The organism is Mesorhizobium sp. M0659, from assembly GCF_040320605.1.
In the GTDB taxonomy this organism is placed as follows: domain Bacteria; phylum Pseudomonadota; class Alphaproteobacteria; order Rhizobiales; family Rhizobiaceae; genus Mesorhizobium.
In genome coordinates this window covers 1-44,013 of the sequence record NZ_JAMYPY010000033.1, presented here as the reverse complement: position 1 = coordinate 44,013, position 44,013 = coordinate 1, and the positions used below count along the sequence as shown (strand labels likewise).

Annotated in this window: 45 protein-coding genes; 32 read left to right on the top strand and 13 right to left on the bottom strand. The window is 62.4% G+C overall.

Features of this window, described 5'->3' with window-relative positions:
* The first annotated feature begins 327 nt into the window (after positions 1–327).
* Positions 328–1,122 carry a thymidylate synthase gene (locus tag NKI31_RS29710; protein WP_023682098.1) on the top strand — a complete coding sequence of 265 codons (795 nt, stop codon included), beginning with the start codon at positions 328–330 and terminating at the stop codon, positions 1,120–1,122.
* A 15-nt stretch (positions 1,123–1,137) separates the two neighbouring features.
* Here NKI31_RS29710 and NKI31_RS29705 read toward each other — a convergent pair whose 3' ends face one another.
* Positions 1,138–1,347 (bottom strand): hypothetical protein, encoded by a 210-nt coding sequence (locus NKI31_RS29705; RefSeq protein WP_245263047.1) that lies wholly within the window; start codon positions 1,345–1,347, stop codon positions 1,138–1,140.
* 159 nt (positions 1,348–1,506) lie between these two features.
* On the opposite strand from NKI31_RS29705, the gene modA reads away from it, so the two are divergent.
* From modA to NKI31_RS29685, 4 genes are all read left to right on the top strand, one after another.
* Complete coding sequence (modA, locus tag NKI31_RS29700) at positions 1,507–2,301, top strand: molybdate ABC transporter substrate-binding protein (protein ID WP_156939240.1); 795 nt, start codon at positions 1,507–1,509, stop codon at positions 2,299–2,301.
* Between the two features lie 15 nt (positions 2,302–2,316).
* Complete coding sequence (gene modB, locus NKI31_RS29695) at positions 2,317–3,021, top strand: molybdate ABC transporter permease subunit (protein WP_023682096.1); 705 nt, start codon at positions 2,317–2,319, stop codon at positions 3,019–3,021.
* A complete protein-coding gene (gene modC / locus NKI31_RS29690) occupies positions 3,018–4,130 on the top strand; it encodes a molybdenum ABC transporter ATP-binding protein (RefSeq protein WP_023682095.1) in 1,113 nt (370 codons plus the stop codon). The genes modB and modC overlap by 4 nt, the downstream gene beginning before the upstream one ends.
* A gap of 69 nt (positions 4,131–4,199) precedes the next feature.
* On the top strand, positions 4,200–4,541 hold the full coding sequence (locus NKI31_RS29685) for a winged helix-turn-helix domain-containing protein (protein ID WP_023682094.1): 342 nt from the start codon (positions 4,200–4,202) through the stop codon (positions 4,539–4,541).
* A 202-nt stretch (positions 4,542–4,743) separates the two neighbouring features.
* Here NKI31_RS29685 and cobF read toward each other — a convergent pair whose 3' ends face one another.
* Positions 4,744–5,517, bottom strand: coding sequence for a precorrin-6A synthase (deacetylating) (gene cobF / locus NKI31_RS29680; RefSeq protein WP_023682093.1), 774 nt, complete (start codon positions 5,515–5,517; stop codon positions 4,744–4,746).
* Between the two features lie 147 nt (positions 5,518–5,664).
* Here cobF and NKI31_RS29675 point away from each other — a divergent pair, with 147 nt between their 5' ends.
* The 6 genes from NKI31_RS29675 to NKI31_RS29650 all read left to right on the top strand — a co-directional run bounded on the left by NKI31_RS29675 (position 5,665) and on the right by NKI31_RS29650 (position 11,377).
* Complete coding sequence (locus NKI31_RS29675) at positions 5,665–6,681, top strand: DUF4424 domain-containing protein (protein WP_023682092.1); 1,017 nt, start codon at positions 5,665–5,667, stop codon at positions 6,679–6,681.
* Positions 6,681–7,199, top strand: coding sequence for a dihydrofolate reductase (locus NKI31_RS29670; RefSeq protein WP_023744629.1), 519 nt, complete (start codon positions 6,681–6,683; stop codon positions 7,197–7,199). Before NKI31_RS29675 ends, NKI31_RS29670 begins: the two co-directional genes overlap by 1 nt.
* Before the next feature lie 145 nt (positions 7,200–7,344).
* On the top strand, positions 7,345–8,454 hold the full coding sequence (gene hflK / locus NKI31_RS29665; protein WP_023682090.1) for an FtsH protease activity modulator HflK: 1,110 nt from the start codon (positions 7,345–7,347) through the stop codon (positions 8,452–8,454).
* Entirely contained in the window at positions 8,454–9,431 is a 978-nt protein-coding gene (gene hflC / locus NKI31_RS29660; protein WP_023668332.1) for a protease modulator HflC, read from the top strand. The genes hflK and hflC overlap by 1 nt, the downstream gene beginning before the upstream one ends.
* A gap of 4 nt (positions 9,432–9,435) precedes the next feature.
* Entirely contained in the window at positions 9,436–9,621 is a 186-nt protein-coding gene (locus NKI31_RS29655; protein WP_023668333.1) for a DUF2065 domain-containing protein, read from the top strand.
* A 238-nt stretch (positions 9,622–9,859) separates the two neighbouring features.
* A complete protein-coding gene (locus NKI31_RS29650; protein ID WP_023682088.1) occupies positions 9,860–11,377 on the top strand; it encodes a DegQ family serine endoprotease in 1,518 nt (505 codons plus the stop codon).
* A gap of 43 nt (positions 11,378–11,420) precedes the next feature.
* On the opposite strand, the gene NKI31_RS29645 is transcribed toward NKI31_RS29650, so the two are convergent.
* On the bottom strand, positions 11,421–11,993 hold the full coding sequence (locus NKI31_RS29645) for a GNAT family N-acetyltransferase (protein WP_352653253.1): 573 nt from the start codon (positions 11,991–11,993) through the stop codon (positions 11,421–11,423).
* Positions 11,990–12,877 (bottom strand): phosphoserine phosphatase SerB, encoded by an 888-nt coding sequence (gene serB / locus NKI31_RS29640; RefSeq protein WP_352653252.1) that lies wholly within the window; start codon positions 12,875–12,877, stop codon positions 11,990–11,992. The genes NKI31_RS29645 and serB overlap by 4 nt, the downstream gene beginning before the upstream one ends.
* Here serB and miaA point away from each other — a divergent pair.
* On the top strand, positions 12,867–13,850 hold the full coding sequence (gene miaA / locus NKI31_RS29635) for a tRNA (adenosine(37)-N6)-dimethylallyltransferase MiaA (RefSeq protein ID WP_352653251.1): 984 nt from the start codon (positions 12,867–12,869) through the stop codon (positions 13,848–13,850). The two genes, serB and miaA, sit on opposite strands and share 11 nt — an antisense overlap.
* 130 nt (positions 13,851–13,980) lie before the next feature.
* Entirely contained in the window at positions 13,981–14,772 is a 792-nt protein-coding gene (locus tag NKI31_RS29630) for a GGDEF domain-containing protein (protein ID WP_023668337.1), read from the top strand.
* A gap of 288 nt (positions 14,773–15,060) precedes the next feature.
* Here the strand turns inward: NKI31_RS29630 and NKI31_RS29625 are convergent, their stop codons facing one another.
* Positions 15,061–16,893 carry an ATP-binding protein gene (locus NKI31_RS29625; protein WP_023668338.1) on the bottom strand — a complete coding sequence of 611 codons (1,833 nt, stop codon included), beginning with the start codon at positions 16,891–16,893 and terminating at the stop codon, positions 15,061–15,063.
* A gap of 152 nt (positions 16,894–17,045) precedes the next feature.
* Here NKI31_RS29625 and NKI31_RS29620 point away from each other — a divergent pair, with 152 nt between their 5' ends.
* Genes NKI31_RS29620 through NKI31_RS29610 form a run of 3 tightly spaced genes read left to right on the top strand, consistent with a single transcriptional unit; the run spans position 17,046 to position 18,464 of the window.
* On the top strand, positions 17,046–17,612 hold the full coding sequence (locus tag NKI31_RS29620) for a helix-turn-helix domain-containing protein (protein ID WP_352653250.1): 567 nt from the start codon (positions 17,046–17,048) through the stop codon (positions 17,610–17,612).
* A gap of 4 nt (positions 17,613–17,616) precedes the next feature.
* Positions 17,617–17,925: a hypothetical protein gene (locus NKI31_RS29615; RefSeq protein ID WP_023682084.1), complete on the top strand. Its 309-nt coding sequence runs from the start codon at positions 17,617–17,619 to the stop codon at positions 17,923–17,925.
* A 17-nt stretch (positions 17,926–17,942) separates the two neighbouring features.
* Positions 17,943–18,464, top strand: coding sequence for a GNAT family N-acetyltransferase (locus NKI31_RS29610; RefSeq protein ID WP_352653249.1), 522 nt, complete (start codon positions 17,943–17,945; stop codon positions 18,462–18,464).
* Here the strand turns inward: NKI31_RS29610 and NKI31_RS29605 are convergent.
* Positions 18,461–20,263, bottom strand: coding sequence for an NAD(P)/FAD-dependent oxidoreductase (locus NKI31_RS29605; protein WP_352653248.1), 1,803 nt, complete (start codon positions 20,261–20,263; stop codon positions 18,461–18,463). The genes NKI31_RS29610 and NKI31_RS29605 overlap by 4 nt on opposite strands.
* 138 nt (positions 20,264–20,401) lie before the next feature.
* Complete coding sequence (locus NKI31_RS29600; RefSeq protein WP_352653247.1) at positions 20,402–21,292, bottom strand: LysR family transcriptional regulator; 891 nt, start codon at positions 21,290–21,292, stop codon at positions 20,402–20,404.
* Positions 21,293–21,413: 121 nt separating this feature from the next.
* Here NKI31_RS29600 and tmpA point away from each other — a divergent pair, with 121 nt between their 5' ends.
* The 3 genes from tmpA (at position 21,414) to NKI31_RS29585 (ending at position 23,969) form a co-directional block, all read left to right on the top strand.
* Positions 21,414–22,565, top strand: coding sequence for a 2-trimethylaminoethylphosphonate dioxygenase (gene tmpA / locus NKI31_RS29595; RefSeq protein WP_023682082.1), 1,152 nt, complete (start codon positions 21,414–21,416; stop codon positions 22,563–22,565).
* Positions 22,562–23,146 (top strand): (R)-1-hydroxy-2-trimethylaminoethylphosphonate oxygenase, encoded by a 585-nt coding sequence (gene tmpB / locus NKI31_RS29590; protein WP_023707734.1) that lies wholly within the window; start codon positions 22,562–22,564, stop codon positions 23,144–23,146. The genes tmpA and tmpB overlap by 4 nt, the downstream gene beginning before the upstream one ends.
* Before the next feature lie 394 nt (positions 23,147–23,540).
* Positions 23,541–23,969, top strand: coding sequence for a hypothetical protein (locus NKI31_RS29585; protein ID WP_023731683.1), 429 nt, complete (start codon positions 23,541–23,543; stop codon positions 23,967–23,969).
* 49 nt (positions 23,970–24,018) lie between these two features.
* Here NKI31_RS29585 and NKI31_RS29580 read toward each other — a convergent pair whose 3' ends face one another.
* The 3 genes from NKI31_RS29580 to NKI31_RS29570 all read right to left on the bottom strand — a co-directional run bounded on the left by NKI31_RS29580 (position 24,019) and on the right by NKI31_RS29570 (position 26,520).
* The gene (locus NKI31_RS29580) at positions 24,019–24,666 is read right to left on the bottom strand and encodes a LuxR C-terminal-related transcriptional regulator (RefSeq protein WP_023668347.1); all 648 of its coding nucleotides are present in this window, start codon (positions 24,664–24,666) and stop codon (positions 24,019–24,021) included.
* Positions 24,663–26,054, bottom strand: coding sequence for a sensor histidine kinase (locus tag NKI31_RS29575; RefSeq protein WP_023690914.1), 1,392 nt, complete (start codon positions 26,052–26,054; stop codon positions 24,663–24,665). The genes NKI31_RS29580 and NKI31_RS29575 overlap by 4 nt, the downstream gene beginning before the upstream one ends.
* Positions 26,055–26,217: 163 nt before the next feature.
* A complete protein-coding gene (locus tag NKI31_RS29570; protein WP_023731684.1) occupies positions 26,218–26,520 on the bottom strand; it encodes a DUF1236 domain-containing protein in 303 nt (100 codons plus the stop codon).
* Positions 26,521–27,099: 579 nt separating this feature from the next.
* On the opposite strand from NKI31_RS29570, the gene NKI31_RS29565 reads away from it, so the two are divergent.
* The 3 genes from NKI31_RS29565 to ilvN all read left to right on the top strand — a co-directional run bounded on the left by NKI31_RS29565 (position 27,100) and on the right by ilvN (position 30,844).
* Positions 27,100–28,062 carry a DUF1236 domain-containing protein gene (locus NKI31_RS29565; RefSeq protein WP_352653246.1) on the top strand — a complete coding sequence of 321 codons (963 nt, stop codon included), beginning with the start codon at positions 27,100–27,102 and terminating at the stop codon, positions 28,060–28,062.
* A 331-nt stretch (positions 28,063–28,393) separates the two neighbouring features.
* Positions 28,394–30,190: an acetolactate synthase 3 large subunit gene (locus NKI31_RS29560; RefSeq protein ID WP_023668351.1), complete on the top strand. Its 1,797-nt coding sequence runs from the start codon at positions 28,394–28,396 to the stop codon at positions 30,188–30,190.
* Positions 30,191–30,271: 81 nt separating this feature from the next.
* Complete coding sequence (gene ilvN / locus NKI31_RS29555) at positions 30,272–30,844, top strand: acetolactate synthase small subunit (RefSeq protein ID WP_023668352.1); 573 nt, start codon at positions 30,272–30,274, stop codon at positions 30,842–30,844.
* An 11-nt stretch (positions 30,845–30,855) separates the two neighbouring features.
* Here the strand turns inward: ilvN and NKI31_RS29550 are convergent, their stop codons facing one another.
* Positions 30,856–31,236, bottom strand: a complete 381-nt coding sequence (locus tag NKI31_RS29550) for a metalloregulator ArsR/SmtB family transcription factor (protein WP_023702997.1) — start codon at positions 31,234–31,236, stop codon at positions 30,856–30,858.
* 156 nt (positions 31,237–31,392) lie between these two features.
* Here NKI31_RS29550 and NKI31_RS29545 point away from each other — a divergent pair, with 156 nt between their 5' ends.
* The 7 genes from NKI31_RS29545 (at position 31,393) to NKI31_RS29515 (ending at position 39,453) form a co-directional block, all read left to right on the top strand.
* Positions 31,393–32,349 carry an acyl-CoA desaturase gene (locus tag NKI31_RS29545; RefSeq protein ID WP_352653245.1) on the top strand — a complete coding sequence of 319 codons (957 nt, stop codon included), beginning with the start codon at positions 31,393–31,395 and terminating at the stop codon, positions 32,347–32,349.
* A gap of 123 nt (positions 32,350–32,472) precedes the next feature.
* Positions 32,473–33,069: a LysE family translocator gene (locus NKI31_RS29540; protein WP_023735940.1), complete on the top strand. Its 597-nt coding sequence runs from the start codon at positions 32,473–32,475 to the stop codon at positions 33,067–33,069.
* 225 nt (positions 33,070–33,294) lie between these two features.
* Positions 33,295–34,590, top strand: a complete 1,296-nt coding sequence (locus NKI31_RS29535) for an efflux RND transporter periplasmic adaptor subunit (RefSeq protein WP_352653244.1) — start codon at positions 33,295–33,297, stop codon at positions 34,588–34,590.
* The gene (locus tag NKI31_RS29530; protein WP_352653243.1) at positions 34,587–37,748 is read left to right on the top strand and encodes an efflux RND transporter permease subunit; all 3,162 of its coding nucleotides are present in this window, start codon (positions 34,587–34,589) and stop codon (positions 37,746–37,748) included. Before NKI31_RS29535 ends, NKI31_RS29530 begins: the two co-directional genes overlap by 4 nt.
* A gap of 64 nt (positions 37,749–37,812) precedes the next feature.
* Entirely contained in the window at positions 37,813–38,436 is a 624-nt protein-coding gene (gene nthA, locus NKI31_RS29525) for a nitrile hydratase subunit alpha (protein ID WP_352653242.1), read from the top strand.
* On the top strand, positions 38,433–39,092 hold the full coding sequence (nthB, locus tag NKI31_RS29520; protein ID WP_352653241.1) for a nitrile hydratase subunit beta: 660 nt from the start codon (positions 38,433–38,435) through the stop codon (positions 39,090–39,092). Before nthA ends, nthB begins: the two co-directional genes overlap by 4 nt.
* Positions 39,079–39,453, top strand: a complete 375-nt coding sequence (locus NKI31_RS29515; protein ID WP_352653240.1) for a nitrile hydratase accessory protein — start codon at positions 39,079–39,081, stop codon at positions 39,451–39,453. Before nthB ends, NKI31_RS29515 begins: the two co-directional genes overlap by 14 nt.
* Before the next feature lie 41 nt (positions 39,454–39,494).
* Here NKI31_RS29515 and NKI31_RS29510 read toward each other — a convergent pair whose 3' ends face one another.
* Entirely contained in the window at positions 39,495–39,797 is a 303-nt protein-coding gene (locus NKI31_RS29510; protein ID WP_023714736.1) for a hypothetical protein, read from the bottom strand.
* A gap of 241 nt (positions 39,798–40,038) precedes the next feature.
* Here NKI31_RS29510 and NKI31_RS29505 point away from each other — a divergent pair, with 241 nt between their 5' ends.
* A complete protein-coding gene (locus tag NKI31_RS29505; RefSeq protein ID WP_023682070.1) occupies positions 40,039–41,166 on the top strand; it encodes an ATP-dependent DNA helicase in 1,128 nt (375 codons plus the stop codon).
* A gap of 34 nt (positions 41,167–41,200) precedes the next feature.
* Here NKI31_RS29505 and NKI31_RS29500 read toward each other — a convergent pair whose 3' ends face one another.
* Positions 41,201–41,620: a SpoIIAA family protein gene (locus NKI31_RS29500; protein ID WP_023682069.1), complete on the bottom strand. Its 420-nt coding sequence runs from the start codon at positions 41,618–41,620 to the stop codon at positions 41,201–41,203.
* 112 nt (positions 41,621–41,732) lie between these two features.
* On the opposite strand from NKI31_RS29500, the gene NKI31_RS29495 reads away from it, so the two are divergent.
* The gene (locus NKI31_RS29495) at positions 41,733–42,473 is read left to right on the top strand and encodes a pyridoxine 5'-phosphate synthase (protein WP_352653239.1); all 741 of its coding nucleotides are present in this window, start codon (positions 41,733–41,735) and stop codon (positions 42,471–42,473) included.
* 77 nt (positions 42,474–42,550) lie between these two features.
* Positions 42,551–44,013, top strand: a 1,463-nt coding sequence (locus tag NKI31_RS29490) for a potassium transporter Kup (protein WP_352653238.1), incomplete at its 3' end; no start/stop codon positions are given.

Here is a 44,013-nt window from a genome sequence, read left to right as displayed (position 1 = left end):
GAAAACTGTCACCCATGCTATCGGTCCATTCTGTTACCTATCTATCCGGTTCGGACACCGGCACCTTCTCCCCGTATAGTGACGGGGAGAAGGGGCTGACCGCAGCCTTGGCTCTCTCTTTCTCTCGAACGCTTGTGATTGGCGAAACCGCTGATCACAGCGCCCCTCTCCCCGTCCCTATACGGGGAGAGGATGCCGGCAGGCAGGTGAGGGGCAGCGCTAACCCTTGAAGAGTGATGGGGCAAGCCGCGTTCTGGTCCCTTTTGCTGTGTTCGGCCGGCGGCCAGTCGGCTATGATGCTGACGATCCCGAATCGAGGCGAAGCCGATGCGCCAGTATCTCGACCTTTTGCAGCATGTGCTGGACAATGGCGCCGATCGTGGCGACCGCACGGGCACCGGCACGCGTGGGGTGTTCGGCTACCAGATGCGCTTCGACCTGTCGCGCGGCTTTCCCGTCACCACCACCAAGAAGCTGCATCTGAAGTCGATCATCCATGAACTCCTGTGGTTCCTGGCCGGCGACACCAACATCAAATACCTTAGAGATCATGGCGTTTCGATCTGGGACGAATGGGCCGACGAGAATGGCGATCTCGGCCCGGTCTATGGCAAGCAGTGGCGCTCCTGGCCGGATGGCCATGGCGGGTCGATCGACCAGATTGCCAATGTTCTGAAGGAGATACGCCGGAATCCGAATTCACGCCGGCTGATCGTTTCGGCGTGGAACCCGGCCGAAGTGGAGGCGATGGCGCTGCCACCGTGCCACTGCCTGTTCCAGTTCTACGTCTCGGAAGGCAAGCTGTCCTGCCAGCTCTACCAGCGCTCGGCCGACATTTTTCTCGGGGTACCCTTCAACATCGCTTCCTACGCGCTGCTGACCTTGATGGTGGCGCAGGTGACCGGGCTAAAGCCCGGCGAGTTCGTCCATACGCTGGGCGATGCGCATCTCTATTCCAACCATTTCGAGCAGGCGCGCGAGCAATTGCGTCGCACGCCCAAGGCGCTGCCGACGCTGTGGATCAATCCGGAAGTGAAGGACCTGTTCGCCTTCCGCTTCGAGGATTTCCGGCTGGAAAACTATTTTGCCGACGCGTCGATCAAGGCGCCAATCGCGGTCTGATCCGCCCACCTTCAATCAATTCCGACCCTCAATCGATGTCGACCATGACGTCGGTTGCCTGATCATGGCATAGGCTGCTTGCCTTTTTCGAGCTTGAGATCGGCAACGGCCTCGTTGGTGATCGAAGCGTGACGACGGAGCCGGCGACATCACCGCGGACAGGCGAGGTGCTTTGACGATCTCGACGATCATTCCCTTGAGGATGTTGCGGGCGCTGATCTTCATCGAAGTTCTTTTCCGGGTTCGGTGCACGTCCAAACCAGAACAATCGATGCCGACCATACGCTTTCGCAGGGAGGCGGCCTTCCCTTGTTATATTCATCCAGATATATCGGTCGGCAGGAGTCGAGCCAGCAGATTTCAAGCCCAGGGAGAGTTTTCATGTTGGGGCACAAAGGTTTTGGATTGAGGGCGATCGCGATTGGCGGCTTTGCCGCAGCGGTGATGGCCGCGATGCCGGCCGCGCATGCAGAAGACAAGGTGATCGTGTTCGCGGCAGCCAGCCTCAAGGACGGGCTCGACGCCGTCACCAAGGCCTGCGAAGCCGATGTCGGTGAATTGGCGACCGTCTCCTACGCCGCGAGCTCGGCGCTGGCCAAGCAGATCGAACTCGGGGCGCCCGCCGATGTGTTCATCTCGGCTGATCTTGACTGGATGAAATATCTCTCCGACAAGAAATTGACCAAGCCGGACACCGAGGTGAAATTGCTCGGCAACCAGATCGTGCTGGTGGCGCCGAAGGATTCGACTGTCGAAACCAGGATCGAGAAAGGCTTCGATCTCGCCAAGCTGATCGGCGACGGCAAGCTCGCCATGGGCGATTTCAAGGCGGTGCCGGCCGGCAAATACGGCAAGGCGGCACTTGAATCGCTCGGCGTCTGGTCGTCGGTCGAAGGCAAGGTGGCGCAGGCCGAGAATGTGCGCGCCGCGCTGAAGCTGGTTTCAACGGGCGAGGCCGCGCTCGGCATCGTCTATGCCACCGACGCGCATGCCGACATGGGAGTCAAGGTGGTCGGCACCTTCCCGGAGGATTCGCACCCGCCGATCATCTATCCGGTTGCCCAGACCACCGATTCGAAGGACAAGGATACCCCGGCTTTCCTGAAGTGCCTGCAGTCCGCCAAGGCGGTGGAGCTGTTTAGGGATCAGGGTTTCACCGTGCTCACGCCGAGCAATTAAGGTAGCGGCTGACGCATGAACTGGCTGCTGGACCTCACTCCCGACGAATGGAATGCGGTCCGGCTGTCGATCAAGGTGGCGACGGTGGCGATGCTGTTCAGCCTGCCGCCGGGCATCTTGATGGCGCTTTTGCTGGCCCGCGGAAAATTCTGGGGCAAGACGCTGCTCAACGGTGTGGTTCACCTGCCGTTGATCCTGCCGCCGGTGGTGACAGGTTATCTCTTGCTGCTTACCTTCGGCCGGCGCGGGCCGGCGGGAGCGTTCCTGGCCGAGCATTTCGGCATCGTCTTCTCGTTTCGCTGGACCGGCGCCGCACTGGCCTGCGGTATCATGGGCTTTCCCCTGATGGTGCGGGCGATCCGGCTGTCGATCGAGGCGGTCGACCGCAAAATGGAGGCAGCGGCGGGAACGCTCGGCGCCAACCCGCTCTGGGTCTTCGCCACCATCACGCTGCCGCTGATCCTGCCCGGGCTGATCGCCGGCTCGATCCTGTCCTTCGCCAAGGCGATGGGCGAGTTCGGCGCCACAATCACCTTCGTCTCCAACATTCCCAACGAGACGCAGACGCTGCCTTCGGCGATCTACACCTTCACGCAGGTGCCTGGCGGCGATGACGGGGCACTCAGGCTGACGCTGATCTCCATCGTCATCTCGATGGCCGCATTGGTCGCCTCGGAAGTGCTGGCGCGGCGCGTCGGCCGGCGGATGGACATCGAATGAGCGTGCTGGTGGACATCAGCCATCGGCTCGGCGGTTTCGCCGTCGACGCGCGTTTCGAAAGCGCCGGGCGGCTGACGGCGCTGTTCGGGCCCTCGGGCTCCGGCAAGACGACGCTGATCAACGTGATCGCCGGCCTGATCCGGCCGACCAAGGGCCGTATCGCGGTCGACGGCTGTGTGCTGGTCGACACCGATGCCGGCATTTTCGTGCCGAAGCACAAGCGCCGGATCGGCATGGTGTTCCAGGACGCGCGGCTGTTTCCGCATATGAGCGTGGCCGGCAATCTGCGCTATGGCCGCTGGTTCACGCCACCGGCGGAGCGCTATGCGGATATCGACGCGGTCGTCGAACTGCTCGGCATCGGTCCTCTGCTCGACCGGCGACCGGCAAAGCTCTCGGGCGGCGAGAAGCAGCGCGTGGCGATCGGCCGGGCGCTGCTTGCCAGCCCGAAACTGCTGTTGATGGACGAGCCGCTGGCCTCGCTCGACGATGCGCGCAAAGCCGAGATCCTGCCCTATATCGAGCGGCTGCGCGACGAGACCAAGCTGCCCATCGTATATGTCAGCCACTCCGTCGCCGAGGTGGCGCGGCTGGCCAGCGACGTGGTGGTGATGGCGCAAGGCAAGGTCGCTGCCTCAGGCCCGACCGGCGAGATCATGCAACGGCTCGAATTGCTGCCGGCGGAGGAACGCGGCGAGGGCGGCGCGGTTCTCGACACCAAGGTGCTGCGCCATGATGAGATCTTCGGGATGACCGTGCTCGGCTCGGCGGCGGGCGAAATCCGGGTGCCGCAATTGGCGGTCTCGGTCGGCGCGCCTGTGCGCATCCGAATCCGCGCCCGCGACGTGATGATAGCCACCGAACAGCCGAAAGGTCTCAGTGCGCTCAACATCCTGCCGGGCGCCATCGTCGCAATCGGCTCGGGCGAGGGGCCGACGGTCGAAATCGGCATCGACTGCAATGGCGCAACCGTGCTTGCGCGCATTACCGAACAATCCAGGCAGGTACTGAACCTTCAACTCGGCGGCAAGGTGTTCGCGGTGATCAAGACGGTCAGTTTCGACCGTGCCAACACCGGCGCCGGCCTGCCGGCCGAAGCGGATGGCTGATAGCCGCTATATCGTTTTGGAATAGCGCTATGGGTCGAGAGGGGCTAGTGTGACTGTGGAGGACAAGAGATGCCGTCGCTGAGCCTGCGGATAAATCTCGATCCGGACGGGCGCATAGGTCCGGGCAAGATCGAATTGCTGGAGCAGATCGACACTTTCGGCTCGATCTCGGCTGCGGCACGCGGCATGGAGATGTCCTACAAGCACGCCTGGGATCTGGTGGAAGATATGAACCGTGTGTTCGGCAAGCCACTGGTCGCGGCGCAGACCGGCGGCAAAAAGGGCGGCGGCGCACAGCTGACCTCAGTTGGCCTTGCAGTTGTCAGCCGTTTTCGCGCTATCGAGCGCGCTGCGGCGGCAGCGGCGGCCACGCATATGGACGCCTTGCAGGCGGAGATTGATGCTGGGTGAGGGTTGAAGCTTGCGATCCGTCACACCCCCCTCTGTCCTGCCGGACATCTCCCCCGCAAGGGGGGAGATCAGCTAGCCCGTAGACGGGCGCTAATCTGTTAGGCGATTGGCGAAATCCTCCGTGACGGCCAATCTCCCCACTAGAGGGGGAGATGTCCGGCAGGACAGAGGGGGGCGCGAAGGAACTCGACCTTTGAGCGCGCTATTCCTCGGGCTCTCCTGCTTTACGCAGCAGATAGGTGTCCATGATCCAGCCCTTTCTTTTCCGGGCTTCTTCTCTCGTCCTCTCAATCTCCTCGCCGACATCACCCAGGCGACCGGAAACGATGATCTCGTCCGGTGTGCCGAGATAGGCGCCCCAATGGATGATCAGATCCTTGTCTGCCAGCGTGTTGAAGGCGCATTTGCCGTCGAGCATGACCACGGCGCTGCCGGCATTGTGCGGCATGCCTTGTTCGGCGAGGCGGCGGCCGGTGGTGATCAGCACGGGGTCGCCGATGCGGTTCAGCGCCATCTTGTGGCCGGCGGCTAGCGCCTGGACGGCGGTGATGCCGGGAATGACCTCCAGTTCGAATGCGACATTGCCCCTCAGTCGTACGCGCGCGAGGATGCGCAGCGCGCTGTCATAGAGCGAGGGGTCGCCCCAGATCAGGAAGGCGCCGCAGCCGTCCTCGGCAAGGTCGTCGCGGACCAGGCTCTCATAAATCTGGGCGATGGCCTCGTGCCAGTCATCGACGGTCGAGCGATAGGAAGGCGCCGGCTCGGCGCGCACCGGCACGTCGAACTCGACGCGGCGCGATTTCGGATTGCTGACGAAACGGTCGCAGATATGGCGGCGCAATTCGGCAAGGTCGTTCTTCTTCGCCCCCTTGTCGGGGATAAACAGGACGTCCGCCCGGTTTAGGCCTGATATGGCCTGCACGGTCATATGGTCGGGATTGCCGGCGCCGATGCCGATGACGAGAAGCTTGCGCATGACGCGAACTCCTGCCCGATCGAAACCTGTTAGTCCAGACCGCCGATTGGCGTGTCCAGACACTGTGGCGTCCTGCTGGGAGACGGAAGGCTTTGAAACGCCACATTGAAACGGCTAGGGTCGCGGCATTCTTGGCGAGGGGCTTCGATGTTGCAATATGTTCTGTCCGTAGCGCTGGCGCTTTTAGCTGTGCCCGCGCTGGCCAATGATACGACCGCCGAACTCGGCACAGGTGGCCTGATCCTGTCGCGTAGCGACGCGGTGTCGATGCAAAGCGAGGACCTCTATATCTCGCCGGAAAAGATCACGGTCGACTACGTCTTCCACAACAACACCGACAAGGATGTAAATGCCATCGTCGCTTTTCCGCTGCCGGACATCGAAGGCAATCCGGAGGAAATGCCGGCCATCCCGGAAAACCAGAGCGACAATTTCCTTGGCTTCGAGGTGACGATCGACGGAGCGCCGGCAAAGCCGCAGCTCGAGCAGAAAGTGTTTGCTGTCGGCATCGATATCGGCGCCGATCTGAAGGCGCAGAACGTGCCGTTCAATCCGTTCGGCGATGCGGCCAAGGCGGCCCTGGCGAAGCTGCCGAAAACGGTCGCCGAGGATTGGGAAAACCGCGGCATCATCATCGAGGATACGGGCAGCGACGGTACCGAGGCGAACAAGGTCTATACGCCGTGGTGGCAGTTGCGCTCGACCTATTGGTGGCGCGCGATATTTCCGGCCAACAAGGATGTCCACGTCTCGCACCGCTACAAACCGAGCGTCGGCGGCACGTCATCGGTGAGTTTCTTCTATGACGGCAAGTTCACCGAGGGCAGCCAGTACACGAACTACAAGACCCGCTACTGCATGGACGACAGCTTCGAGAATGCGGTGCGGCAGGCCGCCAAGGCCGACGGTTATCCGCATTTTTACGAGAACCGCATTGCCTATATCCTGACCACCGGCGGCAACTGGGCCAATGGCAGCATCGGCAAGTTCAAGCTGACCGTCGACAAGGGCAACCCGAAAGCGCTGATCTCGTTTTGCGGCGGCAATGTCAAGAAGGTTGGGCCGACGACCTTCGAGACGAAGGCGCAGGATTTCTATCCCGAGCACAACATCGACATATTGCTTTTGGAGCCGTCGGATGACGGCGCCGGGGAAGCCAACTGATGGACGTCGCAATCTATGTCGCCATTGCTCAGAACGGCGTCATCGGGCGCGACGGCGGCTTGCCGTGGCGGCTGTCCACCGATCTCAAGCGCTTCAAGGCCGATACGATGGGCAAGCCCGTCATCATGGGCCGCAAGACTTATGAAGGCATCGGCCGGCCGCTGCCGGGCCGATTGAACATCGTGGTGACCCGCGACAAGGCCTGGCGCGCCGAGGGCATCGAGGTGGCGCACTCGCTGGAAGCCGCGATCCAGCTGGCCACGGTGCGCGGGCGTTGCATGGCCGGCGTCGACGAAATCTGCGTCATCGGTGGCGGCGAGATCTATGCGCAGGCGCTACCGCTGGCAGACCGGCTGCACGTCACCCATGTGCTGGCGACGGTCGATGGCGACGCGCATTTTCCCGACATAGATCCGGATTTGTGGCGCCTTGTCAGCGCTCAGGACGTTCCGGCCGGTGAAAAGGACAGCCATGCGACGCGCTATTCGGTTTACGAGCGACGCCGCGGCGTGCATTGAGACGATAAAAGGGTCGCGAACGTCCAAAACGGACATGCTCGGCAGCGGATCGCGTTGAAAGCGCATCGCTGCGTCCCTATAGAAGAACAACTGGATTTTGCGCCGCAACGTCGGCGCTGAGGGAATCCCAAGCGAAAGGACATTCATGCCCTGGAACGACAAGAGCGGCGGCGGCGGCCCATGGGGCGGCGGCGGCAACAATCAGGGACCCTGGGGGCAGGGACCGAAGGGGCCTAGCGGCCCGCCGGGGTCACCTCCCGATCTCGAAGACATCATCCGCCGCGGCCAGGACCGGCTGCGGCGCGCGCTGCCCGGTGGCGGCGGCGCCAGCCCGGCCGTCTTTGCGCTGATCGCAGCGGCTCTGATCGTGCTGTGGGCGTTCAAGGCGGTCTACACCGTGCAGCCGGACGAGGTTGCGGTCGAGCTGCGCTTCGGCAAGCCGAAGGCGGAGCTGTCGCAGCCAGGTCTGCATTTCCATTGGTGGCCCGTCGAAACCGTCGAGACGGCCAACATCGCCGAACAACTCGTCGATATCGGTGGTGGCGGCGCGACGAGCGGCAACTCGTCGGGGCTGATGCTTACCGGCGACCAGAACATCGTCAACGTCCAGTTTTCGGTGGCCTACCAGGTCTCCGATCCCCGGGCCTATCTGTTCGACGTCTCCGACCCAGAAGGCATGCTGCAGCAGGTCGCAGAGAGCGCCATGCGCGAAGCGGTCGGCCGGCGACCGGCCCAGGACATCTTCCGCGACGACCGTCAGGGCATCGCCGCGTCGGTGCGTGAAATCATCCAGACGACGCTGGACGGCTACAAGGCCGGCCTGAATGTCAACGCGGTTTCGATCGAGGACGCGGCGCCGCCGCGTGAAGTGGCCGACGCGTTCGACGAAGTGCAGCGCGCCGAGCAGGACGAAGACAAGTTCGTCGAGCAGGCCAACCAGTATTCCAACCAGAAGCTTGGCCAGGCGCGTGGCGCCGCGGCGCAGATCCGCGAGGACGCGGCAGCCTACAAGAACCGTGTCGTCCAGGAAGCCGAAGGTGAGGCGCAGCGCTTCATCTCGGTCTATGACGAATACGCCAAGGCGCCCGATGTTACGCGCCGGCGGCTTTATCTGGAAACGATGGAGAAGGTGCTGAAGGATTCCAACAAGGTGATCGTCGAACAGGGCAATGGGCAAGGGGTCGTTCCCTATCTGCCGCTGCCGGCACTGCAACCGAAGGCGCCGCCGCCTGCGACCACGGGAGGAGCCCAGTGATGGCCAATCGTCTTCCCATCATCGCGGTCATCGCGGCCGTGCTTCTGTTCCTGCTCTACTCCTCGGTCTTCGTGGTCAACGCGCGCCAGCAGGCGCTCGTGCTGCGGTTCGGCGAGATCGTCGACGTCAAGAATGAACCCGGCATCTATTTCAAGGCGCCTTTCGCCTTCTTCGACGCCGACAGCGTGCAGTTGATCGAAAACAGGGTGCTGCGCTTCGATCTCGATAACATCCGCGTCCAGGTTTCGGGCGGCAAGTTCTATGAGGTCGACGCTTTCATCGCGTACCGCATCTCGGATCCGCGGGTGTTCCGCTCCGCGGTGTCCGGTCAGATCACACTGGCCGAAGCACGACTGAGGACGCGTCTCGATGCGGCGCTGCGCCGTGTCTACGGTCTGCGCGACTTCGAGGCGGCGCTCTCGGAAGAGCGGGCCGTGATGATGCGCGAAGTGCGCGATCAACTGCGGCCCGACGCCACTTCCCTCGGCCTGCAGATCGAGGATGTGCGTATCCGCCGGACCGATCTGACGGCTGAGGTTTCGCAGCAGACCTTCGACCGCATGAAAGCCGAACGTTTAGCCGAGGCCGAACGGCTGAGGGCACGCGGCAAAGAGGCCGCGCAGCGCATCACCGCTCGCGCCGACCGCGAAGTGGTGGAAATCGTCGCCGAGGCGCGCAAGGAATCGGAAATCCTGCGTGGTGAAGGTGAAGCCCAGCGCAGTGCGACCTTTGCCGACGCCTACAAACGCGATCCGGCGTTCTTCGACTTCTACCGGTCGATGAATGCCTATGGCACGGCGCTGGACAACTCCGGGACGACGATGGTGCTTTCGCCGAACTCGGAGTTCTTCCGCTTCTTCCGCAATCCGGACGGTACGGACGCGAAGCCGGCGACACCTGCGGCTCCGGCGACGGCACCTGCCGCGCCGGCGACGGCACCTGCCGCGCCGGCTGCACAACCTGCACCCGCCCAGTAGGGCGGTGCAGGATTTCCTTGCGGCAATAGGCCTGGTCCTCGTCGTAGAGGGTCTGGTCTATGGCGGCTTTCCCGGCCTTGCCAAACGTCTTGCCGGCGAAGTGCTGTCGACGCCGGAAATTGCGCTGCGCATCGTCGGGCTGGTGGCGATCGCCATCGGCGTCGGCATCGTCTGGTTGGTGCGTGGCTGAGGACCGCTGATCTGCAATTCCAGGAAAGTGTGAGCGGTTTTCCGTCCGGAATTGCGTAAAAGCAAAGGGATTGAACGGTTCGCCGTTTCCGCGAAACGGCGAACCGCTCTAAGGTGTAACGGAGGATTTATCCTCCTGATGTGGCCATAGCCGCAAACGTGCCGTATTTCTTGCCAACATGACGCGACGCGGCGTTTTGCCGAAGCGCTTTTTCTTTTCAGATTCCGGGAGGCTTTCGATGACATCCAACACCCTTCTGCGCGCGGCGCGGCGGACGTTCATCGCAGGTGCTGCGGCACTTATGGTCGGCGCGCTTGCCGTTCCGGCTTTCGTGACGCCGACGGTGGCCGCGGACGGACCGGCTTCGGTTGCCGACCTCGCCGAAGGCCTGCTCGGTGCGGTGGTCAACATCTCGACCTCGCAGACCGTGAAGGGCACGGAAGGTCCGGGCGCGGTGCCGATGCCGCAGCTGCCGGAGGGTTCGCCGTTCCAGGATTTCTTCGACGACTTCTTCAAGAACCGTGGCGGCGACAAGGATGGCGGCGCGCAAAAGGTGCAGTCGCTGGGCTCCGGCTTCGTAGTCGACGCCGAGCAAGGCATTGTCGTCACCAACAACCACGTCATCGCCGATGCAGACGATATCGAGGTGAATTTCTCCGACGGCGTGACGCTGAAGGCGACGCTGGTCGGCACCGACACCAAGACCGACGTGGCGGTGCTCAAGGTCGACCCGAAGGGCCACAAGCTGACGGCGGTGAAATTCGGCGATTCCAACAAGATGCGCGTCGGCGACTGGGTGATGGCGATCGGCAATCCGTTCGGCCTTGGCGGCACGGTGACGGTCGGCATCGTCTCGGCCCGCAACCGCGACATCAATTCCGGCCCCTATGACGACTTCATCCAGACCGACGCCGCCATCAACCGCGGCAATTCCGGCGGGCCGCTGTTCAACAGCCTGGGCGAGGTCATCGGTATCAACACGGCGATCATCTCGCCGTCGGGCGGCTCGATCGGCATCGGTTTCTCCATCCCCTCGCAGCTTGCCTCGGGCGTCGTCGACCAGCTGCGCCAGTTCGGCGAGACCCGTCGCGGCTGGCTCGGCGTGCGCATCCAGCCGGTGACCGACGACATCGCCGAGAGCCTCGGCATGGCGACCGCCAAGGGCGCGCTGGTGGCCGGCGTCATCAAGGGCGGACCGGTCGACAACGGCACAATTCTCGCCGGCGACGTCATCATCAAGTTCGATGGCAAGGACATCCATGAAATGCGCGACCTGCCGCGCGTCGTGGCGGAAAGCCCGGTCGGCAAGGCGGTCGACGTGATCATCGTGCGCAAGGGGGTCGAGCAGACGGTGAAGGTGACGCTCGGCCGGCTTGAGGACGGCGAGAAGGTCGCTGCCGGTGAGGACGGCACTACCGATGAGGACAAGGGCGGCGACAAGGCGCCCGCGGTCTCCACGGCCTCGGTGCTCGGCATGACCGTCGGCGAGCTCAATGACGACACACGGAAAAAATTCGGCATCGCGGCCGACGTCTCCGGCGTCGTCATCACCGACGTCACCAAGGATTCGGCCGCCGCCGAGCGCGGCATCCAGGCCGGCGAGGTGATCACCGAAATCGCCCAGGAATCGGTCGCGACCCCGAAGGACGTGATGGACCGGATCGGCGCGCTGAAGGAGCAGGGCCGCAAGAATGCGCTCTTGATGCTGGCGTCCAAGACAGGCGAGTTGCGCTTCGTGACGATCCGGATGGATTGAGTCCGGAAAGCCCCATAGCCGATTGTCTTCAGGGAAAGGGCGGCTAGCGAGCCGCCCTTTTTCGTGCCTGCCAGTCCGTGCGCGACAGTTTGTAGAGGACATGCCGCTTGAGGTGCGGGTGGCTGTCAGGGATGGATGGGTGGTCGAAATCGCGAGCCGGGTCAGGGCTCATGCCAAGACGCTCCATGACGGCCGTCGAGCGGCGGTTGGCCGCGACGGCGAAGGAGACGATCTCGTCGCGGTCAAGCGTTTCGAAGCCAAAGGCGAGCCAGGCTTCGGAGGCCTCCGTGACATAGCCCTTGCGCCAGAATTCCGGCGCCAACCGCCAGCCGATCTCGATCGTACCGGAAGGCAGGGACGGCACGTGATCGGTCTTTAAGAGACCGACGAAGCCGATGCATTCCCCAGTCGCGGCGATCTCGGCGGCGGCAAAACCAAAGCCGTCCTCGGCGATCCAGCCCCGAAACTCGTCCATCTTGGCATCCGTCTCGGCGCGGTCGCGGCGGAACGGAAAGAATTCCATCACCCGCTCGTCCGAATTGATGCGGTGGAAGAGTTCGCGATCGCGGTCTTCCCAGTTGCGCAGGATGAGGCGCTCGGTGCGCATCGGTTTCATTGGGCGAACTCTTCCTGGCGGTAGCCCTGGAGATAAAGCAGCGCGGTGAGATCGCCATGGTCGATGCGGACCTTGGCTTCGGCAGCAACGGCCGGCTTGGCGTGGAGCGCGACACCGGTGCCGGCCAGGCGGATCATGTCGAGGTCGTTGGCGCCGTCGCCGACCGCAATCGCATCGAATGGCGTCAGGCCGAGGCGGGCCGAGATCTCGTTCAGCGCATCGGCCTTGGCGGCGCGGCCGAGGATCGGCTCGGCGACGAGGCCGGCAAAGCGCCCGTTCTCCTCGATCAGGCGGTTGGCACGGTTTTCCTCGAAGCCGAGCATGGCGGCGACACGGCTGGTGAAGACGTCGAAGCCGCCGGAGACAAGCGCCGTCCAGGCGCCATTGGCGCGCATCGTCTGCACCAGAGCGCGGCCGCCCGACGCCAGCGTCAGGCGGTTCGCGATGATGCGGTCGACGACGGCGGCATCGAGGCCTTTCAGCAGCGCCACGCGTTCACGCAGCGCCGGCTCGAAAGCGATCTCGCCGTTCATCGAGCGTGCCGTGATGGCGGCAACGCGGTCCTTGACGCCGATCTCGTCGGCGAGTTCGTCGATGCATTCCTGGTCGATCATGGTTGAATCCATATCGGCAAGCAGGATTGTCTTGCGGCGGCTTTCGGCCTGCTGAACGATCACGTCGACCGGCTCTGAACCAAGTGCTGTGCGCAAGGCCGCACTTGCCTCAGCGGCTTCTGCCCCCTCGGGCAACACCAGATCGCAGGCGACGCCATCGCCCAGCCAGCGAACAGCGCTTGCACCGACCGACCGTGAGGCGATATTCGCAAGCGAGGCCGACATCGCGCGGCGGAGGGGGTGGGACACAAGCGTGGCAATGAGCGGCATCGAGACTTCCAAGCAGCTAGGCGAGGGCGGGCAGGCGGGCGAGGGCCGCGTGAAGAACGCGATCCTGATAGCCGGGCCGACAGCCAGCGGCAAGTCGGCGCTGGCGCTCGATCTCGCCGAGCGCAAGGGCGGCGTCATCGTCAACACCGATTCCATGCAGGGCTATTCGGTGCTCGATGTGCTGACGGCGCGGCCGAGCGCCGCCGAACTCGGCCGCGCGCCGCACTTTCTCTATGGCCATGTGCATCCCTCCACCGCCTATTCCACCGGCGCCTGGCTGCGCGACGTGATGAAGCTGATCGATGACGGCACGCTCGCCCGACAGCCCGACGACGCCGCCTTTGAACGTCCGGTGATTTTCGTCGGCGGCACCGGGCTCTATTTTCGCGCACTTGCCGAGGGCATTTCGGAAATGCCCGACATTCCGCAGCAGGTACGCGACCGCTGGCGCTACGAGTTAAAGGAGCAAGGCGCAGCCAAGCTGCACCGCGTCCTGATGCATGAGGATTCGGCGGTCGCCATGCAGCTGAAGCCGACCGACGGCCAGCGCATCGTGCGGGCGCTGGAGGTGCTCGACGCATCCGGCCGCTCCATCCTAGAATGGCAGGCAGCGCGCGGCCGGCCGCTGATCGACCGCGACAGCGCTCGGTTCTTCGTTATCGAGCCGGACCGCGCCCCCCTTGTCGAGCGGATCGAAACAAGGTTCGACCGCATGCTCGATCTCGGCGCGCTCGATGAGGTCAAACGGCTTGCGGCGCTTGGCCTCGATCCCGGCCTGCCGGCGATGAAGGCGATCGGCGTTCGCGAACTTTCGGCTGCCATGGCGGGTGACATCAGCTTTCCTCAGGCCATCGAGCGCTGCAAGGCAGCGACGCGGCAATATGCCAAACGGCAAACGACGTGGTTTCGCCATCAGCTGGGACCGGAATGGCTGAGATTGCAGCCCGGCGGCCGCTTGCAAACCGCGATTTGATTTTCGTGCTGCCAATACAATTAAAGAAACAGAAGTAGGAATGAACATTCCCGCTCCGGTTGTCTGGATTAACCGTCCGTAAGGCGCCGGCATGCCATAGATCCGGCGGGTACTTTGCAACGGGAAGCAGATGCGTTTCCACAAGGCGGAATCCGCATTTTTCGTCTTTATTTTCGTGATCCTGGCCGCAGGCCTGGTGACGCTTTATGCCTATGGTCAATTGCAGTTCATCGCGGTCGGTCACGATACGACTTCCCGGGTCGAGAGGATCGCCTATCTCAACACGCTGCTGTTTGTCACCGGGGTGCTGCTGGCGACAGCGCTGTTCTTCGGCGTGTTCTTCATCTACCCGCTGATCCGTAGGCAGGCCACGGAAGAGGGCAAGCTGCGCGCCATGACGGTTTCGCTCAGCGCCCGCTCGGAAACGCTGCAGCATGCGGCATTGACCGACGGCCTTACCGGCATGCAGAACCGGCGCTACTTCGATGATGCGCTGAAGGAATATCTCGAGGAATTCCGCCGCATCGAAAAGCCCGTCGGGCTGATGATCCTCGACCTCGATCATTTCAAGCAGGTCAACGACACGCATGGCCACGATGTCGGCGACGAGGTGCTTAGGGCAGTCGCCAATTGCCTCAAAGGCATGACGCGCTACCACGATGTGGTGGCGCGGCTTGGGGGCGAGGAGTTCGCCGTCGTCACGCCCAACATGGATGCGGAGTTGTTGGGGAAGTTCGCCGAACGCATCCGCAAAGCGATTGCCAACATGTCGGTGCTGTCGGGCAATGTCCGCCTCAAGATCACCACCAGCGTCGGACTAGCCGTCTGGGATCGGAAGGAAACCGCCGAGGAATTCTACCGCCGCGCCGACCGCCAGCTCTACGAGGCGAAGAGGCAAGGCCGCAACCGCGTCTGCGCCTGAAATCCCGGCATTTAAATTCGTGAGGCTGGCCGTTTGATGCCGTCTTCTGCGCTTCCGGCCTTCGCCGGCCGAAGCACTCATGAGGTGGTGGCGGCAGCTATGGCTACGGCCGGCGTAGGCCGGTGCTCACGGACTCAATGTCCGCTCCGCTCCGGTTCTCGAAGTCGACACCGACCGACTCAGCCTGACGAATTTTCTGGCGTGATTTACCCAAGCGGCCAACGAAGCCGAGCCCTGGCGCTCCGGCGGCTTCTCAATTGGCCGGCAAAAAAGTTGCTACGCTGAAGGTCAATCGTTCTGCGGGCGCATGCCGAAGGTTGTGGGCTTGAGGCCGTAGCGCAGGTCGAAATCGTCGTCGGGCTGGACGCGCTGGGCGGTGGCCGGCTTGCGGTAATCGGGATCGCCGGCCTGGCGGCCGGAGTCCACGACCTCGGCGAAGGCCATCTGCTGCTGCGGTTTCGGGACGTTGCGCAGCCGCTCGACGATGGCGGCGAGATCGACGTCGTTGCCGTCCTGCGAGAACTCGTCCTGCTCTCGCTTGGCGGTGCCGGGGATCAGGTTCTCCGCCAGTTTTTCGAACTTCAGCCGCATGGTCGTCGCCACGCCTTCACCGAAGGCGATGGCTTCGCGCTGGCCCATGGAGGACAGAAAGGCCAGCGTCGAGGCGGAGGAATCGGCGATCGCCGAGCGGATGATCGCCTGGTCCTGCTCATTGGCCAGCCGCATGGCGAAGAAGGTCGAGCATTGCGACAGGATGGTCGGATCGAGTTCACCCGGGCGCTGGGTGACGACGCCGAGATAGCAGCCATATTTGCGGCCTTCCTTGGCGATGCGCGACAGTGCATGCCTTGTCGGGGCGAAGCCTAGGCGCGGATCGGCCGGCATATAGCGGTGCGCTTCCTCGCACAGCAACAAGAGCTTCAGCCGGCCCTCGCTCCACAGCGCAAGGTCGAAGGCGAGCCGAGCCAGCACCGAACAGACGGAGTTGACCACTTCGGACGGCATGCCGGCCATCTCGAAGCAGGTCACCGGGCGGCCATGATGCGGCACACGGAAAATATTGCCGATCGTCTCGTGGATCGTGTCCTCGATCAGCCGCGAATTGAACATGAAGCGATAGCGCGGGTCGGACGCGGCGGACTCGATGCGCGTCTTCAGCGATTTCAGCGTCGGGCGGTCGTTCTTGCTTTCCAAGAGGCCCATGCGCTCGTCGATCTGCTTGATGAGATCGACCATGCGGTAGGGCACCGGCGTGTCGGCGGTCAGCGCATCGCTGCCGCGGCGCACGTAAGAGCCTGAATTGGGATTGCGATAGAGGTTCTTGGCGGCGGGGATCAGGTCGCGCAGGACATCGACTTCTTCCGGCACGACCTCTCGGCCGCGAAACAGCACTTCGGCGAATTCTTCAAGCCTGAACATCCAGAACGGCAGGTCAAGCGTCTTGGAATCGACCCGGACGCAGAACTCAGGCAGGGACGCCGCGAATTCATTGTGCGGATCGAGAATGAGGATTCGCAGATCGGGCCGGGCGGCGATCGATTTGCGCAGCAGCAGCGAGATGGCGGTGGATTTGCCGACGCCGGTTGTGCCGACAACGGCAAAATGGCGCGCCAGCGTGTCGTCGATGGCGATGTTGGCGTCGATCGACTCATCCTGCGACAGCGTGCCGATGGTGATCGAATGACGCCCGGCGAGATCGTAGACCGCCTGCAGGTCACGGGTACGGATGCGGTGCGCTATGGCGCCGATATGAGGATAGGTGGTGATGCCGCGGTCGAACACCGGTTTGGCCCCCGGTTCGGCGCCGTCGCGCACTTCGCCGATCAGCTCGACGCTGACCTCGATGGGGTTTTGTCCCTCATTGCTCCAGGCGCGATCCGACTTGCCGATTTCGTAGACCAGACCAACGGTGCGCGATGTCCCGAGATTGATGGAGATCATCTTGCCGACGGTCCACAGGCCGGTGACCGCGCCTTCGATGTCGTCGGCATAGGCGCTGATGGTGGCGCGCGCACCGTCGCACTGCACGACGTTGCCGAGAATGCGCTTGTCGCTCTGCTCTGCGCGGCGGCGCTCCTGCGAGGTCGGTTCGCCGACGGAGGCTTCGCGCTCGACAAACATACGATCCGATCCCCATTCCCGTGGAGCCTCGATCCTACACAGACGGGGTTAAGGTGGCGTGATGCGGGATGGTGTAGCAGGGGTTAACCGGTCAGCGAAAATTCAACCTGCCTGCCTCTTTTCCGAATCTAAATATTCGATATATTGGACGAATGACTGATATAGCGAATGACATGTCGGCTACGATCGGCAGACGGATCCACGCCGAAAGAGCCTTGCGGGCCTGGTCGTTGGCCGACCTGGCGAACCGCTCCGGCGTCTCCAAAGCCATGCTCAGCACTATCGAGCGCGGCATGACCAGTCCGACGGCGCCGCTGCTGGTGCGCATCGCCGCTGCCTTTGGCATGACGCTGTCGACGCTGATTGCGCGCGCCGAGCAGCAAGGTGGCGGCCTGCTGCGCGAGAGTGAGCAACCGGTCTGGAGCGACCCCGGTACGGGCTATGTCCGGCGGCATCTGTCGCCGGTCTCCGACATGCCGCTCGAATTGATCCGGGTGCAACTGCCGGCGGGCGCCAGTGTGAGTTTCCCGGCGGCGTCCTATGCCTTCATCAAGCAGCAGATGTGGCTGATCTCCGGGCGACTTGAGTTCACCGAGGGCGATGTCGTGCACAGGCTCGAGCCCGGCGACTGCCTGGCGCTCGGCGCGCCGTCGGACTGCACGTTCCATGCCGTCGGGCAGCTGCCCGCCGACTATCTGGTCGCGCTGGTCAGGGGCTGAAATCGTGGCAAGACGTCCCAAGCGCTCCGACAATGGCGGACCGCCGCTCGATGATTACAAGGGCCCACCATGGGGCAAGGGCGATCCCTACATCTTCCTGGCCTGGCAGGCAGCGCATGCCAAGGCGTGGAAGGCGCCAAGCCGTGACGTGATGCTGATGCGCATGGAAAAGGCCGAGCGGCTTGGCCTGACCTATGAGGAATACACGCTCGAAATCCTCGAACGCGGGCTGCATCTGCAGCCGAAAGACACCGATCGCATCGCCGCGATCAAGGCGAGACGAAAGCGGCGCCGCGTCGCGCGTCTGGATTAGCAAGGGAAGGTGCCGGCATGAGTTCCATCGAAATCAGGTCGCTGACTGCTGAAACGCGCGGCATGCTGGCCGACCTACTGATCGAGACGGTCGCGGCCGGCGGCTCCGTCAGCTTCATGCATCCCTTATCCAGGCAAGCAGCGGAAACTTTCTGGAGCAACTCGTTGATGGCAGCAGAGAGAGGCGAAAGAGCGGTGCTGGGCGCTTGGTATGGCGACGCGTTGGTCGGCACCGTCACCTTGCTGCTCGACTTTCCGGTCAATCAGCCGCATCGGGCCGAGATCGCCAAGCTGATGACCCGCGTCGAACACCGCGGCAAGGGCATAGCGAGCCGGCTGATGCGGGCGGCCGAAACGCTCGCCGTCGAGAAAGGCCGCACGCTTCTGGTGCTGGACACCGCAACCGAGGAGGGCGCTTCCGGCCTTTACGAAAAACTCGGCTTCACGCTCACTGGCGAAATACCGGACTTTGCCCTGAAACCGCATGGCGGGCTGACCGGCACGCTCATCTACTGGAAGCGCATCGGCGGCGCTGCCTAACCCTTGTGGTGAACCTCTTGCAGCGCGTAGACCGGCGTGGCGATGCCTTCCATGCGCGCCTTCAGCTGCAGCGCCAGGAACTGGGAGTAATGGCGCGACTGGTGCAAATTGCCGCCATGGAACCACAGCGCCTCCTGCTGCGTCGGCTTCCACATGTTGCGGAGCTCGCCTTCCCAGGGGCCTGGGTCCTTGGTGGTGTTGGAGCCGAGGCCCCAGCATTTGCCGACCTTGTCTGCGACCTCTGGTGAGATCAAATCGGCCGCCCAGCCGTTCATCGAACCATAGCCGGTGGCGTAGACGATGAGATCGGCCGGCAGTTCCGATCCATCGCTGAGCAGGACCGAATGCTCCTTGATCTCCTTCACGTCGACACCGCTTTTCAGCTTGATCGACCCGTCGATGATCAGGTCGGATGCGCCGACATCGATGTAATAGCCCGAGCCGCGCCGCAGATATTTCATGAACAGGCCGGAGCCGTCATCGCCCCAGTCAAGCATGAAGCCGGCCTTCTCCAGGCCCTTGTAGAATTTGTCGTCGCGCTTCTTCATCTCGGCATAGGCCGGGATCTGGAATTCGTGCAGGATCTTGTAGGGCAGGGAGGCAAAGACGAGGTCGGCCTTGGCTGTGGTCATACCGCTCGCGACCGCCTTTTCCGAATAGAGGGAGCCCAGGCCGATCTCCATCAGCGTGTCCGACTTGACGATGTGCGTGGTCGAGCGCTGCACCATGGTGACGTCGGCGCCGGCCTCCCAAAGGGCTGCTGCAATGTCGTGGGCGGAGTTGTTCGAGCCGATGACGACAGCTTGTCTGCCGACATAGGCATCGGGTCCCGGATGCTTCGAGGAGTGATGCTGGTCGCCCTTGAATGTGTCCATGCCCTTGAAGTTCGGCATGTTGGCCTTGCCGGATTGCCCCGTGGCCAGCACCAATTGTTTCGGCTTCAGCGTGATGTCCTTGCCGTCGCGGCGCACCACCACCGTCCATTCCTTCTTGCTGTCGTCATAGACAGCGCTCATGGCCTCGGTCGACGACCAGTAGTTCAGCTCCATTACCTTGGCGTACATTTCCAGCCAGTCGCCGATCTTGTCCTTGGGCGCGAAGACCGGCCAGTTCCTGGGAAAGTCGATATAGGGCAGATGGTCGTACCAGACCGGATCGTGCAGGCAGAGCGATTTGTAGCGCTTGCGCCAGCTGTCGCCGGCCCGTTCGTTCTTCTCGACGATGATGGTCGGCACGCCGAGCTGCCGCAGCCGCGCGCCGAGCGCGATGCCGCCCTGGCCGCCGCCAATGATGAGCGTATAGGGCTGCGTCTTGAAGCCGAGCTCGGCGGCCTCCTTCTCGCGCTCCTCCTTCCAGGTCGGGCGGTTCTTGCCATGGCCGTGCTTGGCGCCGAGCGGGCGGTCGAAGCCGGCCGGCTCCTCATGGCCCTTGAGCTCGACCATGGTGGTGAGCAGCGTCCAGATCTTGCCGTCCTTCAGCCGGATGTGGCCGAAGCCGCGCGCCACGGACGTCTCGAAACTGATCCAGCCGTCGAGCACGCCGTCGCTTTCCGTGGCATCCTCGCCCCTGGCGATCGCCCAGTTCGACGGTTTGGTCCTGGCCAACTGGCTGACCAGCATGTCGCGCACCTGATCGCGGCCTTCCATCGTCTTGATGTTCCAGGTGAAGGTAACAAGATCGCGCCAAAAACAATCCTCCTGGAAGCAGGCGACCGCCTTGTCGATGTCGCCGGCGGTGAGTGCCGCGCCGAAGCGATCGAGCAGGTCGGAAAGCTTCTTGTTGGGGGCCTTGTCGAGCATTGAATTTCCTCCGCGATTTTTCTTGGCCGCCTGTAGCGAGCGGAACCCTGCCGAAGCTTGACGTCCGGCCTGGCGCAGTATCGCGACAAATTATGCGCCGCGTCACGTCGTCCAATAGTTTGCCGCGTATTCAGGGGCTTATCGGGAAATCGGGACGCCGAAGACCGTTGCGAACCAGCGGCGGACCGCTTCTTCGGCCGGGCTCAGATGCGCGCCCGAAGGTGCGGTCAGATAGTGGCCGGCACCGCTCGACAGCGTAAAGCCGGACAGGGTAACGAGAGATCCTTCGCGCAGTGCCGCGTCGGCCAACGGTCGCGATCCCAGCACCATGCCGGCGCCGTGCTTCGCCGCCTCCAACGCGGTAACGAAACTGTCGAATTTGTGCGTGGGCCCGAGCGCCGGCTTCATCCGGGCGACGGCGAACCACTCGCCCCACATTTCCCGCGCGCCGACCACTGTAAGTCTCGGCAATCCTGTCCAATCCTTGGCCTTGGCGAGATGCGGCGACGCCATCGGCGTTAAGGTTTCGCGGGTGAGGCGGTCGGCCTGCCGTCCGGCAAAGGAGCCGGAGCCAATGCCGAATCGGATGTCGAGACCCACAAAGCGCTCGCCGTAATCGGCCGGTGTGTGGATGGTCTCGATCTGCAGCTGGACGAAGGGCAGGTCCTTGGCCATTTGCGGCAGCTTCGGCGCGATCATCAGCACGGCAAACGAGATCGGCGAGCGTATCGTCACGCTCTGGACGGTCTTGGGTTCGAACAACTCGCGCGTGCTGTTGGCGATCACGGCAAAGGCCGATTGCAGATGCGGCAGGTAGGCGGCACCCTCCGGCGTCAATTCGACGCCGCGCGCCAGGCGGATGAACAGCGGCTGCTTCAACCGCTCTTCGAGAGAACGGATGTGCTGGCTGACCGCAGCCTGGGTCAGGCCAAGCTCGGCCGCGGCGGCGGTGAAATTCGACAGCCGCGCGGCGGCCTCGAAACTCCGCAGCCAGTCGAGCGGCGGCAAGGGCAGGGTTGTTTGAGGCATAAACCGTTTATGGCCTTTGGCCGCAAAATGATAATTTGAGTTATGCCTTCGACATCATCACGATGCAACCGGAAACCCTGCGGAGTTGGCTGCGGGGCGCAGCGGACAGGAACGGATCTCCATGCTTACCCAGGCGCTGATCGGCGACGAAGGAAGAACGATCGACCTCGGTTGGAAGGACGGCGCGCGCACTCGCTTTCACGCCATGTGGTTGCGCGACAATGCGCTCGACGACAAGACGCGCAGCGCCGGCAACGGCCAGCGGCTGATCACCATTCTCGACATTCCGGCGCAAACGCGGATCGGCGCAGCCGCGATCAAGGGCGATGCGCTTGAAGTCAGTTTCGAACCGGAGGGAAAGACGGTGCGCTTTCCTGCGGCATGGCTGAGCGCCAATGCCTATGACCGCGATGCCGCCCGACAGCCCGGCTGGACAGGCGAGGGCACCGTGCGATGGACCAGGGCCTCTATGCAGAATTCGGTGCCGCGCGCCGGCTATGTCGCGGCCAGCCGCGACCGCGCCGTCTTGCGGCAATGGCTGTCGGCGGTGAAGACCTACGGCTTCGCGGTGATGGACGATCTGCCGGCCGAATCCGGGGCGCTGTGCAAAGTGTCCGATCTGTTCGGCTATATCAGGGAGACCAATTACGGCCGCTGGTTCGAGGTGCGCGCCGAGGTCAATCCAACCAATCTGGCCTACACCAATCTTGGCCTGCAGGCGCATACCGACAACCCCTATCGTGATCCGGTGCCGACCTTGCAGATCCTGTCGTGTATCGAAAACACGGTCGAGGGCGGCGAATCCAGCGTCGTCGATGGTTTTGCCGTGGCGGCCGCGCTGCAGGCCGAAAACCCCGAAGGCTTCCGGCTGTTGAGTTCATACCCGGCGCGCTTCGAATATGCCGGCTCGTCGGGCGTGCGATTGCAGGCCAAGCGGCCGATGATCGAGCTCGGGCCGGATGGCGAACTCATCGCCATCCGCTTCAACAACCGCTCGCTGGCGCCGACCGTCGATGTGCCGTTCGCGGAGATGGAGGCCTACTACGCCGCCTATCGCCGGTTTGCCGAACTGATCGAGGATCCGTCCTTCGAAGTGACCTTCAAGCTCGAGGCGGGCCAGGCCTTCATCGTCGACAACACCCGCGTCATGCATGCCCGCAAGCAGTTCTCCGGCGCCGGCAAGCGCTGGCTGCAGGGCTGCTACGCCGACAAGGATGGCCTTTTGTCGACGCTGTCGGCGATCGAACACGAATTCAAGGAAGCAGCGGAATGAGCAGCCAGGATTTGAACGCGAGCAACATCGTCGAATTCATCGCCGATATTTTCGAACGCCGAGGGGCTGAATCCTATCTCGGCGAACCCGTCACCATGTCGGAGCACATGTTGCAGGGCGCCTGGTTCGCCGAAAAGGACGGCGCGCCCGATGTGCTGGTGGCGGCAGCACTGCTGCACGATATCGGCCACTACACCAGCGAGTTCGGCACCTATTCGCCCGACGATGTCGAGGACAAGCATCATGACGAAGCCGGCGGCGAGGTGCTGGCGCCGTTCTTTCCACCGGTGATCGTCGAATGCGTCAGGCTGCATGTCGCGGCCAAGCGCTACCTCTGCGCTACCGACCCCACCTATTTCGGCAGGCTGTCGCAGGCCTCGGTCCACACGCTGTCGCTGCAAGGCGGGCCGATGAATGCCGAAGAGGTGGCCGAGTTCCGCAAGAACCCGTTCCACGAGGAAGCGGTGCGGGTTCGCATCTGGGACGAGGCCGGCAAGATCGCCAACATGAAGACCCGGGCATTTCGCGACTACATGCCGCTGCTGCAGCGGGTTGTCCGCGACTTCGCCAATCGCGCCTGATCGCAATCCGGGGAAGGAACGGCATATGCACCGTTTCGACGGCAAACATGCGCTAACCGTATGCCGCCGCAGACTTGCCGCGAGCGTCTGCGTGCGCAGGCGCTCGCGCCTCGCTGCCGATCCCTACCGGTGACGAGCCTTGTCACCGCGGATTTTATTGCGACATCCGTCGGCGCGGCCCAAGATCAGTAGGTCAGACTTCGGTGTATATTTGACTCAGACGAAGGTCTGAGAATCGAGCTGCAAGCACGAAAGGAGAGTTTCCTCAGCGTTTGTGAGCCGCAATTTTGGGCTGTTCATTCTTGAATACCGTGACACATCATGATGTGATGGTGGCATGAATGGAGAAAGGCAGCCCCTGTTTTCATCCGTGCGTCGCCGGGCGTACTTTAGCTTGCGCGTATTCGCGGCGGTTGCGGTGACGATGCCGGTGCTTGGTCTGCGGTTGAGCCATGTCGACGGTTACAAGATCGAATTCGCCGCCGCCAGCGCCAAGAGCGGAAACAATGGCAATGGTAACGGTGGTGGCAACGGTAGTGGTAACGGTAATGGCTCAGGCGGCAACGCCGGGAATGGCAACGCCAACGGAAAGGGAAAAAATGGTGCCGGCGACAACGCCGCCGGTAGCCAAGCTCCCAGTAGCCAAGTCAATGCCGCTGGCGACACGGTGACGGTACAGGGCGCCAAAATCCAGGTCGTGCATCGCGATGGATTCAGCGAAAGCATCGAGGCCGGCCGCTTCACTATGAAGGATCCGCTTGGAAGGACAATTGTCGAACGCGCCGTAAGGGCCTCCGACATTGCTCGTCTGAAAGGGCTGTAACTGTTGGTTCGCCAACCAGCATCCGACCTTCAGACAAGCCCCGATCTCCCTATACAAGACCCGTTTTGGGCGCGTGCATAAGAATGGCTGCTTCGGTGCGGTTTCGCACCTTTAGCTTTTGAAATATCCGAGTCATGTGGTGTTTTACCGTTTTCTCCTGCAGGTTGAGACGTTTGGCGACTTCTTTATTGCTCAGTCCTTCGCCTACCAAGGAGATTATCCCAAGCTCGCGTCCCGAGAGATTGGCAACGAGATCGGTTGTGCGCTTTTCCGGCCGGATCAGTTCATTCAAAAGCTGCGCTGACAGGGTCGGCGAAACATATTTTTTTCCTGCGGCTATATAAGTCAGCACCTCGGCCAGCGATGCCGCCCCAATCCCTTTCAGCACATATCCGCGTACGCCCAGCCTGAGCGCCGTTGCCAAATCGGCGTTCGCCTCCGAGACGGTGAGCATGACGATCTTGCAGTCAGGCTGAGTTGCAAGAATATTTTCCGCTGCCGCCAGACCCCCTCCCGGCAAACTGATGTCTAGCAGCAATATGTCGGGATTTGCCAAGGCCGCAAGCTGTTCGGCATCCGTCGCGGTTTCGCCCGCACCAACGACTTCGAAGCCGCCGATTTCGGCGAGGCTGCGAGCCACACCCTCGCGAAACAGCGGATGATCATCAACAATGGCAATCCTTATGGGAGCGGTCATTTCTGGTCCTCGATGTTGAGCGTTATGGTCAGCCGGGTCCCCCTGGGGCTCGAAAAGGTCTCGAAGTGACCTCCGATACTTTCGATACGTTCCCTCATACCGGCGAGTCCAAGTCCTTCACACGATCCCGACTGGAATCCAGGGCCGTGATCAAGCACTTGAATGAGGAGCTTGCCCTGCGTCACTCTCGCCTTGACAGCCTGCCCCTTGCCCAGACCGTGTCGCCAGGCATTGTTCAGCCCCTCCTGCGCGAAGCGAAAGATGCTTATTTTCTCGGACGTCCCCAGGTCGGGCAGGCGAGATGGCAGTGAAAGCGATACGGAGGAGGCCGTCCGGCGTTCATGTTCGGCAACCGCAAGCCGCAATATCTCCGCGACTGTCGAAGCTTCGATCTGTGGCAGCACGAGGCCGGTGCAGATGGCGCGGATCTCCCGCATCGCCTCGTCCAACGTATGATGGATATCGGCGATCTCGGTCTTCCGGTGGCTTGGGGATGCGGCGGGATCGAGCAGCAGAGGGCTGTCCATGCGCAGCGCAGCCAGTGCGACCAGCTGAGCTGGACCGTCATGCAAATCAGACCCGATGCGACGCAAGTAACGCTCGTTGATTGCCGTTGCGCGGCGCGACGCCTGCTGGACGCGCTCCCGCAAAGCGGAATTCTGCTCCAAAAGCAACTGAAGTTCGGCCACTTGTGTCTCAAGCGCTGAACGCTGCGTTTCGATAGTGCTGCTGCCGCGAAGCACGATTCCCGAGAGCATCGCCAAGGCGACCGCGGTCGCGCCAGCCACGAGCAGCCAGCTCGACCATAGTGCCGAGTTTAAAGTGCCCTGAAGATCGTCGGCTATCTCGTAGAACTCGGAAACGGCCACAACATCGCCCGACCACGGCTCTCGAACCGGATTGTAGATCTCGAGCAGCGAGGCGGTGGGGCTCTTCCGTTCCTTCCTTTCATTTTCGTCCAGATCATTGAATTGCGCCACCACGTTTCCACCGAACGCATGCAGCAAGTTCGCATTTGGCTCGAAGGTCTGGCCGATAAGAGCCGCGTCTTTGGCGTACAGCACCTTGCCATCACGCCGCCAAAGCACGAACGACGCCAGTTTTTTGCCGAGAGCACCCTGGTCCAGGGTTTCATCGAGCGCCCGTTTAACGGTGTCGCTGAGCTGCTGGCTTTTGCGCATATCCGGCAGGATTGGCGCGATGACACTGTCGACGTAAAGCGCGGTCGTGCTTGCAGAGTTGCGGATCACTCCATCTCGTATTTGCGAGGTGACCCATAGGCCGACGACCAGCATCAGCGACAGCAGCCCAATGCTTCCGACTATGATGAACTGCCAAGCCAACGATAGCCTGTTCCAGTTTTGATAGAGACTATCAATGTAGCGCACGTCTCAACCGACCCCGCGACTTTGGCCGCGCCAAAATGCCTAAGCCATCCTACATCTAGAACGGTCGATGGTGCGAGCAAGCGCTAGGTTGAATTGCCGGGGAAACCGCAATTTCAGGGCATGATCCCACCGCCACCCGCGGGGAACGGCGGTGGGATCAGCGTTACTGTATGATCTTGACGATCTTCCGCGTGCCGGGGTCGACCAGCACGGTTCGCCCGTCGACCACAACGTAGCGATACTTGACGCTCGGCACTTCATGCAGTTCCACCGTGTCGGGAATGGCGGTCCCCACGTTCAATTCGACACCTGGAATCTTCACCGACGCAAGGGGCTGCTTTTTCACGTATTCGCGCACAACCGTTTCCTGCTCCGGCGCGATGATGACGTCTTGAGCGGCAACTACGCCCGCGCTCGCGAGCAGCAAGAATCCGGCAATTGCGGTCGACTGGTACATGGTCGTCATGATTCTCTCCTTCATCAACGCTCATGCATCTTGCGCGAGCTCGATTCCGATACGGTGGTTGTTGGTGAGGTTGATGCACACCGCAAGCCGAACGGGCTTTTCGCGGCTGCGTTCCCGCGTGGGGCTTCGGTCCGGGCGTCATCGGGCCAATGGACTATAGGGAGAGGGACCAAAGTCTGGTGCCAGGCTGTAGAGGTCCTAGAGCCTCCTCAGGGCGGAACACAGGGTTCTCGGCATCGTTGAGATCAGCACTTGTGGGAGGCGTTAATGGACAACAGCGTCCATCAGGCACGATGGTTGCTCTTGCCTGTTTTCGGGGTAGCCATCCTGGTCATGACGACGGGAGTACTTCTAAGCTTGTGAGGCTGGTGTCATCGCTATGGGATCACAAGCTCAGAAAAAAGCAAAAATCTTGCGTTGCATTAATTTTTTGATGCAATTTGTAGCTGATTGTTGGCAAAACTACTGCCTACATTTATTGGTCTTCTTAGAAGCCCGATTTTATTCGCAAAATGCGGAACAAAGTATTTTTGACAGAGTTGGCTAGGCTGAGGGACCGACTCTTTAAGGAGAAAGCAGATGAAACATGTGTTGATCACGAGCATGATTGCGCTTGGCGTCGGGTGCGGCGCCGCGATCGCCCAGACCCAGGCTGTGCAGCCGAGCGGCGGCGACAACTGCGCCGCTGGCGCGGCCAATTGCCAGAAGGGCGGCAAGGCCGGCGAACAGGCGCAAGGCAAGATGAAGTCACAGACCGATCAGAATGCACAGGGCCAGGCTGGCGCCACGACCGATCAGCAGGCTCAGGGCAAAGCCAAGCTCAAGACGGATGAACAGGCACAGGGCAAGGCCGGGACCAGTACCGAGCAGAATGCTCAGGGTCAGGCCGGCGCCACGACCGATCAGCAGGCTCAGGGCAAGGCCAAGCTCAAGACGGATGAACAGGCCCAGGGCAAGGCCGGGACCAGCACCGAGCAGAATGCTCAGGGCCAGACCGGCACCAGCACCGAGAAGCAGGCTCAGGGCAAGGCCAAGCTCAAGACGGATGAACAGGCCCAAGGCAAGGCCGGGACCAGCACCGAGCAGAACGCTCAGGGCCAGACCGGCACCAGCACCGAGAAGCAGGCTCAGGGCAAAGCCGGGACCAGCACCGAGCAGAACGCTCAGGGCCAGACCGGCACCAGCACGGACCAGCAGGCCCAGGGCAAGGCCGGGACCACCACCGAGCAGAACGCTCAGGGCAACACAAACGTTCAGACCGACCAGGGCAATACGGCCTCGATCAACAACGTGACAGTCGAGCAGAAGACGCAGGTCACGCAGATCATCCACGAGACCAGGGTTGAGCCGGTGAAGAACGTCGACTTCGACATTTCGGTCGGCATCGAGGTGCCGCGGCACAAAGTGCGCCTGCACCGTCTGCCGGCGCGCATTGTCAAGATCGTCCCGGCTTACGAATCCTATGAGTACTTCGTGCTGGCCGACGGGCGCATCGTCATCGTCGACCCGGATACGTACAAGATCGTGCTGATCCTGACGTGACACGGCAGTGACTCTTGTTCCCGGCGCGGTGCGATTGAGGGGTATCGTATGCGCCGCGGTGGCCCGCCGACCAGAGGCGGCGGGCCACTTGCTTTCTCTTTGGCATCGCGCGTTTTTCCCGTTGACACCTTGCCTTTCACCCTCGTAGTGTCCGCCACGATGAAAAAGGCACTCATTCTCGTAGGAAAGCGCGTGGGCAAGGCGGTGTAACCGCCGGGCGAAAACCTCCCATGCGCAACACACAGGCTCCCATCGGGGGCCTTTTTTATTGCCCGAAACACGACTAAACGACCAGCAATCGCCTCATGGCTAGAAGTACGGGACCAGACCGATGAGCAACGGACAGAACGAACGGCGCGAAATGCCAAACAGGGAAATGACTGGCGCCGAAATGGTGGTGCAGGCGCTGAAGGACAATGGCGTCAAGCATGTCTTCGGTTATCCCGGCGGCGCGGTGCTTCCGATCTATGACGAAATCTTCCAGCAGGACGAGGTCGAGCACATCCTCGTCCGCCACGAGCAAGGCGCAGGGCATGCGGCCGAAGGCTATGCCCGCTCGACCGGCAAGGCCGGCGTCATGCTGGTGACCTCCGGCCCGGGCGCCACCAATGCGGTGACGCCGCTGCAGGATGCGCTGATGGATTCGATCCCGCTGGTCTGCCTGACCGGGCAGGTGCCGACTTCGCTGATCGGCTCCGACGCGTTTCAGGAGTGCGACACGGTCGGCATCACGCGCCCCTGCACCAAGCACAACTGGCTGGTGAAGGACGTCAACGAATTGGCCGCCACCATCCATGAGGCCTTCCATGTCGCGACGACCGGCCGCCCCGGCCCGGTGGTGGTCGACATTCCGAAGGATGTGCAGTTCGCCAAAGGCATCTATGTGCCGCCGCAGGCGGCGCCGCGCACCAGCTACCAGCCGAAGGTCCAGGGCGACCTGGAAAAGATCAAGGCCGCCGTCGAACTGATGGCCAGCGCCAAGAAGCCGATCATCTATTCGGGCGGCGGCGTCATCAACTCCGGTCCGGAGGCCAGCCATCTGCTGCGCGAACTGGTCGACCTCACCGGCTTCCCGATCACCTCGACGCTGATGGGCCTCGGCGCGTATCCGGCATCGGGCAAGAACTGGATGGGCATGCTGGGCATGCACGGCACTTATGAAGCCAATATGGCGATGCATGATTGCGACGTGATGATCTGCATCGGCGCGCGCTTCGACGACCGCATCACCGGACGGCTGACCGCCTTCTCGCCCAACTCGAAGAAGATCCACATCGACATCGATCCATCGTCGATCAACAAGAACGTGCACACGGAAGTGCCCATCATCGGCGATGTCGGCCGGGTGCTGGAGGACATGGTGCGGCTGTGGCGGGCGAGCGCCAAGGCCGACAAGAAGGCGCTCCATCCCTGGTGGGAGCAGATCGCCAAATGGCGCGCGCGTGACTCGCTCGCGTTCAAGATGAACCACGATGTGATCATGCCGCAATATGCCATCCAGCGGCTCTACGAACTGACCAAGGACATGGACACCTACATCACCACCGAGGTCGGCCAGCACCAGATGTGGGCGGCGCAGCACTATCATTTCGAGAAGCCGAACCGCTGGATGACGTCGGGCGGGTTGGGCACGATGGGATACGGCCTGCCGGCGGCGCTCGGCGTGCAGATCGCGCACCCGGATGCGCTGGTCATCGACATCGCAGGCGATGCCTCGGTGCAGATGACGATGCAGGAGATGAGCGCGGCGGTGCAGCACAATGCGCCGATCAAGATCTTCATCCTCAACAACCAGTATATGGGCATGGTGCGCCAGTGGCAGCAATTGCTGCACGGCAACCGTCTGTCGCATTCCTACACCGAAGCGATGCCCGACTTCGTCAAGCTGGCCGACGCATATGGCGGTCATGGCATTCGCTGCGAGAAACCGGACGAGCTGGACGATGCGATCAAGGAGATGATCGCGGTGAAGAAGCCGGTGCTGTTCGATTGCCGGGTGGCGACGCTCGCCAACTGCTTCCCGATGATCCCGTCGGGCAAGGCGCATAATGAAATGCTCCTGCCCGACGAGGCGACCGACGAAGCCGTGGCCAACGCCATCGACGCCAAGGGCAGGGAACTGGTCTAGGTCCAAGCCGGGGCAGGGCTGTCGCGAGAAGCCGTGCGCAAACAGAGAATTAGCTCAAAGTCTGAAATCGAGATTCATGTCATGAACGCACAGCTTCAACCGACCGGCTCCGCCTATTTCATCGCCAAGGAAACGGAAAAGCCGGAGAACCACACGCTCTCCGTTCTGGTCGACAATGAGCCCGGCGTGCTTGCCCGGGTCATCGGCCTGTTTTCCGGCCGCGGTTATAACATCGAGAGTCTCACCGTCTCCGAGACCGAACACGAGAAGCACCTGTCACGCATCACCATCGTGACGCGCGGCACGCCGCATGTGCTGGAGCAGATCAAGCACCAGCTCGAGCGCATCGTGCCGGTGCACCGCGTCGTCGATCTCACCGTGCGCTCGCACGAGTTCGGCCAGGAGCGGCCGCTGGAACGCGAGCTGGCGCTGGTCAAGGTCGCCGGCACTGGCGAAGCCCGCGTCGAGGCGCTGCGTCTGGCGGATGCGTTTCGCGCGTCGGTCATCGACGCCAACACCGAGCACTTCATCTTCGAGATTACCGGCAAGGGTTCGAAGCTCGACCAGTTCATCGCCATCATGAAGCCGCTCGGCCTGGTCGAGATATGCCGCACCGGCGTGGCGGCGATGAATCGCGGCCCGCAAGGGATGTAGTCTCAGTCCAACTATTTTACCGGCTTGGGATCGACCTTGCCGCTCGCCAGATTCTTACTCTCCCTTTTGATCGGGCGTGATACCGGACAGACGTCCTGGACGAAGCCGTTCAGCGTGTTAACCAGATTGTTCTGGACCAGCGAGTAGCGGATGAATTGTCCCTGCCGCTCCCTGGCGATGAGGCCGGCCGTCTCCAGGATGCTCAGATGCTGCGAGATCGACGGCTTCGACATGTCGAAGCGCGCCGCGATCTCGCCCGCGGTCAGCGAGGAGTGGGCGAGATAGGCGAGGATCTTGCGCCTCGGCTGCGATGACAGCGCCTCGAACACGCGCTGTATGGCGCTGCTTGCCCCGATAGCCGTGTCGCCATCCGCTGCATTGTCTTCGATCACCGCCTGCCTCTGTCGTTTCGCTTCCGGTATTTAGTCTATTGCCTAAATACCTAAATCGGAATAGTAGATAGTTAGCTTATTGCCTAAATAAGCGCCGGCGCGCCGGAAGGCAAGGCTCTTTGGTACGGAAATGTTTCCTGCAGAGGAGGGGTACCGATGAAGACCGTATCCACAGGCAGAATGATCTCGCAGCCCTTGAGCGATGCCGAAGATGGCGAGGTCGTCTGGATGCCGGCCAAGTCGATCTGGGTCGGTGCGATGACGCTGATTGCGTTGGTGTTCGGGCCGCTGACCTTCAGCTGGAGCGCTTTCGCCCTGTTCGTAGCGACGACGGCGGTGACGATCTGCGCCGGACACTCGGTCGGCATGCATCGCCTGCTCATCCATCGCTCGTTCAAGGTTCACATCTGGCTCGAACACGCGCTGGTCTATCTCGGCACGCTCGTCGGCATGGCCGGTCCGTTCGGCATGATCTATGCGCATGACATACGAGACTGGGCGCAGCGCCAGACGGCCTGCCACGAGCTGCACGCCCACCGCCGGCCTTTCTTCACCGACGCTTTCTGGCAAATGCATTGCGCCGTGGCGTTGCGCAATCCGCCTGACTTCGTCATCGAGCCGTCGATCCGCAACGACCGCTTCTACAGATTTGTCGAGCGGACCTGGATGCTGCAGCAACTGCCGTGGACGATCCTTTTCTTTCTGCTCGGCGGGTGGAGCTGGGTGGTCTGGGGCATTGCGGTGCGGATCTCGGTGTCGCTGACCGGGCATTGGCTGGTCGGGCATTTCGCACATCGCAGCGGGCAGCAGGGCTGGCGCGTCGATGGCGTTGCCGTGCAGGGCTACAACCTGCCGCGTTTCGGCCTGGTGACCTTTGGCGAGAGTTTCCACGGCAATCACCATGCGTTTCCCGAATCCGCAAAGCTCGGCCTGGAACGCGGGCAGATCGATCTCGGCTGGCTCTTCATCCGCATCCTGGCTGCCCTCGGCCTCGCGCATGGCGTGAAGCTTCCCGGGAACACGCCGAGGCGCAAAGGTCTGCGGCGTGTGGCTGGCCATCAGGAGGCGGCCGCCGCTCCCAGCCTGTTGTCGGCGCGGGCCCACGGCAGGTAGACTGTGCCGGCCTGGCTGGCTCGGGATAGACGGATCACGGCGGGGCGCTTTGGACCAATGGAATGAGGTTGCGTCCAGCGCCCTGTCGATTTAAGTCAGCATTGCTGACCTTTGTGAGCCGTCATGACCCTCGACGCTTTCCTTGCCCTTTTGGTCTACGCCTTCGTGACCTCGATCACGCCGGGGCCGAACAACCTCATGCTCTTGGCGTCGGGCGTGAATTTCGGCCTCGTCAGAACCATTCCGCATATGCTGGGCATCAGCATGGGTTTCCTGGTGCTGTTGCTTGCCGTCGGCTTCGGCCTGGGCGCGGTGCTGACGGCGTTTCCGGCCTTGCACACCGGATTGAAGATCGCCGGCGCTGCCTATCTGCTCTATCTCGCCTGGAAGATCGCCATGTCGCGCTCGCTGTCCAGCAAGGGGGAGACGGAGGCACGGCCGATGCGCTTCATCGAGGCAGCCGCATTCCAGTGGGTCAATGCGAAAGCCTGGGTGATGGCGATCACCGCCATGGCCGTCTACTCCAATCCGGACCACCCGTTCCTGTCGGTGGCGCTGATCGCGATCGCCTTCACCGTCGTCAACCTGCCGAGCGTCTCGGTGTGGGCCGGTTTCGGCACGGCGCTGCGCGGGTTCCTGTCGGATCCGGTGAGGCTGAAATGGTTCAACATCGCCATGGGTGTGCTCTTGGGGGCGACGCTCTGGCCGATGCTGAAGTAGACGCATCCCGCCTGAGATCTCAACCGCATCCTGGCTGGTTTTCCGACTGCTGAGCCGGCTGCATAGTCATTGTGCAGTGCACATTAAATCTTCGTAATGCCGTGTTTTGGCCCTTTTCCGACAAATGTGCGTCCTATCTACTTCGGCGAGATCGCGGCAAGACGCCGTGATTGGGTAGAATGAGACCACCGGGTTCGGCGTGTCGGATCATAGGGCTTTCAGTCGATGCGCGGAAAAGTCGTTCTGGCGGTGGTGGTGGCAGCGGCCTGTGTCGCCGCGGCATGGGTCTATTTTTCGCCGGCGGCAATGAGCAGTCTGCGGCAGATGCTGCCGGGCGCCAGGCAGGCGGCAGCAACGGACAAGCCGGCTGGATCGGACAAGGCTTCGGCCGACAAGGCTGGGGGCAAATCCGGCGCCGGCGGTAATGCCGCCCGTTCGGCCTCGATCGTCTCGGCCACCGCGACAATGGCCGATTTTCCGATCCGCCGTTACGCCATCGGCTTCGTGTCTTCGCCGGCCGTGGTCAACATCAACGCCCGCGTGTCCAGCCAGATCGTATCGATCGACGTCAAGGACGGCCAGATGGTGAAGGCCGGCGACCTGCTGTTCTCGCTCGACGACAGGGCGCTCAAGGCGCAGCTTGCCAAGGATCAGGCGACGCTCGCCAAGGACCAGGCGCTGCTAACCAGTTCGGGCTCCGACCTTCAGCGCGCCAAGGATCTCGTCGCCAAGCAGGCCGGCACGCAGCAGACCTACGACCAGGCGGTGGCGGCGCAAAAGGCTGCCGCGGCGACGGTCGATGCCGACAAGGCGACGATCGACGCCGACAATGTCCAGCTCGGCTTTGCCAGCATCAAGGCGCCGATTGCCGGCCGGCTGGGCGCGGTCAACGTTTCGGTCGGTGACCTGGTCACCTTGAGCAACGGCAACTCGAGCACGGCCACGCCGCTGGTGACGATCACCGAGATGGATCCGCTGCAAGTCAACTTCAACCTGCCGGAGAGCAACCTGGCGCTGCTGCACAAGGCGCTGGCCAACCCGCAGCAAGGCGCGGTGACGCTGACCAAGGATGGCGATCCGACGCCGATCGGCAAGGGCACGCTCGACTTCGTCGATTCCAGCGTCGACACCGCGTCCGGCACCATCGCGACACGGGCGAGCATTCCCAATGCCGATCTTTCACTGTGGCCCGGCCAGTATGTGAATGTCGTGCTCGACGCCGGCATCATGCCGCAGATGACATCCATCCCGACGGTCGCGATCCAGCCCAGCCAGAAGGGGCCGTTCGTCTATGCCGTCAAGCCGGACAACACGGTCGAGATGCGGCCGGTGCAGGTGGCGCTGACCGAAGGCGAAAACAGCGCCATCAGCGAGGGCGTCAAGTCGGGCGAGAAGGTTGTCGTCGAGGGCCAAACCAGGCTGAAGGACGGCGCCAGCGTGCATGAAGGCAAGGCAACTGCCGGCCGTCAGGCAGCGCCTAAGGTGGCGGAAGCCGACAAAGCCGGCGGAGCTGCCCAATGATCTCAGAATTCTGCATAAGAAGGCCCGTCGCGACGCTGCTGATGTCGTTCGCCCTCGTGCTGGGCGGGCTGTTTGCCTACAAGTTCCTGCCGGTGGCGGCGCTGCCGAGCGCCGAATTCCCGGTCGTCAATGTCTCGGCCAACCTGGCCGGCGCGTCACCCGAAACCATGGCCACTTCGGTGGCGACGCCGCTGATCAAGCAGTTCGCCACCATTGCCGGCATCGATTCCATCTCAACCAGCAATTCGCTGGGACGCACGTCCATTGCCATCCAGTTCGTGCTCAACCGGGATATCGACGCGGCGGCCGCCGACGTGCAGGCGGCGATCGCACGCACGCAGCGGCAACTGCCGCCCGAGATGACAGCGCCGCCGAGCTATCGCAAGGTAAATCCGGCCGACGCGCCGATCCTTCTGATGTCGCTGGTCAGCGACACGGTTCCGCTCACCGACCTCGACGCCTTCGCCGAAAACGTCATCTCGCCCTCGCTGTCGACCATCGACGGCGTGGCGCAGGTGTCGATCTTCGGCCAGCAGAAATATGCGGTGCGCGTGCAGATCGACCCGACGGCGCTGGCGGCGCGCGGCATTTCGATCGACCAGCTGCAGACGGCAATCGCGTCGGCCAACTCCAACACGCCGCTCGGCGTCTTGCAGAACGACAAGCAGCAGCTGACCATCACGGCCAATACGCAGCTCACCGATGCCGCCGGGTTCTCCAACCTCATCATCGCCACCAAGAACGGCCATCCGGTGCGGCTGGGCGAGGTGACGCGCGTCATCGACTCGGTCGAGACCACGACGACTGCAAGCTGGTATGACGGCACGCGCGCCATCATCCTGGCGGTGCAGCGCCAGCCCGACGCCAACACGGTCGACGTCGTCGACAAGGTCAAGGCGATGCTGCCGTCGTTCAAGGACCAAATGCCGGCCGCCGCCGACATCAAGCTGCTCAACGACCGTTCGACCTCGATCCGCCAGGCCGTCGACGACGTCCAGTTCACGCTGCTTCTGACCATCGCTTTGGTGGTGATGGTGATCTTCGTCTTCCTGCGCCGGGTGACCGCAACCATCATTCCGGCCGTGGCGGTGCCGATTTCGCTGATCGCGACGCTGGGCGCCATGTTCCTGTTCGGCTTTTCCATCGACAACATCTCGCTGATGGGCCTGACGCTCGCCGTAGGCCTCGTCGTCGACGACGCCATCGTCATGCTGGAAAACATCTTTCGCCATATGGAGGAAGACGGTCTCTCGGCCTTCGACGCCTCGCTGAAAGGTGCGCGCGAAATCGGCTTCACCATCATCTCGATCTCGATCTCGCTGGTGGCGGTGTTCATCCCCGTGCTTTTGATGGGCGGCGTCATCGGCCGCATCTTCAACGAATTCGCCGTCGTGGTGACGGTCGCCATTCTGGCTTCGATGTTCGTGTCGCTGACACTGACGCCAATGCTGTGTTCGCGCCTGCTGTCGGTGACCAAGGCCGATCGCGACAAGCATGCCCCCGGCCACAAGCAGGATATCGTCACCCGCGGCTACGACCGGCTTTTGACCTTCTGCCTGCGCCACACTTTTCTGGTGTTCCTCGTCTTCGCCGGCACGGCGGCAGGGTCGGTCTGGCTGATCGAGGTCTCGCCGAAAGGCTTCTTCCCGCAAGAGGATATCGGCCAGATCTCGGTGACGACGATCGCCAGGCAGGACATCTCCTACGACGCCATGGTCAAGCTGCAGAACCAGGCGGCAAGTGTCTTCTCGCGTTCGCCCTATGTCTCGCATGTCGCCTGGTCAGCCGGCGGCGGCAACAATGCGCTGAACCAGGGCCAGCTCTATGTGCAGCTGAAGGACAAGAGCCAGCGCCCCGACATCGACAAGGTGCTGTCCGATCTGCGGCGGCAACTGGCCACTGTGCCGGGGATCGATGCCTATATGCAGCCAGTGCAGAATCTGCGGCTTGGCGCGCGTTCTTCCGCCAGCGCCTACCAGCTTGTCGTTCAGGGCCTCGATACCGGTCTGACCGATACATGGGCGCAAAAGCTCAACGATGCGATGGCGGCCGACCATGCGAATTTTACCGACGTCACCAGCGATTTGCAGAACAATTCATTGCAGGCGACGCTGGTGGTCGATCGCGACAAGGCGGCCTCGCTCGGCATCGACACCGACACGCTGCGCTCCAGTCTCTATGGCGGCTTCGGCACGGAGCAGGTCTCGACGATCTTTGGCTCGGCCGACAGCTACGAAGTCATCATGGAGCTCGATCCCAACATCGAATGGTCGCCCGAGCGCATGCTGGCCATCCAGGTCAGGACGGCAAGCGGCAGCCTGGTGCCGCTCGGCGCCTTTGCCCGCGTCGACCGCACCGCCGGCGCGCTGACGGTCAACCAGCTCGGCCAGCTGCCCGCGGTGACCATCTCCTACAACCTGCCGCAAGGCGTGGCGCTGGGCGACAGCACGGCCCGCATCGCCGCGCTGAAGGAGCAGATCGGCATGCCGCCGGCGATTTCGACCAGCTTTGCCGGCACCGCCAAGACCTTCCAGGATTCGCTGGCCAATCAGGGCCTGCTGATCGGCGGCGCCATTCTGACCATCTATATCGTACTCGGCATCCTCTATGAGAGCTTTATCCATCCGCTGACCATTCTGACCGGCCTGCCTTCGGCGGTGCTGGGCGCCGTGGTCGCGCTGCGCTTTGCCGGCATGGACCTGTCCGTCATCGCGGTGATCGGCATCCTGATGTTGATCGGCATCGTCAAGAAGAACGGCATCATGATGGTCGACGTCGCGCTGGAGCTGCGACGAGAAGGCATGTCGGCCAAGGAGTCCATCCACAAGGCGTGCCTGATGCGTTTCAGGCCGATCATGATGACGACGTTGGCGGCGCTGATGGGCACGTTCCCGATCGCGCTCGGCACCGGCGCCAGTGCTGAGCTGCGTCAGCCGCTCGGTGTCGCGGTCGTCGGCGGGCTGCTCGCTTCCCAGGCGCTGACGCTGTTCGTCACCCCTGTCATCTATGTCTATTTCGAGAATTTCTCCGGCTGGCTGGTGAGCTTCTTCTCTTCGAAAAAGAACAGGCCGGAGCTGCATGCGGTCGAGAGCGGCGAGCAGGCCTCGCTGTTCGGTCTCGAGGATCGGCTCCAGCCGCAAAGGGCCGCCGCCGAATAGGCGATAGCCCGTGGCCCAAGCTGTCATGCTTGCGGCCGCGTGCCGCCGATCCTAATCTGAGGTCATGTCCCATGATCATGACCACGACAATGAGCTCGGCCCGTTTGCGGCGCGCGTGCGCGCGCTGGAGACCATCCTCACCGAAAAAGGCCTGATCGATCCGGCCGCAATCGACGTCATCGTCGACACCTATGAGACCAAGATCGGGCCGCGCAACGGCGCCAGGGTGGTGGCGAAAGCCTGGAGCGATCCGGCCTATGCCGAGTGGCTGAAGCGCGACGCGACGGAAGCGATCGCGTCGCTGAGCTATAGCGGCCGCCAGGGCGAGCACATGCAGGCGGTGTTCAACACGGACGAGACGCACAACCTCGTCGTCTGCACGCTGTGCTCCTGCTATCCGTGGTCGGTGCTTGGGCTGCCGCCGGTCTGGTACAAGGCACCGCCCTATCGCTCGCGGGCGGTGATCGATCCCCGCGGCGTGCTCGAAGAGTTCGGGCTGACCTTGCCGGCGGAGAAAAACATCCGCGTCTGGGATTCGACTGCCGAACTGCGCTATCTCGTGGTGCCGATGCGGCCTGGCGGTACCGAAGGCTGGAGTGAGGACCAACTCGCCGAACTGGTCAGCCGCGATGCGATGATCGGCACGGCGGTGGCCAAGGAACCCGGGACAAAGAAGGTACCGGCATGAACGGGCCGCAGGATCTCGGTGGGCAGATGGGTTTCGGGCCGGTCGCGCCCGAAAAGGACGAACCGTATTTTCATGCGGATTGGGAGAGGCGGGCGCTCGGCGTGACGCTGACTGCCGGCGCCATGGGCGCGTGGAACATCGACGAGAGCCGGCACGCCAGGGAATCGCTGCATCCGGCCGTCTATTATTCCTCAAGCTACTACCAGATATGGATCAAAGCGCTCGAGGTGCTGCTGAAGCGCCATGGCTTCGTCAGCGAGCGCGATCTGACGGAGGGTCGGGCGGTCGATCCGGCGGCGACGCCCAAAAGGGTGTTGAAGGCCGAAAACGTGCCGGCGGTACTGGCCAAGGGAAGTCCCTGCGACCGGCCGGTTGAGACGGCGCCGCGCTTCAAGGCCGGCGACCCGGTGCGGACAAAGAATTTCAATCCCACCGGCCACACAAGGCTACCGCGTTATGCGCGCGGCAAGCACGGAGTTATCGAGGCCGTGCGTGACGGTTTTGTGTTCCCCGACAGCAACGCGCATGGCATCGGTGAAAACCCGCAATGGGTCTATACCGTGGTCTTCGATGGCTCGGAAATCTGGGGCGAGGGCGCCGACTCGACGCTGACCGTCTCGATCGATGCCTGGGAGAGCTATCTTGAGCCGGCCTGAAGGTGCATTGCCGGCGGGTCTGGACGAACCGGTATTCGCCGAACCCTGGCAGGCCGAAGCCTTCGCCATGACGGTGGCGCTGCATGACAAGGGCCTGTTTTCGTGGAGCGAATGGGCCGATGCGCTGTCGGCGCAAGTGAAGAAGCCGGGCGCCGCAAGCGATGGCCACGACTACTACGAGCATTGGCTGGCTGCGCTGGAGACGCTGCTGGCGGCCAAGGGCGTCGCGGGAAAAAGTGACGTCGACACGCTCGCCGCCGCCTGGGAACGCGCCGCGCATGCAACCCCGCACGGCAAGCCGATTTTGTTGGAGAACGATCCCGCGCCGACCAGAGGTAGCGGCGGCGGCGCGAACATATAGTCCGCCTGTGGTTGGTGTTTGAAATCTGGCGGCCGATACAACTAATTTTCGACGACCATGCCTTCGTCGTCCCCATAGACAAACGCCTCAACGACGGCGAAGCGGCCACGGTTTTTGGAAATGGCGACGAAGTCGTTGTCAGCCAAGTGGAGGATCACTTGCTCGTCGCTGATGGTAACACGTTCTATGGTTCTGGCATTTTCGTCACTCAGACAGGCCGTGACCTCGGTATATATCGCGAACCCTGCGTCATCCGACAAGGAGACAACGATGCCATAACCAGGTTCGCCGATTTCGATCTTCTTTATCGACTTTCCGATCAGCCTGTCTGCGAACGACCTCATCAATATCCTCGCTTATAGGTGTCTGCGCCGATCTGCATCTCGATCATGTCCGTGATAGTGGCATTGCCCGATCTAGGTTCAAATGCCTGAATTCAAATCGTTCGTTATCCGCCTGCATGTTCACTTTACGTTCGCATTTGCGCCTGCTAGTTTGTCCGTTGAAGGTGAGGCAATCCCATCGTTTTAAGCGGTGGTTGGCACCAAGCTTGTCTTTCTCTCGCGAATCCGGTCTGTCGAATCGATGGAATTCTCTCCCCAACAGGATGAGGCGTTGAAGGCGGTGGCGCGCTGGCTGAAAGAGGGCCGGCCGCAGGTCTTCCGGCTGTTCGGCTATGCCGGCACCGGCAAGACCACGCTGGCGCGCTATTTTGCCGAGCATGTCGACGGGCAGGTGCAGTTTGCCGCCTTCACCGGCAAGGCGGCGCAGGTGCTGCGTTCCAAGGGCGCGGTCAATGCCCGCACCATCCATTCGCTGATCTACCGGCCGAAGGGCGAGGAATCGGTGTCGGACGAGGTGACCGGCAAGACCTCGATGTCGCCGACCTTCTCGCTCAACCGGCAAAGCCCTATTTCACGGGCGAAGCTGGTGGTCATAGACGAATGCTCGATGGTCGACGAGCAGCTTGGCCGCGACCTTCTGAGTTTTGGCACGCCGATCCTGGTGCTTGGCGATCCGGCGCAGCTGCCGCCGATCTCGGGCGGCGGCTTTTTCACCGAGCATGAGCCGGATGTGCTCTTGACCGAAATCCATCGCCAGGCGCGCGACAATCCGATCATCCAGCTGGCGCTCGACGTGCGCGAGGGCCGCGAGTTCATGCGCGGCGACTACGGCAGCGCGCAGGTCATCGGCAAGGAGGACGTCACCCAGGAGTTGGTGCTGAAGGCGGACCAGGTGTTGGTCGGCACCAACCGAACACGCCGCCGCTACAATCAGCGCCTGCGCGAGCTGAAGGGTTTCAATGCCGATTATCCGCAGGCCGGAGACAAGCTGGTCTGCCTGCGCAACGACCCCGCCAAGGGCCTGCTCAACGGTTCGCTGTGGAAGGTAATGACCTCGTCGCGCGAAACGGTGAAGCCGGGCATCAACCTTCTGGTCTCGCCCGAGGAGGACGATCCCGACCGCGGCGTCGCCAAGATCAAGCTGCTCAAGTCGGCTTTCGAGGATCCGGACGCCGATATCCCCTGGCAGCAGAAGAAGCGCTTTGACGATTTCGACTATGGCTACGCGCTGACGGTGCACAAGGCGCAGGGTTCGCAGTGGAACGATGTCGTGCTGTTCGACGAGAGCTGGGCGTTCAAGGAAACCCGCCAGCGCTGGCTTTATACCGCCATCACGCGGGCGGCAGAGCGGCTGACGATTGTTAGATAACTGGCGTTGGATAGCTGGCGTTAGATAGCCGGCGTCAGGTAGCAGCCGGCGCAGCAGGGCTGAGTGGCGTCGCACCCAGCCATTGCCAGGCATCCGCTTCATCCTCGGCCGCGAAGTGCCTGAACTCGATGGGTGGCGAAGCCGGAAGGAAGTTCCGCGCATCCGCTATCCAGTCGGGCTCACCGATCGTCGCGCACCGGGCGATATGCTCTAGCGCATGAACCGTACCTTGTTTCAGCGTCTCGTCGTCCATATCGATCCAGTCGACGCCCTCATGGTCGACCAGCCGCACCAAGACGTCGATCCTCGGGTGCAGCGCGTAGGCAGCCTCCAGCAATCCGAACAGATTTTCGCCGTCGGCGGCCGATACATGGCCGACGACGTCGATGGCGAAAAGGTCCTCACGGTCGGTTTCGAGGCGGCGGATCGCGGGCACGGATTGGAGAAAATTCATTGGCTGGGTTCCCCCTTGCGAGCAGATGTCATTACTGGAACACCCGAAAGCCCCTGTCTGTTCCCATCAAAGGCAGTATAGATGCGCTGCACAAACAGCCGGACCTCACGCCATGCCCGCGAAACTCTCGGTCAATCTCAACGCCATCGCCATGCTGCGCAACCGCCGCGACCTGCCGTGGCCAAGCGTCACCGGGCTCGGCCGCCTGGCGCTGGCGGCCGGCGCGCACGGGCTGACGGTTCATCCGCGGCCCGACGAGCGCCACACCAGGCATTCCGACCTGCCGGAGATCCGGGCGCTGATCGACGACGAGTTTCCCAAGGCGGAATTCAACATCGAGGGCTACCCGACCGAGGATTTTCTGGCGCTTGTGGAAAGGCACCAGCCGGAGCAGGTGACGCTGGTGCCCGACGATCCGGGGCAGGCGACATCAGACCATGGCTGGAACTTTGCCGCCGAGGCGGCGTTCCTTAACCCGATCGTCAAGCGTCTGAAAAAAGGGGGCTTCCGCGTGTCGCTGTTTTCCGATCCGGATCCCACCGGCGTCAATGCCGCGCGCGATACCGGCGCCGACCGCATCGAGCTCTATACCGGGCTCTACGGCAGCTACCATTCCGATTCCGCCAAGGCGCGGAAGGAGCTGGAAAGATTGGGAAAAACCGCGGATGCCGCACTCGCCGCCGGGCTCCAGGTCAATGCCGGGCACGATCTGGTGGTGAACAACCTTCCGGGATTGGCAAAGCGCATTCCGGCATTGGCCGAAGTGTCTATCGGACACGGGTTGACAGCCGATGCGTTGGAGTATGGCATGGCCGGCACGGTGGGGCGGTTTCTGAAGGCTTGCGGTTGGTAGCGGTGGAAGGCTCGTGTCGAAGGTGATATCGCATGACAGCAAGCAAGGCGCACCGCGCGGTGATCGGGGAGTAGTCGATGGCTCTTTCCAGCATCGGTAGCGAGGCTGAACCCGTCGAACAACCGAACCACTCCCACACTGAACAGCACAGCACCAAAGTTCTGATGCTGGGCGCGCTTGGCGTCGTCTATGGCGATATCGGCACCAGCCCGATCTATGCCTTCCGCGAGGCGCTTCACGCTTCGCCTGGTACCGACACGCGCATAGATGTCCTGGGCGTGCTGTCGCTGATCGTCTGGGCGCTGACGATTATCGTCACCATAAAATACGTCGCTTTCGTGCTTCGCGCCGACAACAAGGGCGAGGGCGGCACGCTGTCCCTGATGGCGCTGGCGCGCAGCGCCTATCCAAAAGGCGCCAAGCTTATCCTCGGCATCGGACTTTGCGGGGCGTCGCTTTTTTTCGGAGACGCTATCATAACTCCGGCCATTTCCGTGCTGTCGGCAGTTGAGGGCCTGGAAGTGGTGACACCGACGCTGGAGGCCTATGTCGTTCCGATCACCTTGGTCATCCTGGCATTTCTGTTCTCCGTGCAGCGCTTCGGCACGGGGAAGGTGGCGGCAGTATTCGGGCCGGTGACGGCGCTATGGTTCCTGGCCATCGGCGTTTCCGGGCTCTACCACCTGATGGATGATCCTTCGGTGCTGTTGGCGATCAACCCGTACTATGCGATCGCCTACTTAGCCGGCACGCCGACCGCCGCTTTCGTGACCGTTGGTGCAGTGTTCCTGGCGGTAACGGGGGCCGAGGCGCTTTATGTCGACCTTGGACATTTCGGGCGCAAGCCGATCGTGCTCGCGTGGTTTTCCGTGGTGTTTCCTTGCCTGCTGCTCAACTACTTCGGCCAGGGCGCCTTTGTATTGGCGAATGGCGGCAGGCCGACCAATCCATTCTTCGAGATGTTGCCGGATTGGGCGCTGATGCCAATGGTCGGCTTGGCAACGGCCGCCACCGTGATCGCCAGTCAGGCGGTGATCTCGGGCGCTTTTTCGCTGGCACGTCAGGCAGTGCAACTCAACCTGCTGCCCCGCATCGAGGTGCAGCACACGTCCGAAATGCAGAGCGGCCAGATTTATATGCCGCGCGTCAACCTGCTCATCGCCCTGGGAGTGATGCTGCTGGTTGTCGGCTTCGGCAGCTCGAGTTCGCTGGCTTCCGCTTACGGAATTTCGGTAACCGGCGAGATGCTGATGACAACCATTCTGCTGTTCGTTGTCATGCGCAATTTGTGGAAATGGCAGCTTGGGCTTGCCCTGGCATTGGCCCTGTTGTTCGGCACCATCGACATGGGTTTCTTCCTGGCGAATGTCGTCAAGATCGTGGAAGGCGGATGGGTGTCAATATCCGTTGCCTGCCTCATGGGGCTGATCATGACCACCTGGATACGCGGCAGCCGCTATCTGTTCGACAAGACCCGGCGCAACGAAATCCCGCTCGATTTCCTCGCCGGCAATCTGCTGAAGAAGAAGCCGCAGCTGGT

Excerpts from the sequence above, each read along its gene's own strand:
- NKI31_RS29710 (WP_023682098.1), top strand. The coding sequence starts at position 328 with ATGCGCCAGTATCTCGACCTTTTGCAGCATGTGCTGGACAATGGCGCC.
- NKI31_RS29705 (WP_245263047.1), bottom strand. The coding sequence starts at position 1,347 with ATGAAGATCAGCGCCCGCAACATCCTCAAGGGAATGATCGTCGAGATC.
- modB (WP_023682096.1), top strand. The coding sequence starts at position 2,317 with ATGAACTGGCTGCTGGACCTCACTCCCGACGAATGGAATGCGGTCCGG.
- modC (WP_023682095.1), top strand. The coding sequence starts at position 3,018 with ATGAGCGTGCTGGTGGACATCAGCCATCGGCTCGGCGGTTTCGCCGTC.
- NKI31_RS29685 (WP_023682094.1), top strand. The coding sequence starts at position 4,200 with ATGCCGTCGCTGAGCCTGCGGATAAATCTCGATCCGGACGGGCGCATA.
- cobF (WP_023682093.1), bottom strand. The coding sequence starts at position 5,517 with ATGCGCAAGCTTCTCGTCATCGGCATCGGCGCCGGCAATCCCGACCAT.
- NKI31_RS29675 (WP_023682092.1), top strand. The coding sequence starts at position 5,665 with ATGTTGCAATATGTTCTGTCCGTAGCGCTGGCGCTTTTAGCTGTGCCC.
- NKI31_RS29670 (WP_023744629.1), top strand. The coding sequence starts at position 6,681 with ATGGACGTCGCAATCTATGTCGCCATTGCTCAGAACGGCGTCATCGGG.
- hflK (WP_023682090.1), top strand. The coding sequence starts at position 7,345 with ATGCCCTGGAACGACAAGAGCGGCGGCGGCGGCCCATGGGGCGGCGGC.
- hflC (WP_023668332.1), top strand. The coding sequence starts at position 8,454 with ATGGCCAATCGTCTTCCCATCATCGCGGTCATCGCGGCCGTGCTTCTG.
- NKI31_RS29650 (WP_023682088.1), top strand. The coding sequence starts at position 9,860 with ATGACATCCAACACCCTTCTGCGCGCGGCGCGGCGGACGTTCATCGCA.
- NKI31_RS29645 (WP_352653253.1), bottom strand. The coding sequence starts at position 11,993 with ATGAAACCGATGCGCACCGAGCGCCTCATCCTGCGCAACTGGGAAGAC.
- miaA (WP_352653251.1), top strand. The coding sequence starts at position 12,867 with ATGAGCGGCATCGAGACTTCCAAGCAGCTAGGCGAGGGCGGGCAGGCG.
- serB (WP_352653252.1), bottom strand. The coding sequence starts at position 12,877 with ATGCCGCTCATTGCCACGCTTGTGTCCCACCCCCTCCGCCGCGCGATG.
- NKI31_RS29630 (WP_023668337.1), top strand. The coding sequence starts at position 13,981 with ATGCGTTTCCACAAGGCGGAATCCGCATTTTTCGTCTTTATTTTCGTG.
- NKI31_RS29625 (WP_023668338.1), bottom strand. The coding sequence starts at position 16,893 with ATGTTTGTCGAGCGCGAAGCCTCCGTCGGCGAACCGACCTCGCAGGAG.
- NKI31_RS29620 (WP_352653250.1), top strand. The coding sequence starts at position 17,046 with ATGACTGATATAGCGAATGACATGTCGGCTACGATCGGCAGACGGATC.
- NKI31_RS29610 (WP_352653249.1), top strand. The coding sequence starts at position 17,943 with ATGAGTTCCATCGAAATCAGGTCGCTGACTGCTGAAACGCGCGGCATG.
- NKI31_RS29605 (WP_352653248.1), bottom strand. The coding sequence starts at position 20,263 with ATGCTCGACAAGGCCCCCAACAAGAAGCTTTCCGACCTGCTCGATCGC.
- NKI31_RS29600 (WP_352653247.1), bottom strand. The coding sequence starts at position 21,292 with ATGCCTCAAACAACCCTGCCCTTGCCGCCGCTCGACTGGCTGCGGAGT.
- tmpA (WP_023682082.1), top strand. The coding sequence starts at position 21,414 with ATGCTTACCCAGGCGCTGATCGGCGACGAAGGAAGAACGATCGACCTC.
- tmpB (WP_023707734.1), top strand. The coding sequence starts at position 22,562 with ATGAGCAGCCAGGATTTGAACGCGAGCAACATCGTCGAATTCATCGCC.
- NKI31_RS29580 (WP_023668347.1), bottom strand. The coding sequence starts at position 24,666 with ATGACCGCTCCCATAAGGATTGCCATTGTTGATGATCATCCGCTGTTT.
- NKI31_RS29570 (WP_023731684.1), bottom strand. The coding sequence starts at position 26,520 with ATGACGACCATGTACCAGTCGACCGCAATTGCCGGATTCTTGCTGCTC.
- NKI31_RS29565 (WP_352653246.1), top strand. The coding sequence starts at position 27,100 with ATGAAACATGTGTTGATCACGAGCATGATTGCGCTTGGCGTCGGGTGC.
- NKI31_RS29560 (WP_023668351.1), top strand. The coding sequence starts at position 28,394 with ATGAGCAACGGACAGAACGAACGGCGCGAAATGCCAAACAGGGAAATG.
- ilvN (WP_023668352.1), top strand. The coding sequence starts at position 30,272 with ATGAACGCACAGCTTCAACCGACCGGCTCCGCCTATTTCATCGCCAAG.
- NKI31_RS29545 (WP_352653245.1), top strand. The coding sequence starts at position 31,393 with ATGAAGACCGTATCCACAGGCAGAATGATCTCGCAGCCCTTGAGCGAT.
- NKI31_RS29540 (WP_023735940.1), top strand. The coding sequence starts at position 32,473 with ATGACCCTCGACGCTTTCCTTGCCCTTTTGGTCTACGCCTTCGTGACC.
- NKI31_RS29535 (WP_352653244.1), top strand. The coding sequence starts at position 33,295 with ATGCGCGGAAAAGTCGTTCTGGCGGTGGTGGTGGCAGCGGCCTGTGTC.
- NKI31_RS29530 (WP_352653243.1), top strand. The coding sequence starts at position 34,587 with ATGATCTCAGAATTCTGCATAAGAAGGCCCGTCGCGACGCTGCTGATG.
- nthA (WP_352653242.1), top strand. The coding sequence starts at position 37,813 with ATGTCCCATGATCATGACCACGACAATGAGCTCGGCCCGTTTGCGGCG.
- nthB (WP_352653241.1), top strand. The coding sequence starts at position 38,433 with ATGAACGGGCCGCAGGATCTCGGTGGGCAGATGGGTTTCGGGCCGGTC.
- NKI31_RS29510 (WP_023714736.1), bottom strand. The coding sequence starts at position 39,797 with ATGAGGTCGTTCGCAGACAGGCTGATCGGAAAGTCGATAAAGAAGATC.
- NKI31_RS29505 (WP_023682070.1), top strand. The coding sequence starts at position 40,039 with ATGGAATTCTCTCCCCAACAGGATGAGGCGTTGAAGGCGGTGGCGCGC.
- NKI31_RS29500 (WP_023682069.1), bottom strand. The coding sequence starts at position 41,620 with ATGAATTTTCTCCAATCCGTGCCCGCGATCCGCCGCCTCGAAACCGAC.
- NKI31_RS29495 (WP_352653239.1), top strand. The coding sequence starts at position 41,733 with ATGCCCGCGAAACTCTCGGTCAATCTCAACGCCATCGCCATGCTGCGC.